General features: G+C 72.7%; 48 protein-coding genes, 1 tRNA gene, 1 pseudogene and 1 riboswitch (2 of these 51 only partly in view). Of the genes and pseudogenes, 31 read left to right on the top strand and 19 right to left on the bottom strand.

The window, feature by feature from the left end:
- Positions 1-628, top strand: partial view of a transcription-repair coupling factor gene (mfd, locus tag ACZ45Z_RS11880; protein WP_468360110.1) — the final stretch only. 2,936 nt of this gene lie to the left of the window's left edge; 628 of the gene's 3,564 nt are visible here — the last part of the coding sequence; its start codon lies beyond the left edge, outside the window; its stop codon occupies positions 626-628.
- Positions 629-671: 43 nt separating this feature from the next.
- Here mfd and cpt read toward each other — a convergent pair whose 3' ends face one another.
- Both cpt and ACZ45Z_RS11870 read right to left on the bottom strand, forming a co-directional pair.
- Complete coding sequence (gene cpt / locus ACZ45Z_RS11875; RefSeq protein WP_468360107.1) at positions 672-1,205, bottom strand: chloramphenicol phosphotransferase CPT; 534 nt, start codon at positions 1,203-1,205, stop codon at positions 672-674.
- Between the two features lie 77 nt (positions 1,206-1,282).
- Complete coding sequence (locus ACZ45Z_RS11870; RefSeq protein ID WP_468360104.1) at positions 1,283-2,839, bottom strand: DUF2079 domain-containing protein; 1,557 nt, start codon at positions 2,837-2,839, stop codon at positions 1,283-1,285.
- A 221-nt stretch (positions 2,840-3,060) separates the two neighbouring features.
- Between ACZ45Z_RS11870 and ACZ45Z_RS11865 the strand changes: the two genes are divergently transcribed.
- Positions 3,061-3,783, top strand: a complete 723-nt coding sequence (locus tag ACZ45Z_RS11865) for an HNH endonuclease family protein (RefSeq protein WP_468360776.1) — start codon at positions 3,061-3,063, stop codon at positions 3,781-3,783.
- 122 nt (positions 3,784-3,905) lie between these two features.
- On the opposite strand, the gene ACZ45Z_RS11860 is transcribed toward ACZ45Z_RS11865, so the two are convergent.
- Positions 3,906-4,721, bottom strand: a complete 816-nt coding sequence (locus tag ACZ45Z_RS11860) for a DUF4190 domain-containing protein (protein ID WP_468360101.1) — start codon at positions 4,719-4,721, stop codon at positions 3,906-3,908.
- Positions 4,722-4,874: 153 nt separating this feature from the next.
- Between ACZ45Z_RS11860 and ACZ45Z_RS11855 the strand changes: the two genes are divergently transcribed.
- From ACZ45Z_RS11855 to ACZ45Z_RS11790, 14 genes are all read left to right on the top strand, one after another.
- Complete coding sequence (locus tag ACZ45Z_RS11855; protein ID WP_468360098.1) at positions 4,875-7,157, top strand: N-6 DNA methylase; 2,283 nt, start codon at positions 4,875-4,877, stop codon at positions 7,155-7,157.
- A 191-nt stretch (positions 7,158-7,348) separates the two neighbouring features.
- Positions 7,349-7,987, top strand: coding sequence for a hypothetical protein (locus ACZ45Z_RS11850; RefSeq protein WP_468360096.1), 639 nt, complete (start codon positions 7,349-7,351; stop codon positions 7,985-7,987).
- 56 nt (positions 7,988-8,043) lie between these two features.
- Positions 8,044-9,612 carry a protein kinase domain-containing protein gene (locus ACZ45Z_RS11845; protein ID WP_468360773.1) on the top strand — a complete coding sequence of 523 codons (1,569 nt, stop codon included), beginning with the start codon at positions 8,044-8,046 and terminating at the stop codon, positions 9,610-9,612.
- Positions 9,613-9,820: 208 nt separating this feature from the next.
- Entirely contained in the window at positions 9,821-10,462 is a 642-nt protein-coding gene (locus ACZ45Z_RS11840) for a SurA N-terminal domain-containing protein (protein ID WP_468360093.1), read from the top strand.
- Between the two features lie 87 nt (positions 10,463-10,549).
- Positions 10,550-11,626, top strand: a complete 1,077-nt coding sequence (locus ACZ45Z_RS11835) for a nucleoside triphosphate pyrophosphohydrolase (protein WP_468360090.1) — start codon at positions 10,550-10,552, stop codon at positions 11,624-11,626.
- A 56-nt stretch (positions 11,627-11,682) separates the two neighbouring features.
- Positions 11,683-13,032 (top strand): cytochrome P450 family protein, encoded by a 1,350-nt coding sequence (locus ACZ45Z_RS11830; protein ID WP_468360087.1) that lies wholly within the window; start codon positions 11,683-11,685, stop codon positions 13,030-13,032.
- 261 nt (positions 13,033-13,293) lie between these two features.
- A complete protein-coding gene (locus ACZ45Z_RS11825; RefSeq protein WP_468360084.1) occupies positions 13,294-14,253 on the top strand; it encodes a transglycosylase family protein in 960 nt (319 codons plus the stop codon).
- 260 nt (positions 14,254-14,513) lie between these two features.
- A riboswitch (cyclic di-AMP (ydaO/yuaA leader) is annotated at positions 14,514-14,683 on the top strand.
- Between the two features lie 7 nt (positions 14,684-14,690).
- On the top strand, positions 14,691-15,341 hold the full coding sequence (locus tag ACZ45Z_RS11820) for a transglycosylase family protein (protein WP_468360081.1): 651 nt from the start codon (positions 14,691-14,693) through the stop codon (positions 15,339-15,341).
- A gap of 254 nt (positions 15,342-15,595) precedes the next feature.
- The gene (gene eno, locus ACZ45Z_RS11815) at positions 15,596-16,942 is read left to right on the top strand and encodes a phosphopyruvate hydratase (RefSeq protein ID WP_468360078.1); all 1,347 of its coding nucleotides are present in this window, start codon (positions 15,596-15,598) and stop codon (positions 16,940-16,942) included.
- 186 nt (positions 16,943-17,128) lie between these two features.
- Positions 17,129-17,590 carry an FtsB family cell division protein gene (locus ACZ45Z_RS11810; RefSeq protein WP_468360075.1) on the top strand — a complete coding sequence of 154 codons (462 nt, stop codon included), beginning with the start codon at positions 17,129-17,131 and terminating at the stop codon, positions 17,588-17,590.
- Positions 17,591-17,702: 112 nt separating this feature from the next.
- Positions 17,703-18,290, top strand: coding sequence for a DUF501 domain-containing protein (locus ACZ45Z_RS11805; RefSeq protein ID WP_468360072.1), 588 nt, complete (start codon positions 17,703-17,705; stop codon positions 18,288-18,290).
- Positions 18,287-19,228 (top strand): Ppx/GppA phosphatase family protein, encoded by a 942-nt coding sequence (locus ACZ45Z_RS11800; protein ID WP_468360069.1) that lies wholly within the window; start codon positions 18,287-18,289, stop codon positions 19,226-19,228. The genes ACZ45Z_RS11805 and ACZ45Z_RS11800 overlap by 4 nt, the downstream gene beginning before the upstream one ends.
- Before the next feature lie 469 nt (positions 19,229-19,697).
- The gene (locus tag ACZ45Z_RS11795) at positions 19,698-21,089 is read left to right on the top strand and encodes an NAD(P)/FAD-dependent oxidoreductase (RefSeq protein ID WP_468360067.1); all 1,392 of its coding nucleotides are present in this window, start codon (positions 19,698-19,700) and stop codon (positions 21,087-21,089) included.
- A gap of 201 nt (positions 21,090-21,290) precedes the next feature.
- Positions 21,291-22,643, top strand: coding sequence for a class I SAM-dependent methyltransferase (locus ACZ45Z_RS11790; RefSeq protein WP_468360064.1), 1,353 nt, complete (start codon positions 21,291-21,293; stop codon positions 22,641-22,643).
- A gap of 120 nt (positions 22,644-22,763) precedes the next feature.
- On the opposite strand, the gene ACZ45Z_RS11785 is transcribed toward ACZ45Z_RS11790, so the two are convergent.
- Together ACZ45Z_RS11785 and ACZ45Z_RS11780 are read right to left on the bottom strand one after the other, a co-directional pair.
- On the bottom strand, positions 22,764-23,792 hold the full coding sequence (locus ACZ45Z_RS11785) for a methyltransferase (protein WP_468360061.1): 1,029 nt from the start codon (positions 23,790-23,792) through the stop codon (positions 22,764-22,766).
- A gap of 37 nt (positions 23,793-23,829) precedes the next feature.
- On the bottom strand, positions 23,830-24,900 hold the full coding sequence (locus tag ACZ45Z_RS11780) for a right-handed parallel beta-helix repeat-containing protein (RefSeq protein WP_468360058.1): 1,071 nt from the start codon (positions 24,898-24,900) through the stop codon (positions 23,830-23,832).
- Positions 24,901-25,290: 390 nt separating this feature from the next.
- Here ACZ45Z_RS11780 and ACZ45Z_RS11775 point away from each other — a divergent pair.
- A tRNA-Leu gene (locus tag ACZ45Z_RS11775) sits at positions 25,291-25,372 on the top strand.
- Between the two features lie 260 nt (positions 25,373-25,632).
- Here ACZ45Z_RS11775 and ACZ45Z_RS11770 read toward each other — a convergent pair.
- Both ACZ45Z_RS11770 and ACZ45Z_RS11765 read right to left on the bottom strand, forming a co-directional pair.
- On the bottom strand, positions 25,633-26,802 hold the full coding sequence (locus ACZ45Z_RS11770; RefSeq protein ID WP_468360055.1) for a glycosyltransferase: 1,170 nt from the start codon (positions 26,800-26,802) through the stop codon (positions 25,633-25,635).
- Positions 26,802-29,651: a bifunctional glycosyltransferase/CDP-glycerol:glycerophosphate glycerophosphotransferase gene (locus ACZ45Z_RS11765; RefSeq protein ID WP_468360051.1), complete on the bottom strand. Its 2,850-nt coding sequence runs from the start codon at positions 29,649-29,651 to the stop codon at positions 26,802-26,804. The genes ACZ45Z_RS11770 and ACZ45Z_RS11765 overlap by 1 nt, the downstream gene beginning before the upstream one ends.
- 399 nt (positions 29,652-30,050) lie before the next feature.
- Here ACZ45Z_RS11765 and ACZ45Z_RS11760 point away from each other — a divergent pair, with 399 nt between their 5' ends.
- Positions 30,051-30,938 carry a Bax inhibitor-1/YccA family protein gene (locus ACZ45Z_RS11760; protein ID WP_468360048.1) on the top strand — a complete coding sequence of 296 codons (888 nt, stop codon included), beginning with the start codon at positions 30,051-30,053 and terminating at the stop codon, positions 30,936-30,938.
- Positions 30,939-31,070: 132 nt separating this feature from the next.
- Here the strand turns inward: ACZ45Z_RS11760 and ACZ45Z_RS11755 are convergent, their stop codons facing one another.
- Positions 31,071-31,298 carry a DUF4287 domain-containing protein gene (locus tag ACZ45Z_RS11755; protein ID WP_468360045.1) on the bottom strand — a complete coding sequence of 76 codons (228 nt, stop codon included), beginning with the start codon at positions 31,296-31,298 and terminating at the stop codon, positions 31,071-31,073.
- Between the two features lie 98 nt (positions 31,299-31,396).
- Between ACZ45Z_RS11755 and ACZ45Z_RS11750 the strand changes: the two genes are divergently transcribed.
- A complete protein-coding gene (locus tag ACZ45Z_RS11750) occupies positions 31,397-31,741 on the top strand; it encodes a hypothetical protein (RefSeq protein WP_468360042.1) in 345 nt (114 codons plus the stop codon).
- Positions 31,742-31,929: 188 nt separating this feature from the next.
- On the opposite strand, the gene ACZ45Z_RS11745 is transcribed toward ACZ45Z_RS11750, so the two are convergent.
- From ACZ45Z_RS11745 to ACZ45Z_RS11735, 3 genes are all read right to left on the bottom strand, one after another.
- Complete coding sequence (locus ACZ45Z_RS11745; protein WP_468360039.1) at positions 31,930-32,925, bottom strand: hypothetical protein; 996 nt, start codon at positions 32,923-32,925, stop codon at positions 31,930-31,932.
- A 491-nt stretch (positions 32,926-33,416) separates the two neighbouring features.
- Entirely contained in the window at positions 33,417-34,637 is a 1,221-nt protein-coding gene (locus ACZ45Z_RS11740) for an acetyl-CoA C-acetyltransferase (RefSeq protein WP_468360035.1), read from the bottom strand.
- Between the two features lie 169 nt (positions 34,638-34,806).
- Complete coding sequence (locus tag ACZ45Z_RS11735) at positions 34,807-35,820, bottom strand: SGNH/GDSL hydrolase family protein (RefSeq protein WP_468360032.1); 1,014 nt, start codon at positions 35,818-35,820, stop codon at positions 34,807-34,809.
- Between the two features lie 201 nt (positions 35,821-36,021).
- Between ACZ45Z_RS11735 and ACZ45Z_RS11730 the strand changes: the two genes are divergently transcribed.
- The gene (locus ACZ45Z_RS11730) at positions 36,022-37,410 is read left to right on the top strand and encodes a cystathionine beta-synthase (RefSeq protein WP_468360029.1); all 1,389 of its coding nucleotides are present in this window, start codon (positions 36,022-36,024) and stop codon (positions 37,408-37,410) included.
- 378 nt (positions 37,411-37,788) lie between these two features.
- Here ACZ45Z_RS11730 and ACZ45Z_RS11725 read toward each other — a convergent pair whose 3' ends face one another.
- Positions 37,789-39,192 (bottom strand): purine-cytosine permease family protein, encoded by a 1,404-nt coding sequence (locus ACZ45Z_RS11725; RefSeq protein WP_468360026.1) that lies wholly within the window; start codon positions 39,190-39,192, stop codon positions 37,789-37,791.
- A 220-nt stretch (positions 39,193-39,412) separates the two neighbouring features.
- Here ACZ45Z_RS11725 and ACZ45Z_RS11720 point away from each other — a divergent pair, with 220 nt between their 5' ends.
- Entirely contained in the window at positions 39,413-40,414 is a 1,002-nt protein-coding gene (locus tag ACZ45Z_RS11720) for a sigma-70 family RNA polymerase sigma factor (RefSeq protein WP_468360023.1), read from the top strand.
- A 44-nt stretch (positions 40,415-40,458) separates the two neighbouring features.
- Here the strand turns inward: ACZ45Z_RS11720 and ACZ45Z_RS11715 are convergent, their stop codons facing one another.
- Positions 40,459-40,983, bottom strand: a complete 525-nt coding sequence (locus ACZ45Z_RS11715; protein ID WP_468360020.1) for an STAS domain-containing protein — start codon at positions 40,981-40,983, stop codon at positions 40,459-40,461.
- Positions 40,984-41,197: 214 nt separating this feature from the next.
- Here ACZ45Z_RS11715 and ACZ45Z_RS11710 point away from each other — a divergent pair, with 214 nt between their 5' ends.
- The 3 genes from ACZ45Z_RS11710 to ACZ45Z_RS11700 all read left to right on the top strand — a co-directional run bounded on the left by ACZ45Z_RS11710 (position 41,198) and on the right by ACZ45Z_RS11700 (position 43,832).
- The gene (locus ACZ45Z_RS11710) at positions 41,198-41,779 is read left to right on the top strand and encodes a dihydrofolate reductase family protein (protein WP_468360017.1); all 582 of its coding nucleotides are present in this window, start codon (positions 41,198-41,200) and stop codon (positions 41,777-41,779) included.
- A gap of 204 nt (positions 41,780-41,983) precedes the next feature.
- Positions 41,984-42,982 carry a MurR/RpiR family transcriptional regulator gene (locus ACZ45Z_RS11705; RefSeq protein ID WP_468360014.1) on the top strand — a complete coding sequence of 333 codons (999 nt, stop codon included), beginning with the start codon at positions 41,984-41,986 and terminating at the stop codon, positions 42,980-42,982.
- A 211-nt stretch (positions 42,983-43,193) separates the two neighbouring features.
- A complete protein-coding gene (locus tag ACZ45Z_RS11700) occupies positions 43,194-43,832 on the top strand; it encodes a hypothetical protein (RefSeq protein ID WP_468360011.1) in 639 nt (212 codons plus the stop codon).
- Between the two features lie 233 nt (positions 43,833-44,065).
- Here the strand turns inward: ACZ45Z_RS11700 and ACZ45Z_RS11695 are convergent, their stop codons facing one another.
- From ACZ45Z_RS11695 to ACZ45Z_RS11675, 5 genes and pseudogenes are all read right to left on the bottom strand, one after another.
- A complete protein-coding gene (locus tag ACZ45Z_RS11695) occupies positions 44,066-45,433 on the bottom strand; it encodes a type III PLP-dependent enzyme domain-containing protein (protein WP_468360008.1) in 1,368 nt (455 codons plus the stop codon).
- A 59-nt stretch (positions 45,434-45,492) separates the two neighbouring features.
- Positions 45,493-46,509, bottom strand: a complete 1,017-nt coding sequence (locus ACZ45Z_RS11690; protein WP_468360004.1) for an ABC transporter permease — start codon at positions 46,507-46,509, stop codon at positions 45,493-45,495.
- A gap of 322 nt (positions 46,510-46,831) precedes the next feature.
- Positions 46,832-47,650 (bottom strand): annotated as a pseudogene (locus ACZ45Z_RS11685) (ABC transporter ATP-binding protein); the annotation flags it as partial.
- Between the two features lie 152 nt (positions 47,651-47,802).
- On the bottom strand, positions 47,803-48,192 hold the full coding sequence (locus tag ACZ45Z_RS11680) for a transcriptional regulator (protein ID WP_468360001.1): 390 nt from the start codon (positions 48,190-48,192) through the stop codon (positions 47,803-47,805).
- Positions 48,189-48,695 (bottom strand): hypothetical protein, encoded by a 507-nt coding sequence (locus tag ACZ45Z_RS11675; protein ID WP_468359998.1) that lies wholly within the window; start codon positions 48,693-48,695, stop codon positions 48,189-48,191. The genes ACZ45Z_RS11680 and ACZ45Z_RS11675 overlap by 4 nt, the downstream gene beginning before the upstream one ends.
- A 235-nt stretch (positions 48,696-48,930) precedes the next feature.
- Here ACZ45Z_RS11675 and hutU point away from each other — a divergent pair, with 235 nt between their 5' ends.
- The 4 genes from hutU to hutI all read left to right on the top strand — a co-directional run bounded on the left by hutU (position 48,931) and on the right by hutI (position 54,459).
- Complete coding sequence (hutU, locus tag ACZ45Z_RS11670; RefSeq protein WP_468359995.1) at positions 48,931-50,631, top strand: urocanate hydratase; 1,701 nt, start codon at positions 48,931-48,933, stop codon at positions 50,629-50,631.
- A complete protein-coding gene (locus tag ACZ45Z_RS11665) occupies positions 50,628-51,866 on the top strand; it encodes an allantoate amidohydrolase (protein WP_468359992.1) in 1,239 nt (412 codons plus the stop codon). Before hutU ends, ACZ45Z_RS11665 begins: the two co-directional genes overlap by 4 nt.
- A complete protein-coding gene (locus ACZ45Z_RS11660; RefSeq protein WP_468359989.1) occupies positions 51,857-53,215 on the top strand; it encodes a formimidoylglutamate deiminase in 1,359 nt (452 codons plus the stop codon). The genes ACZ45Z_RS11665 and ACZ45Z_RS11660 overlap by 10 nt, the downstream gene beginning before the upstream one ends.
- Before the next feature lie 62 nt (positions 53,216-53,277).
- Positions 53,278-54,459 carry an imidazolonepropionase gene (hutI, locus tag ACZ45Z_RS11655; protein ID WP_468359986.1) on the top strand — a complete coding sequence of 394 codons (1,182 nt, stop codon included), beginning with the start codon at positions 53,278-53,280 and terminating at the stop codon, positions 54,457-54,459.
- Between the two features lie 191 nt (positions 54,460-54,650).
- Here hutI and ACZ45Z_RS11650 read toward each other — a convergent pair whose 3' ends face one another.
- Positions 54,651-55,607 carry an RNA polymerase sigma factor SigF gene (locus ACZ45Z_RS11650; RefSeq protein WP_468359983.1) on the bottom strand — a complete coding sequence of 319 codons (957 nt, stop codon included), beginning with the start codon at positions 55,605-55,607 and terminating at the stop codon, positions 54,651-54,653.
- A gap of 248 nt (positions 55,608-55,855) precedes the next feature.
- On the opposite strand from ACZ45Z_RS11650, the gene ACZ45Z_RS11645 reads away from it, so the two are divergent.
- The 3 genes from ACZ45Z_RS11645 to ACZ45Z_RS11635 form a co-directional block, all read left to right on the top strand.
- The gene (locus ACZ45Z_RS11645) at positions 55,856-56,224 is read left to right on the top strand and encodes an STAS domain-containing protein (protein ID WP_468359980.1); all 369 of its coding nucleotides are present in this window, start codon (positions 55,856-55,858) and stop codon (positions 56,222-56,224) included.
- A 174-nt stretch (positions 56,225-56,398) separates the two neighbouring features.
- Positions 56,399-56,899, top strand: a complete 501-nt coding sequence (locus ACZ45Z_RS11640; protein ID WP_468359977.1) for an ATP-binding protein — start codon at positions 56,399-56,401, stop codon at positions 56,897-56,899.
- Positions 56,900-57,109: 210 nt separating this feature from the next.
- A protein-coding gene (locus ACZ45Z_RS11635; protein ID WP_468360770.1) for an LPXTG cell wall anchor domain-containing protein crosses the window boundary here: on the top strand, positions 57,110-57,202 show its beginning. The gene runs 615 nt beyond the window's last position; the window shows 93 of its 708 coding nt (coding positions 1-93); it begins with the start codon at positions 57,110-57,112; its stop codon lies beyond the right edge, outside the window.

Here is a 57,202-nt window from a genome sequence, read left to right as displayed (position 1 = left end):
CATGTACGTCGCGATGAAGGACCTGGAGATCCGCGGCGCGGGCAACCTCCTGGGCGGCGAGCAGTCCGGGCACATCGCGGGCGTCGGCTTCGACCTGTACGTGCGGATGGTCGGCGAGGCCGTGGCGGACTACCGGGCGTCCCTGGAGGGCGGCACGCAGGAGGAGCCGCCGCTGGAGGTCAAGATCGAGCTGCCGGTCGACGCGCACGTCCCGCACGACTACGCGCCGGGCGAGCGGCTGCGCCTCCAGGCGTACCGGGCCATCGCCGCCGCCTCGACGGAGGCGGACATCGCGGCGGTCCGCGAGGAGCTGACCGACCGCTACGGCAAGCTTCCCGAGCCGGTCGAGAACCTGCTGCTGGTCGCCGGCCTGCGGATGCTGGCGCGCGCCTGCGGCGTCGCCGACATCACCCTGCAGGGCTCCAACATCCGCTTCGGGCCGGTGGAGTTGCGCGAATCGCAGGAGCTGCGCCTCAAGCGGCTCCACCCGCGCACGGTCATGAAGCCGGCCACCAAGCAGGTCCTGGTGCCGCGCCCGACCACCGGGAAGATCGGCGGAAAGCCGCTGGTCGGGCGGGATCTGCTGGCGTGGGTGGGGGAGTTCTTGACGACGATCGTGGGGTCGTGACGGCGGGACGGGCCCGGCCGCGCGCCGCCGCCCTCCGGTGGGCTCAGGTGACCCGGCGTACGATGCGGCGCGCGCAGTCGGCCGGGGTGGCGCGGCTGGTGTCGACCTCGATGTCGTAGCGGACGCCGCGGTGCACCAGCTCGGCCTGCGCCGCGGCCATGCCCGCGACCCGGTCCCCGCGGGCCGCCTCGCGCGCCGTGGCGACCGCCGCGTCGCAGCGCACCCCCACCCACAGCACGTCCAGTCCCTCGGTGGCCGCCCGCCAGCGCTGCTGCCCCGCCCGGCCGCTGAGGAACACCTCGTCCAGGATCACACCGGTGCCCGCCCGCGCCATCGCCGCCACCCCACGCCGCCAGTTCGCCTCCAGCTCCGCGAAGACCGGCCCCACCAGGACCTCGCCGTCCTCGGCCAACACCAGCCCGTCCGGCGAGCTCATCAAGGCGGGCGGCAGCGCGGCGACGAGCGTGTCGACCCCGAACGTCAGCCACGGCCGCGGCAGGACCTCTTGGAGGGCCCGGGCGAGCGAGGAAGTACCGGAGCTGGAGCCCCCGTTGAGCACGATCATGTCGGTGGTCATCGCGCCACCGTAGGCGGGCGGGCGCCGCGCTGTCGTGCGGAATACGGGGGACCGGCACCCACGTCGGCCCCCGGCCGTCACCGTGCCGATGTCCGGTGGAAGACCACCACGTCCGCGGCGCCGCCCAGGAGGACGTAGGTGGATTTCGGGTGGCGGGCCGAGGCGTCGGTGAGGGCCTGCTGGGGGGTGCGGTGGTCGCGGAGTTGGACGGCGATGTAGTCGGGGGAGAGGCCGCGGGTGTCGCCGGTCCACAGGACGCGGGTGCGGCCGGTGAGGCGGCTGAGGGGGCGGATGTCGGCCTCCACGGTCGCGCCGTCGGGGATCTTGTCCAGCAGGCGTTCGGCGGCGGCGATGCCCGGCGGTTTGCGGTAGGTGGCGGCCTCGGTGAGGCGGGACAGCGGCAGGGTGGTGGTCAGCGCCAGGGCGGCGGCCAGCACGGCGGCCGGCAGGTGCAGCGCGTAGGCGCGCAGCCAGGGGCGGGCGGAGAGCCGGGCGCGTGCCAGGGCGTCGACCAGGGCGAGGAAGACCACCGGCATCAGGACGGCGTTGTAGTGCCAGTCGGTGCCCCAGTAGTGCGGCTCGTGCGACAGCAGCCGCCAGCCGAGGGTGGGCAGGGCGGCCAGCAGGAGCGGGGAGCGCAGCGCGAGCAGGCCGGTGGTGGGCAGCAGGACCCACAGCACGGTGCGTACGGCGGTGCCGGCCGGGACGGCGGCGCTCGGGCCGTCCGCGCCGCCCAGCTTGGTCCAGTAGTCGTAGGAGCCGGAGCCGTTGAAGCCCGGGATGATCACGCCGAGGGTGACGGCGGTGGCGGTCAGCCCGAACGCGACCAGGCCGACGGCGAGCGGCGCCGCCCGGCGGCCGCGGATCAGCACCAGCGCCCCGATGGCCGCCGCGGTGACCCCCAGGTCCTCCTTGACCAGCACCAGCGGCGCGGCCCAGCACACCGCCGCCGTCCAGCGCCCGCGCAGCACCGCTTCGAGGGCGAAGGCGATCAGCGGCAGCGCGAAGGCGATCTCGTGGAAGTCGAAGTCGACGGCCTTCTGCACGCCCCAGGACATGCCGTACGCGAGGCCGACGGCCAGGCCCCGGCCGCGGCCCAGATAGCGGGCGGCGGCGCGGGTGACGGGGATGGCGGACAGCGCGAACAGCGCGGCCTGCGCGGTGAGCAGGGTCAGGGGGGAGGGCAGGAGGCGGTAGAAGGGGGCGAGGAGGATCAGGACGGGGCTGAAGTGGTCGCCGAGGACGTTGGTGCCCGGCCCCTTGAGGTCGACTATCGGGGCGCGCAGGTGGGCGTAGCCCCGTACGGCCTGTTCGAAGATCCCCAGGTCCCACGACGCGGTCGACATCGACCGGAAGCGGCACCACGAGAGCACGGCGAAGGCCAGGAAGAGGGCCGCGGCCGTCCAGTACGGGTCGAGGCGGGGTGCGCGCAGCGCGGTGAGGCGGGCGCCCGGCCCGCCGCCGAGGGCCGCGCGCACCGGGCCCGGGGGCGGCGAGGCGGGCCGCCCGGCGCCCGGGGAAGCGGTTCCGGCCTGCGGTCCGATGGTGGCCGCGGTCCGCGGCCCGCTCCCGGCGGCGGCCTGGGGCGGGGTGCCCGCACCGCCGCCCGCCGCGGTTGCTGCGGCCGTGTCCATGACGGTCCTCACTCTCAACTTCCGAAAAGATACTCGAAGCGGCGCCCCTCCCGGCCCGGTCGCCGCCGCTGCGTACCGCCTGCCCGCGGACGCCGTCCCACGCTCCTGGATTGGATGCCGACGTGATACCGACCGCGCGCCCCGCCCTGCCCCCCGACCCCCACCGCACGCCGGGCACCACCCGCGCCGTCCCGCTCGCCGCGTCGGTCACCGGCGCCGCGCTGGCCGCTGTGCTCGCCCTCACCGGCTGCTCCCCGGAGGGCGCCGGCCCCGGCTCCGGCTTCGGTGATGACGCGGACGCCGGGGCGAGCGCGTCGGTTCCCGCGACGCCGGGGAGCGCCGGCAGTGCCCTGCGCGCCGTCGCCGGCCTGGAGGTCAAGGGCCGGGCCCCGAAGACCGGATACGCCCGCGACCGGTTCGGCTCCCCGTGGGCGGACACGGACGGCAACGGCTGCGGGACCCGCGACGACATCCTCAAGCGCGATCTGCGGGGTACCGCCTTCCGCGGCGGGCGGTGCGTGGTGCTGTCGGGCACGCTGGCGAAGGACCCGTACACGGGGCGGCCGCTGCGCTACGAGCGCGGCCGCAGCACGATCGACATCGACCACGTGGTGGCCCTGTCCGACGCCTGGCAGAAGGGCGCGCGGGGCTGGCCGGGGAGCAAGCGGGTGGCGTTGGCCAACGACCCGCTGAACCTGATCGCGGCCCAGGCGTCGGCGAACCGGCGCAAGGGCGACGGGGACGCGGCGACCTGGCTGCCCGCGTACCGGCCGTACCGCTGCGCGTATGTCGCGCGGCAGGTGGCGGTGAAGAGGAAGTACCGGCTGTGGGTGACGCGGGCGGAGAAGGACGCGATGGTGCGGGTGCTCGACGCCTGCCCCGCCGAGCGGCTGCCGGGCGGCGGCGGTCCGACCCGGGCGCCGGCGCGCTTCTCGGCGAAGTGAGGGGCGGGGACTCGCGCCGGTGAGCGCGGTGCGGCCCGGGACCGCGGGGTGCGGTTCCGGGCCGTATCGCTGTGCGCGGTGGGCTGTCCGTGACGCGGGAGGGGCGGCCGTCGGGCTGCGCCTCAGCCGAGCGGCAGGGCCCAGTGGATGGACTCCAGGTCGAAGTCGGGGGTGACCTCGACGTCGAGGGTCTTGGCGGACGGCGGGGCGTCGAAGGCGAACGTGACGACGCTGGAGGTGCCCGGGACGACCGAGCCGCTGAAGCTGCTGTCGACCTTGTCGTCGACGATCTCCTCCGCGGGCTTGCCCTCCTTGCCGGCGCGGGCCTGCACCAGGAACGTCTTGGTGTCGAACTTCTTGTTGCCCTTGTTCTCGATCTTGACGTTGACCTTGTAGCTCTTGTTGCCGGAGGTGTGGCCGACCGCGATCTCGCTCGGGGTGAAGGTCGTGGCCTTGGTGACGGTGACCTCGATGCCGGTGTCGTAGGCGGCGGTGTCGCCGGGTGCGTAGAGGTCGGCGGTGGAGGGCTTGCCGTCCTTGCCGGAGCCCTTCTTGCCGGAGGCGCTCTTCGACTTGGCCTGCGAGGACTTCATCGCGTCGTTGACCTCGTCGATGACTTCCTTCGCCGCCTGGAAGGTGAGGTAGGCGCCGACGGCCGACAGGATCATGGCGACCAGGCCCAGGACGGCGCCGATCGTCGCGACGCCCTTGTTCGTGGCCTCGCCGCGCTTGGCGCGGCCGCGCCCCACCAGGCCGAAGATCAGTGCCAGGAGGCCGAGGAGGCCGGCCAGCCAGAACATCAGCGGTATCGCGCCGGTGAGGGCGCCGATGATGCCTATGACCAGGGCGGCGACACCGAGGCCGTTACGGGCCGTCTGGGGGCCCGGCGCACCGGTCGGCCCCAGCGGGCCGGGCTGGGAGTGCATCTGCTGAGACATACGGGCCCCTTCCGGGCACGGGATCGCGTCCTGGTGAACCGATCCTGTTGAAGCGATGGGTCAATAAGAGCAGTACCTGTGAACCGAGTCAACAAGGTTGCAAAAGTTGTGTGAGTTCACGGCTGTGAAGCGCTGGTCAGGGTTCACGTAGGTATGCTCGAAGACACAGCGGGCACGGCGTACGGGGACGGGAGCCAGCGGGTGCCGGACAACGCAACACCTGACAACACCTCACCTGAGCGGATGTCACCTGACCGGGCATCAGCCGGGCGGATGTCGGCGGACACACCGTCAGCGGGCGGACCCACGACCGGGATCGGCGGCGCGGCGGGCGGCGGGGCGACCGAGGTGACCGCCGCCGGTATCGCGCGGCTCGCCGGAGTCGGCCGGGCCGCGGTCAGCAACTGGCGGCGCCGGCACGCCGACTTCCCCAAGCCGGTCGGCGGCACCGAGACCAGCCCCGCCTTCGCCCTCGCCGACGTCGAACAGTGGCTGCGCGACCAGGGCAAACTCGCCGAGGTACCGCTGCGCGAACGGGTCTGGCAGCAGCTCGTGGGCCATCCGGCCGGCGCCGCCGCCGCGCTGCGCCAGGCCGGCGCCGTCCTGCTGCTGGTCCGCGACCGGCCCGCGGCCTGGCGGCAACTGCGCGCCGCCACCGCGGACACCGAGCTGACCGGCGTGCTGCCCGCCGTCCTGGAGTCCGTCCTGACCGCCCGGCTCGGCCCCGACCACCCCGTGGGCGGCCTGGGCCGCGACGCACTCGCGCCGTCCGCCGCGCTCGTACGGGCCGCCGGCGACCTCGCCGCCGCGGAAGGCGCCGCCCCCGCGTTCGCCTTCCTCATGGGCCGGCACCTGGACGCCAACCCCCGCCAGTACACCCTCACCCCGCCCGGCACGGCCGCGCTGATGGCCGACCTCGCCGCCCCCGGCGGCCCCGTGCCCACCGTCCTGGACCCCGCCTGCGGCACCGGCAGCCTCCTCGCCGCCGCCACCGGCCGGGCGGCGGACGGCGCGGACGGCGCGCCCCTGACCCTGCACGGCCAGGAGTCGGACCCCGACCTCGCCGCGCTCACCGCCCTCCGCCTCGCCCTGAGCGCCCCCGGCGCCCGCGTGCGGGTACGGGCCGGCGACACCCTGCGCGCCGACGCCTTCCCCGACGAGGCCGCCGACGCCGTCCTGGCCCACCCGCCGTTCAACGAACGCAACTGGGGCCACGACGAGCTGGCCTACGACCCCCGCTGGGAGTACGGCTTCCCGGCCCGCACCGAATCCGAACTGGCCTGGGTCCAGCACGCCCTGGCCCGGCTGCGCGAAGGCGGCACCGCCGTCCTGCTCATGCCGCCCGCCGCCGCCTCCCGCCGCTCCGGCCGCCGCATCCGCGCCGACCTGCTGCGCCGCGGCGCGCTGCGCGCCGTCATCGCCCTGCCCGCGGGCGCGGCCCCGCCCAACGGCATCCCGCTCCACCTGTGGATCCTGCGCAAACCCGGCGCCGGCACCCCGCCCGTCCCGCACCTCCTCGTCGTCGACACCGCCGACCTCGCCACCGCCGGCGCCTCCACCGGGCGCGACAAGCCCGACTGGCACGGCGTCCGCACCACCGCCCTGGAGGCGTGGCAGACCTTCGACCGCGACGGCGGAATCGAGGAGGAGCCCGGCGTGCGGCGGTCGCTGGCCGCCATCGACCTCCTGGACGACGACGTCGACCTCGCCCCCGCCCGGCACCTCCCGCCGCCCGCCGCGGCCGGCGGCCCCGCCGAACTCGCCCGGGTACGCGAACGTCTGACCGCCACCCTCGCCCGCACCACCGACCTCGCCCCCCGCCCCACCGGCGAGGACCCCGGACCCCAGGCCGGCGCCGCCCGCTGGCCGCTCACCACCCTCGGCGAACTCGCCCGCTCCGGAGCCCTCGTCCTGCGCCCCGGCGGCGCCGGCACCGCGTCCGCCGACGGCGCGCCCGCCGTCCTCACCGACCACGACGTCCTCGCCGCCGGCCCGCCCACCGGCACGCTGCCCGGTGCCGCCGGCCCCCCCGAGGAACCCGTCCTGGTGCGGACCGGCGACGTGGTCGTCCCGGTGCTGGGCGGCGGCGCGGTCGCCCGCGTCGTCGACGACGCCACCGCCGGCGCGGCCCTCGGCCGCAACCTCACCCTCCTGCGGCCCGACCCGGCGGCCCTCGACCCCTGGTTCCTCGCAGGCTTCCTGCGCGGTACCGCCAACAACCGCCAGGCCAGCAGCTACGCCTCGACCGCCACCCGGCTCGACGTCCGCCGCCTCCAACTGCCCCGGCTGCCGCTCGCCGACCAGCGGCGCTACGGCCGGCGCTTCCGCGACCTCGCCGCATTCGAAGAGGCGCTGCGGCTGACCACGCGCCTGGGCGAACAGCTCGTCCAGGGCCTGTACGACGGCTTCACCGACGGCTCGGTCGCCCCGGACTGAGCGACCCACCGGCCCGGGCGCCCCGAGGGGCCACCGCGTATTGTCCGGTCGTTCCGTACAACCCCGGGGGCGCCGGCCGTGTCGTATATACGCCCACCGGCACGTGCGCGCAGCGCGGCGCCCGCGCGTCCGCGTGCGGGTGGGCGTGCGGGCGCCGCACACCGGCCACGACCGATCACCCAGGAGCAGCGATGCACGGCCCCGCCCCGGCCCACCCCCCGCACCGTCCACCGGCGCGGGGCACGGTCGTCACCGTGCGGGTCGTCTTCGTCGCCGTCGCCGTGCTCAGCCTGGGGTTCCTGGCCTGGGTGGCGCTGCTGCGGGCCGCGCTGGTGACCCGTAAGCCGCTCGGCTGGTGGCTGTTCGGCGCCGACCTGGCGCTGGTGATCGCCACGACCGCGGTGGCCGGTGGCTATCCCGAGACGGACTGGCGCACGGATGCCGCCGTGATGGTGCTGCTGCTCCAGATGGCGGCGGCGGTCACCTACTACCTGGCCGCCGACCTCCGTGCGGCCCGCCCGGCCGGGCACGAGGCGCTCCACGGATACGGCGGCGGCCCGGCCCCTTACGGCCCGCCGGCCACCGCACACCCCTACGGCCCGCCACAGCCCGCCGCCCCCGGCCCCTACGGCCCGCCGCGGCCGTACGCCGCCGACCTTCCGCACGCCCGGACCGAGACCCGCCTGTCCCCGCCCGCCTACGGCCCGCCCCAGGACCCGCCGTACCCGGCGCCGCCCCCGCGGGAGCGCCCGCAGCCGCAGCGCATCGACCGGGTGCGGGCCGAGCTCGACGAGCTCAGCGACTACCTCCGCAAGGAGGAGGGGCGGTGAACGGGCGGGTCATCGCCGAGCGCTACGAACTCTCCGCGCTGCTCGGCCAGGGCGGCATGGGCCAGGTGTGGATCGGCTACGACCGCCGCCTGGACCGCCGCGTCGGCGTGAAACTGCTGCGCCCCGACCGGGTGGCGGGCACCCCGGACGGCGAGGAGATGCGCCGCCGCTTCGTGCGCGAATGCCGCGTCACCGCGCAGGTCGACCACCCCGGGCTCGTCACCGTCCACGACGCGGGAAGCGACGACGAGGACCTGTTCCTGGTGATGCAGTACGTCGAGGGCGCCGACCTCTCCGACCACCTCGCCGAACACGACCCCTACCCCTGGCCGTGGGCGGTCAGCGTCGCCGCCCAGCTCTGCGGGGTCCTGGCGTCCGTGCACGCAGTGCCGATCGTGCACCGCGACCTCAAGCCGCGCAACGTCATGGTCCGGCCCGACGGTTCCCTGGTCGTCCTCGACCTCGGCATCGCCTCCGCCCTCGACACCGACACCACCCGCCTCACCCACACCGGCTCCCCCATCGGCAGTCCCGCCTACATGGCGCCCGAACAAGCCATGGGCGGCGCCGTCGGCCCGCACACCGACCTCTACGCCCTCGGCGTGCTGCTGCACGAACTCCTCAGCGGCGACGTCCCCTTCGCCGGCTCCACCGCGCTGGGCGTGCTGCACCGCCATCTGTACGAGGAGCCCGTCCCGGTACGCCGGCTGCGCCCGGACGTCCCCGAGGCCCTCGAAGCGCTGGTGCTGCGTCTGCTGCGCAAGGACCCCCAAGCCCGGCCCGCCGACGCGCAGGAGGTCTACCAGGCCCTGGCCCCGCTGCTGCCGCCGTCCGCCGCGGGCTCCCCGGCCCTGCGACCGCCGGCCGCCCCGCTCGCCCCCATGGACCCCACCCGTCCCTTCCGGCAGCCGCACGCCCCCTGGCCGGCGCGCTCCTCGACACCCGGCCCGCCCCCGATGGCGGCCGCGGGCCCGCCGCCCGCCGCCGCGCCCCCGGCCGCCGACCCGCGGACCTCCCCCACCGGCCCCGACCCCCGCAGCGCCGCCCCCGGTCCCCGGCCGCCGGGCCCGGACGTCGCCGCCGCCGTCGACGAGGTCAAGTCCCTGCTCGACCAGGGGATGATCACCCGCGCCGTCGACATCCTCGGCGGCATCCTGCCGGCCGCCGCCGCCCGGCACGGCGCGCACTCCCCGGTCGTACGGACCCTGCGCAAGCAGTACGCCGCCACCCTCATGGACGACGGCCAGTACCGCCGCGCCCTGCCCGAACTGCGCCTGCTGGCCGGCGAATACGCCAAGGAATCCGGCCCGGGAGCGGCTCACCAGTCCCTCCTGTTCCACTACGAGGCCGCGCAGTGCCTGGAACAGCTCGGCGAGGTCGCCGAGGCGCTGGCGGAGTACCGCGCCCTGCTCCCGCACTTCGAGCGCTACCCCGACGACCCCCTGCGTCCCCTGGAGATCCGGCGCTCCATAGGCCACCTGCTCCTCGCCCAGGGCGAGCGCGGCGCCGCCCACGAGACCCTCTCGCGGCTGCTCCACGACGCCGAGCGGCTGCACGGCCCGCACCACACCTTCGCGGAGGAGATCCGGCGCACCCTGCACTGGCTCGGCCAGGTCCGGGGCTGAGAACCGCGCCGCCACACCTCCATCCGGGCGGCGCACCCAAACCGACGGACAATCGTTGGCCAAACCAGTGGCCCGGATCACACCGAGTCCTTACCATCGATCAACGCCAGACCGATGAGCCCGCCCGTCCCAGCCCCGACTGGGAGGCCCGACCAGCCGCACGGGCGCCCCGCGCCGCTTTTCGTTCCGCTCTTCGCCGGGAGGCCAAGTGTTCCGCCGTAGGACAGCGCTCTCCGTATCCGCCACCGTCGCCCTGCTCGCCGCGACGCCGCTGCTGGCCGCCTGCGGCGACGACGCGCGCCCCGGTGCCGCCGCCGTCGTGGACGGCAAGCGGATCACCGTCTCCGAGCTCCAGGCGAAGGTGCGCCAGGTGCGCGAGGCGCAGGCCGAGGCACCCCAGGGCGGTCAGCTCATCAGCGGCACCGGCCGGCTGAGCCTGGCCACCCTCAACGGCCTGATCTTCGACGAGGTGCTGGCCCGCGGCGCGAAGGACGCGGGAGTGACGGTCACCCGCCGCCAGATCCAGAAGTGGCGCGCGAAGGCCGAGAAGCGCGCGGGCGGCGCCGAACGGCTGAAGGCGATGTGGCTCCAGCAGGCCGTCGCGCCCGACGAGATCGACACCATGGCCCGCAACCAACTGCTGCTCGACGGCCTCGCCGAGAGCCTCGGCGCGGACCGCTCGCAGCCCGAGGGCCAGCGGCAGCTCGCCGAGGCGCTGTCCAAGACCTCCCGGAAGCTGGGCATCGACGTCAACCCGCGGTTCGGCAAGTGGGACGACAAGCAGGTCATCCTCGGCGAGACCAAGGACCCGTGGATCACCACCGAGCCGGCGTCCCGCCAGCGGATCTGAGACCGCCGGCCGCACGGCGGACCCGAGGGTTCGACCGGTGACCGGCCGGCACCGGGCGCCCTCGGCGCGGTGCGTTACGTTCAATGGGTGAACGCTGACGCCTCCCCCGCCGACCCCGGCGCCGCCGACCGCCCCGAGAGCGGCGGCACCGGACGCCTGGTCCTGCTCACCACCAGCCACCGGGTCGCCCCCGGCCTGCTGTCCTGGCCCGCCTGGCAGACGCTGCGCACCGCCGCCCGGGTGCTGTGCGCCGACCCCCGCCATCCGCAGCTTCCCTATCTGCGGGAGGCCGGCATCGAGGTGACGGAGGCCGCCCCCGACGCCCGCGAACTGGTCGACTACTGCCGGGCCGGGGCCCGTACCGCCGTCGTCCTGACCTCCGCCGACGGCGAGAGCGCGCTGACCGACGGCCTGGCCCGGCTGGCCGGCTCCGGCCGCGAGTCCATGCCCGACCTGGAACTGCTCCCCGGCTCCTACGACCTGCCCGGCGCCCGGCTGCTCGACCTCGTCCAGATCATGGACGAGATCCGCGCCGCCTGCCCCTGGAGCAGCATCCGTACCCACCGCGACCTCGCCAAATACGGCATCGAGGAGGCGTACGAGCTGGTCGAGGCCATCGAGGAGGGCGACCGCGCGGCGCTGCGCGAGGAGCTGGGCGACGTCCTCCTCCAGGTCGTCTTCCACGCCCGCATCGCGCAGGAGGACCCCGACGAGCCGTTCTCCCTCGACGATGTCGCGGCCGGGCTCGTCGAGAAGCTGATCCACCGCCATCCGCACGTCTTCGGCGACGAGACCGCCCACACCCCCGAGGACGTCAAGGCGCACTGGCTGCGGACGAAGGCGGCGGAGAAGCGCCGCGAGTCGGTGACGGAGGGCATTCCGCTCGGGCAGCCCGCCCTCGCCCTCGCCGGCAAGCTCGCCTCCCGCGCCCGTACGGCCGGGATCGAGGCGGTCCCGGCGGGCGAGGGCGTCGGCTACGAGCTGCTGGCGCTGGCCGTCCGCGCGGAGGCGGCCGGCACCGACCCGGAGACCGCGCTGCGCGCCGCGGCCCGCACCTACCGCGACGCGATCCGCGCGGCGGAGGGACTGCCCCCGGCCGGCCGTCAGGACGCGCGGCCCGATGAGGCGGAGGAGGAGGCGGACTCCGAACCGTTCGGGGACTGACCCGCGCGCGGCCGCCCGGCGCGGGGCCGGCGCACCACCGGGGTTACGGTCGAAACGTGCACCCCACGCCCGACACCACCCCCGCCGACGCGCCCGCGCCCGCCCCCGCCGGCTGCCCCGCCGCGGGCGCCGCCGCGCCCGCCCCCGAGCTCTTCACCTGGGAGTTCGCCGCCGACCCCTACCCCGCGTACGCCTGGCTGCGCACGCACACACCGGTCGTCAAGACGGTGCTGCCCAGCGGCGTCGAGGCGTGGCTGGTGACCCGCTACGCCGACGCGCGGCAGGCGCTGGCCGACGCCCGGCTGTCGAAGAATCCGGTGCACCACAGCGAGTCGGCGCACGGCAAGGGCAAGGTCGGCATCCCGGGGGAGCGCAGCGCGAACCTGATGACGCATCTGCTCAACATCGATCCGCCCGACCACACCCGGCTGCGGCGGCTGGTGGCGAAGGCGTTCACCCCGCGCCGGGTCGCCGAGTTCGCGCCCCGCGTCCAGCGGCTGACCGACGACCTGATCGACGGCTTCGCCAAGACCGGCGAGGCGGACCTCATCCACGACTTCGCCTTCCCGCTGCCCATCTACGCGATCTGCGAGCTGCTGGGCGTGCCGCGCGAGGACCAGGACGACTTCCGGGACTGGGCGGGCATGATGATCCGCCACGGCGGCGGACCGCGCGGCGGAGTCGCCCGTTCCGTGAAGAAGATGCGCGGCTATCTCGCCGAGCTGATCCACCGCAAGCGCGAGAGTCTCGGCGACCGGGCGGAGCCGGGCGAGGACCTGATCTCCGCCCTGATCCGGGCCTCCGACCACGGCGAGCACCTCAGCGAGAACGAAGCCGCCGCGATGTGTTTCGTGCTGCTTTTCGCCGGTTTCGAAACCACGGTCAACTTGATCGGAAACGGCGTCTACGCGCTCCTGCGGCACCCCGCGCAGCGGGCGTCGCTCCAGGAGTCGGTGCGGCGCGGGGAACGCGATCTGCTCGCCACCGGCGTCGAGGAACTCCTGCGCTTCGACGGGCCGGTCGAGCTGGCGACCTGGCGGTTCGCGACGGTGGACCTGACGCTGGGCGGGCAGCGGATCGCCGCGGGCGAGCCGGTCCTGGTGGTGCTGGCCGCCGCCGACCGCGACCCCGAGCGGTTCGACGCGCCGGACGTCCTCGACCTCACCCGGCGCGACAACCAGCATCTGGGGTACGGGCACGGCATCCACTACTGCCTGGGTGCGCCGCTGGCCCGACTCGAAGGCCAGACGGCTCTGGCGACGCTGCTGACCCGACTGCCGGACATCCGGCTTGCGGCGAATCCCGATGATTTGCGCTGGCGCGGCGGGCTCATCATGCGCGGACTTCGTTCCCTGCCGGTGGAGTTCACGCCCGAGAACGGTGCCCCGGACACGGACGGTAATTGACGGATCGTCACGCGTGTGACCTTTACGTGATCTCCGCTACACCGACTTGTGACTCCCCGTGACCCCGGCTACCTTTCCTCCGACCGACAGGCTTCACTCGATCGGCCGAAGCGGGAGAGTGGCGAACCGGTGTAACGGTGCGTCGCCTTCCGCCTGCCGATCGGACAATTCAACCGCCGCGCGAAAGGCAACCGCATGCGTTCCGGGAACGGCCGACACAGGCGCCCCCGTCAGGCACCGGCCATCTTTGTCACGGCGGGAGTGACCGGCGCGGGCATCGCCCTGCCGCTGTTCGCCGCCAGTGGCGCACAGGCCGCCGACACCGCGACCTGGGACCGGGTCGCGCAGTGCGAGAGCGGCGGGGTCTGGAGCGCCGCCTCGGGCAACGGCTTCTACGGCGGCCTCCAGCTCACCCAGGAGATGTGGGACGAGCACGGCGGCACCTCGTACGCCTCGCGTCCCGACCTCGCCAGCCGCGCCCAGCAGATCGCCGTCGCCGAGACCATCCTCGACGACCGCGGCCCGGACGCCTGGCCGAGCTGCGCGGTGAACGCCGGCCTGACCGACGACGGCCGCGCGCCGGGCGTCGACCCGGGCGGCACGCCCAGCCCGCTGCCCGACCCGTCGGACACCACCGGATCCTCCGACCCGCTGGACCCCGCCGACCCGCTGGACCCCTCCGGCTCCGCCGAGGAGCCCGACGCGTCGGACACCTCCGGATCCGACCGGTCCACCGGCGACGAGCCGACGCCCTCGCCGTCGGCGCCCGACGCCTCCGACCCGGCGGCCCCGGGCGACGAGGACGACGCGTCCCCCTCGGCCGACCCGACCGGCGGGGCCGGTGACGACCGCGACGCGGAGGACCGGACCGGCGACGGCCGTGACGCGCCCCGGGAGGACGCCGGGGCGGAGCCCGGCGCCGACCCGTCGCCCGCCAAGGGCAAGCACCGCGGCGGCGCGGACGCCGGCGAGGACGCCGCGGACACGGACGACGCGGGCAGGTCCTCGGGCCGGCACGCCTCACGCGGCGACGAGGCCGGACGTACCGGCCCGGCGGCCGACGGCGACTACACCGTCCGGCCGGGTGACTCCCTGTCAGCCATCGCCCGGGCTCATGAGCTGCCCGGCGGCTGGCCCGCGCTCTACGACCGCAACGAGGACGTCGTCGGCGCCGACGCGGATCTGATCCGCCCTGGTCAGCGGCTCGATCTGGGGAACTGACAAGGCCAGTTAGCGCCGTTCGCCCCGTTTGGCGAAAGTGAGACAAGGCTCTCGTCACGGGGGTGCGGCGCCCGGCCGGCCCGCCGTCGGCGCAAGCCGCCCGACCTGCGGAGATAGGCCCCTCTGGTGATCAAAAACGGTCAACTTGGTTCAGAACGTGGGGTTTGAACACCAAGGGGGTTCCTGCTTACGGTCGGGACCGCTCGCCAAAGCGAGCCCTTCGATCACACGCCGAATCCTGCCGGTGGTCGGAGGCAGTCGACGCGCAAGCGCCGAAGGCGGGAGCGGGGGACCCAAGGTAAGCGCCGGCCCCACCCGCGAAAGCGGGCCGACCGGCTTGGGGTGAAGCCATGTGTGATCCACACGCGGCCGGGCAACTCACATGGCCCGAACCCGACAGCTCACCTCGCAGGCGTCGGTGAGGAAACGAACGAACCATGCTGAACAACAAGGGCAAGCACCGCCGTGCGTCCAAGGCCGTCCGCGTCGCCACCCTGGCCGGCGTCGCCGGTGCCGCCGTGGCCGTCCCGCTGATGGGCGCCTCCTCCGCCTCCGCCGCGTCCGTCGCCACCTGGGACGCCGTCGCCCAGTGCGAGTCCGGCGGCAACTGGTCGATCAACACCGGCAACGGCTACTACGGCGGCCTGCAGTTCTCGAACTCGAGCTGGGCCGCCGCCGGTGGCACCCAGTACGCGCCGCGCGCCGACCTGGCCACCAAGAGCCAGCAGATCGCCGCCGCCGAGAAGCTGCTCGCCCTCCAGGGCCCGGGCGCCTGGTCCTGCGCCGGCGCCGGCAACCTGACCGCCGGTGGCCCCGCCGCCGATGTCGACACCTCCGGCGACACCGCCAAGACCGAGTCCGCGCCGCAGCAGAAGCAGGCGCCGGCCAAGCCCGAGCCCAAGAAGGCCCCGGCCCCCGCCCCGGAGAAGTCGAACGGCTCCGGCAACTACACCGTCAAGGCCGGCGACACCCTCGCCAAGATCGCCAAGGCGCACGGCAAGAACTGGAAGTCGGTCTACGCGGACAACAAGTCCGTCATCGGCGGCAACCCGAACCTGATCTTCCCGGGCCAGCAGTTCAGCGTCTGAGCCGCACCCCTCACCGGGGCCCCGGGGATCACCACGAGTCCCTCAGACCGCCCCGCCCGGCGCGCCGTCCCCCAGCGCGCCGCGGCGGGGCTTCTGCGTCCCGCCCCGCCCCGCCCCGGCCCCCGAGCCGCCGCGGGCCCGCGACCAGCTCCGTAACGCGGTATTCCCCGCTCGGCGAACAATGCCCCGATACCTGCCGTGAACTGCGCCTTTGGGCCTCTTTTCGTCCCACTGAGCGGGCCGAGGGCGAACGGATGCGCCCCGGCCCGTTAGGCTCGTGCTGCAGAACTCCAGACACCCATGAAGGAGACAACGTGCCGTCCATCGACGTCGTCGTAGCCCGCGAAATTCTCGACTCGCGAGGTAATCCCACGGTCGAGGTCGAGGTCGGCCTCGACGACGGCAGCACGGGCCGTGCCGCCGTCCCGTCCGGTGCCTCGACCGGCGCCTTCGAGGCCATCGAGCTCCGTGACGGCGACCCGAGCCGCTACATGGGCAAGGGCGTGGAGAAGGCCGTCCTGGCCGTCATCGAGCAGATCGGCCCGGAGCTCGTCGGCTACGACGCGACCGAGCAGCGCCTGATCGACCAGGCGATGTTCGACCTGGACGCCACGGACAACAAGGGCTCCCTCGGCGCCAACGCCATCCTCGGCGTCTCCCTCGCCGTCGCGCACGCCGCCTCCGAGGCCAGCGACCTGCCGCTGTTCCGCTACCTCGGTGGCCCGAACGCGCACGTCCTGCCCGTCCCGATGATGAACATCCTGAACGGCGGCTCGCACGCCGACTCCAACGTGGACATCCAGGAGTTCATGATCGCCCCGATCGGCGCGGAGTCCTTCTCCGAGGCCCTGCGCTGGGGCGCCGAGGTCTACCACACCCTCAAGAAGGTCCTCAAGGAGCGCAACCTCTCCACCGGACTGGGCGACGAGGGCGGCTTCGCCCCGAACCTCGGCTCCAACCGCGAGGCCCTCGACCTCATCCTCGAAGCCATCAAGCAGGCCGGTTACACCCCCGGCCAGGACATCGCGCTCGCGCTGGACGTCGCCGCCTCCGAGTTCTACAAGGACGGCGCCTACCAGTTCGAGGGCAAGGACCGCTCGGCCGCCGAGATGACGGAGTACTACGAGGGTCTCGTCGCCGACTACCCCCTCGTCTCCATCGAGGACCCGCTGTTCGAGGACGACTGGGCCGGCTGGAAGGTCATCACCGAGAAGCTCGGCGCCAAGGTGCAGCTCGTCGGCGACGACCTGTTCGTCACCAACCCCGAGCGCCTGGCCCGCGGCATCGAGGAGAACTCCGCCAACGCGCTGCTGGTGAAGGTCAACCAGATCGGCTCGCTGACCGAGACCCTGGACGCCGTCGAGCTGGCCCAGCGCAACGGCTTCAAGTGCATGATGTCGCACCGCTCCGGTGAGACCGAGGACGTCACCATCGCCGACCTCGCCGTCGCCACCAACTGCGGCCAGATCAAGACCGGCGCCCCGGCCCGCTCCGAGCGCGTCGCCAAGTACAACCAGCTCCTGCGCATCGAGGAGATCCTCGACGACGCCGCCGTCTACGCCGGCCGCTCCGCCTTCCCGCGGTTCCGCACCGGCAACTGACTGATCAGCGGGCGCACAGGGGGTGACCCCCTGGCGCCCCGATCGACACGGCAAGGCTGAACGCCGGGCTCGGTCGTCCAGCCTTTTCGTGCGTCCCCGGCGACGGTCCCGTACCGTCGCCGGGGACGCACCTGGTTCACGACGCCGGTCGTCGCGGCAGGCGTCATGGCTGGAAGAGGAGGCGACGTGCCCGCGGACCGGTTCTCGACCGCGACCCGACTCAAGGCGCTCGGTGAGCAGGCCGCCGCCCGCGTCAACCGCGCCCGGCCGCCCCGCCGCAACCGCCTCACCGGCCGCGCCGCGCTGCTCGCCCTGGTGCTGTGCTCCCTGGTCGTCGCCCTCGCCTACCCGATACGGCAGTACGTCTCCCAGCGCTCGGACATCACCGACCAGCGCCGCGAGGCCCGCGAGGCCGCCCGGGAACTGGACCGGCTGCGCGACGAGAAGGCCCGCTGGCAGGACCCGGCGTACGTCCGCCAGCAGGCCCGCCGGCACCTGCACTACGTCATGCCGGGCGAGACCGGTTTCATCGTCCAGGACGGCTCCGGTGGCGAGGCCCTGAACACGGTGCAAAAGGGTCCCGCCGCGACGCAGCGCCCGTGGTACGAGAATCTGTGGGACGGGGTCGACTCCGCCGACAGGCGGTAGCGCGTAGCGTCACGCGCGTACGGTCTTTCCTTGTACGCCCGGCCCCGAGCTCCCCGCCCGCCCCACCGGCCCCCTCCCTTTCACCGGCCCCTTCACCTTCACGAAAGTGCACATGGACACCGCCCCGCCCCAGACCGAGCCCACCGAGCCCACCGCCGCGGACATCGCCGCCTTCAAGCAGCAGCTCGGCCGCCCGCCGCGCGGCCTGCGCGCCATCGCGCACCGCTGTCCCTGCGGGCAGCCCGATGTCGTCGAGACGGCGCCGCGCCTGGAGGACGGCACGCCCTTCCCCACGCTGTACTACCTCACCTGTCCGCGCGCGGCCTCCGCGATCGGCACGCTGGAGGCCAACGGCGTGATGAAGGAGATGACCGAGCGGCTGGCGAACGACCCGGAGCTGGCCGCCGCCTACCGCGCGGCCCACGAGGACTACATCCGGCGCCGGGACGCCATCGAGGTGCTCGAAGGCTTCCCCAGCGCGGGCGGGATGCCCGACCGGGTCAAGTGCCTGCACGTACTCGTCGGCCACTCCCTCGCGGCCGGACCGGGCGTCAACCCGCTCGGTGACGAGGCCCTGGCCATGCTGCCGGAATGGTGGCGGAAGGGGCCGTGCGTGACGCCGTGCCAGGACACCGCCGAGGACACCGCCGGCCAGGAGGCCGGGCCGGGCCGGGACGCCACCGGGGGAGAGGCCAAGTGAAGCGGGTCGCCGCCGTCGACTGCGGTACGAACTCCATCCGGCTGCTGGTCGCGGACGCGGACCCGGCCACCGGCGAGCTGACGGAACTGGACCGCCGGATGCGGATCGTCCGGCTGGGCCAGGGCGTGGACCGCACCGGCCGGCTGGCGCCCGAGGCGCTGGAGCGCACCTTCGAGGCGTGCCGGGAGTACGCCGGGGTGATCAAGGAGCTGGGTGCCGAGCGGATCCGGTTCGTGGCGACCTCCGCCTCGCGCGACGCCGAGAACCGCGCGGACTTCGTCCGCGGGGTGGTGGACATCCTGGGCGTGGAGCCCGAGGTGATCACCGGTGACCAGGAGGCGGAGTTCTCCTTCACCGGCGCCACCAAGGAGCTGACCGGCCACTCGGGGCTCGAACTTCCCTATCTGGTGGTCGACATCGGCGGCGGTTCGACCGAGTTCGTCCTGGGCGGCGAGTCCGTCGAGGCCGCCCGCTCGGTGGACGTCGGCTGCGTGCGGATGACCGAGCGGCATCTGCTGCACGACGGCCGGATCACCGATCCGCCGACGGCCGCTCAGATCGACGCGATAAAGGCCGATATCGCCGAGGCGCTGGACCGGGCCGAGGAAACCGTGCCGCTGGGCCGGGCCGCGACGCTGGTGGGCCTGGCGGGCTCGGTGACCACGGTCGCCGCCATCGCGCTGGGGCTGAGCCGCTACGACTCCGCGGCGATCCACCACTCGCGCGTCCCGCTGGCGGAGGTCCGGCGGATCACCGGCGACCTGCTGTCCGCCACGCACGCCGAGCGGGAGGCCATCCCCGTCATGCACCCGGGCCGGGTCGACGTGATCGGCGCGGGCGCGCTCGTCCTGCTGGCGATCATGGAGCGGACGGGTGCCCGGGAGGTCGTCGTCAGCGAGCACGACATCCTCGACGGGATCGCCTGGAGCCTGGTCTGAGGCACCGTGTGCCAGGGGGTGCCCGGCGGTCTCCGGCCGCCGGGCAACGGCCCTCGACGAGTGGCTTTTCGAGCGCGCAGCTCGCCGTCTGAGCGCCCTTTCGGGGCCCCGAAAGGGCCCGGCGCGGGACCCCGGCGAGAAAGTTCGTGAAATCCTTCACATGAAAAAGCCGCCGGATGGGCGAAGAAAGTGGCCCGGCGTCCCTCATTCGAAGGTCGCAGCTCTCCCGGACCCGGAGAACACGCGGGTTCGGGGCCGTTGCGGGCGTCCATCGGCGGGGTCCGGTTCGGCCCGCCGAGAGCCCACAATCCCTGATCAACAGGGGTCTCCAACGCCTCGCCCTACACCGTGGTTCCCTTACGGCGCTATGGCGTCGGTCACGAAGCCGGCGGAGTGTAGCAGATGGTCCCCAGGTGCTTGTGAAGGGGCTCACGAGCGACCCCCCATGTGGGGGTGGATACTCGATTGCATGAGCACCACGGAGCGTCCCAGGATCCTCGTTGTAGGCGGTGGGTACGTAGGCCTGTACGCGGCACGCCGCATCCTCAAGAAGATGCGGTACGGCGAGGCGACTGTCACGGTCGTCGACCCGCGCTCGTACATGACGTACCAGCCCTTCCTCCCTGAAGCTGCGGCCGGCAGCATCTCTCCCCGCCACGTCGTGGTCCCGCTGCGACGCGTGCTGCCCAAGGCGGAGGTGCTCACCGGCCGGGTGACCACCATCGACCAGGACCGCAAGGTCGCCTCGATCGCCCCGCTGGTCGGCGAGGCGTACGAGCTGCCCTTCGACTACCTGGTCATCGCGATGGGCGCGGTCTCCCGGACCTTCCCGATCCCGGGCCTGGCCGAGAACGGCATCGGCATGAAGGGCGTGGAAGAGGCCATCGGCCTGCGCAACCACGTCCTGGAGCAGTTGGACAAGGCCGACTCCACGACCGACGAGGACGTCCGCCGCAAGGCGCTGACCTTCGTCTTCGTGGGCGGCGGCTTCGCGGGCGCGGAGACCGTCGGCGAGGTCGAGGACATGGCCCGCGACGCGGCCAAGTACTACAGCAACGTCAAGCGCGAGGACATGCGCTTCCTGCTGGTCGACGTCGCGGACAAGATCCTCCCCGAGGTCGGTCCCAAGCTCGGCGCCTACGGCAAGGAGCACCTCGAGGGCCGCGGTGTCGAGGTCTACCTCAAGACCGGCATGGACTCCTGCGTCGACGGCCACGTGGTGCTGAACAACGGCCTGGAGGTCGACTCCAACACCATCGTGTGGACCGCCGGCGTCAAGCCCAACCCGGCGCTGTCCCGCTTCGGTCTGCCCCTCGGCCCGCGTGGCCACGTCGACACCCAGGCCACCCTCCAGGTGCAGGGCACCGACTACATCTGGGCCGCCGGCGACAACGCGCAGGTGCCGGACCTGGTCGGCCGCAAGGCCGGCAACGACAACGCCTGGTGCCCGCCGAACGCGCAGCACGCGCTGCGGCAGGCGAAGGTGCTCGGCGACAACGTGATCTCCGGGATGCGCGGCTTCCCCCAGAAGGAGTACAGCCACGCCAACAAGGGCGCGGTCGCCGGTCTGGGTCTGCACAAGGGCGTCGCGATGATCGTCCTGGGCAAGACCAAGATCAAGCTCAAGGGCCGTCTCGCCTGGTACATGCACCGCGCGTACCACGGCATGGCGATGCCGACGTTCAACCGCAAGATCCGGGTCTTCGCCGACTGGACCCTCGCGATGTTCCTCAAGCGCGAGGTCGTCTCGCTCGGCGCCATGGAGAACCCGCGCGAGGAGTTCTACGAGGCGGCCAAGCCGGCCCCCGCGCCGGCCGCAACGGCCGGCTCCGGTGACAAGCCGAAGGCCAAGGCTTCCTGACACCTCCGGCCGGAGTGCTCCGGCCAGCCCGAAGGGCGTCCGCCATCCGTGGGGCGGGCGCCCTTCGGCGTGTCCGCTCTGGCGGACAACGGGCGTTTTGCTGTTCCCTTACGTAGGAACGGGACTATATCGGCGCCCACTTGGGGTTTACGTGGTGGGTGAAACTTGTTCGCCCGCTCGTGGACACGAAAGGTGTGCGACATGGCCGACGCCGCTGGACGGCTCACCAAGCTCGCCGAGGAGGTCCTGGGAGCCCCGCTCCCGGTGCGTCTCCGCGCCTGGGACGGCAGCGAGTCAGGCCCTCCGGGAGCACCCCTACTGGTCATCCGCAACCGCAGGGCGCTGCGCCGCCTGCTGTTCAAACCGGGCGAGCTGGGCCTGGCCCGCGCCTGGGTGGCCGGGGACCTCGACATCGAGGGCGATCTCTACGCAGCACTCGACCTGCTGGCCGAACTGATCTGGGAGCGCGGCCCCGCCGCCGACAAGCCGCGCCGCGCCGCCCTGCGCGCCGTGGCCCGCCCCGAGGTCCGGGCCGCCGCCAAGGAACTGCTGACCCTGGTCGGCGTCCCGCTCCCGCCCGCGCCGCCGGCGGAGGAGGCCCGGCCGCACCGTGGCCCGCTGCACTCCCTGCGGCGCGACAAGGCGGCCATCAGCCACCACTACGACGTCGGCAACGACTTCTACGCGCTGGTGCTCGGCCCGTCCATGGTCTACTCCTGCGCCTACTGGCCGACCGCGGAGAGCCCCGCGACCGCCGAAACCACCGAAGGCGCCCGGGAATCGGCCGTCACGCTGGAGGACGCCCAGCGCGACAAGCTCGACCTGATCTGCCGCAAGCTCGGCCTGAAGGAGGGCCAGCGGCTGCTGGACGTGGGCTGCGGCTGGGGCTCGATGGTGCTGCACGCGGCGCGCGAGTACGGCGTACGCGCCGTCGGCATCACCCTCTCCGAGGAGCAGGCGACGTTCGCGCGTAAGCGCATCGCCGAGGCCGGGCTCGCCGACCGGATCGAGATCCGGGTGCAGGACTACCGCGAGATCCGCGACGAACCGTTCGACGCGATCTCCTCCATCGGCATGGCCGAGCATGTCGGCCGCGCGCTGTACGCCGAGTACGCCACCGCGCTGCACGCCCTCCTCAAGCCCGGCGGGCGGCTGCTGAACCACCAGATCTCCCGCCGCCCGCTCGCGGACGAGGAAGCCTACGAGGTCGACGAGTTCATCGACCGCTACGTCTTCCCGGACGGCGAACTCGCCCCGATCGGCAGGACCGTGGGAGCCCTGGAGGACGCCGGCTTCGAGGTCCGGGACGTCGAGGCGATCCGGGAGCACTACGCGCTGACGCTGCGCCACTGGGTGGCCAACCTGGAGGAGCACTGGGCACAGGCGGTGCGGCTGACGACCCCGGGGCGGGCGCGGGTGTGGCGGCTCTACATGGTCGCGTGCGCGCTGTCCTTCGAGCGCAACCGCATAGGGGTCAACCAGGTGCTCGCGGTGCGCACGCCGGAATCCGGCGCGTCCGGTATGCCGCTGCGGGCACGGACCTGGCGGGACTGACACCGCCGGGCCGAGGCACGGGCCGGGCGCCGGCGGCGGACGCATCCGCAAGCCGGCGCCCGGCCGCCGCTCATCAGGGGCGTGCGGTCGCGCGGGGACGGTGCCGTGGAAGGCGCGCGGTCACGCGGGGACGGTGCAGTCGAAGGCGTGCAGATACGCGTTGACCGGCAGGATCTCGCGCAGCACCAGACCGGCGTCCCGCATGTGGCTGACCAGGCTCTCCTTGGAGTGCTTGGCGCCGCCGACGTTGAGGAGCAGCAACAGGTCCATGGCGGTGGTGAACTTCATCGAGGGACTGTCGTCGACGAGGTTCTCGATGATCACGACCCGGGCGCCGGGCGGCGCGGCCGCGACGACGTTGCGCAGGGTCGTGGCGGTGGACTCGTCGTCCCACTCCAGGATGTTCTTGATGATGTAGAGGTCGGCCCGGACCGGGATGGCGGCGCGGCAGTCGCCGGGGACGATCCGCACGCGGGGGGCGAGCGGGCCGCCGTCCAGCAGCCGGGGATCGGCGTGCGCGACGACGTCCGGCAGGTCGAGCAGCGCGCCTTCCAGGGCGGGGTGCTTCTCCAGGAGACCGGCCAGGACGTGTCCCTGGCCCCCTCCGATGTCGGCGACCGACGTGATGCCGGTGAGGTCGAGGAGTTCGGCGATGTCCTCGGCCGACTGCCTGCTGGAGGTGGTCATGGCCCGGTTGAAGATCTGGGCGGAGTCCTTGGCGTCCTGGTGGAGGTAGTCGAAGAAGCCCTTGCCGTACAGGTCGTCGAAGACGCTCCGGCCGGAGCGCACCGCCTCGTCCAGCCGTGGCCAGGCTTGCCACGTCCAGGGTTCGGTGCACCACAGGGAGATGTAGCGCAGGCTGTCGGGGGCGTCCTCCCGCAGCAGTCGGGACATCTCGGTGTGGACCCACTTCCCGTCCCCGGTCTCTTCGAAGATCCCGTAGCAGGACAGGGCGCGCAGCAGCCGTAGCAGGGGCCGCGGCTCGGTGGTCACCGCGGCGGCCAGCTCCTCCGCGGTGGCGGGCGCGTCGCCCAGGGCGTCGGCCACGCCGAGTCTGGCCGCCGCGCGTACGGCCGCCGCGCACGCGGCTCCGAAGACCAGCTCCCGCAGGCGCATGGCCGGCGGCGGTGGGGGGCTCACGGTGGTCATGACGCCTCGATTCTGCGGGTGGCGGGGCACGGGCCCGTCAGCACTGGCCGGCCGGCTCCGAGGACCGGCATACGTTGCGGACGAAGCGGTTACCGGCGCCGCCGGTGTCACGGTTGGCCAGGTCCGCCGGCTCGTTGTCCAACAGCACGTTGTCGCTGATGACGTTGTTCTCGTTGCGGGCGTTCACGAAGCTGCGGAAGAGGACGATCCCGCCGGAGAGCGGTGAGGCGCCGACGTTGTCGCGGATGAAGTTGTCCCGCACCAGGGTCTTCTCGGCGCCGGTCAGGACGATGCCGGAGCCCTGGAGGAAGGGCAGCCGGGAGTTTCCGGGACAGTGCTTGTTGTTCTCGTAGACCGCGTTGGCGCGGACCTCCAGGGCGCCGGCCCTGGGGAGCGATTCGTCGCCCACGACGAACACACCGGCGCAGTTGCGGGTGATCTCGTTCTCATCGACCGTCAGGTGGCGGGCGCGCCGGACGGTGACGCCGATCCGGTTCCCGATGAGGTGGTTCTCCCTGATCACCGCGCCCTGGGTGTCGATGGCCCCGCCCTCCCTGTCGACGGTGTTCGCGAGGAAGATGCCCGCGTCGCCGTTGTCGACGGCGGCGTTCTCCACGAACCTGCCCCGGGTGGACTCCTCCTGGGCGATGCCCCACTGGCCGTTCTTGCGTGCCCGCACCTTGTAAACGTGGAGCCGGTCGGTCTGGGTGGCCCAGATGCCGTTCTTCTTGAAGCCGGACACCGTCAGGAAGCGGATGCTGACGTGCGGCAGGCGGTGGCCCGCGGTGCCGACGACGCAGATGCCGTGGCCCGCTTGCCCGCAGTCGTCAGCGGCCCGGGCGGCGGACTGCCGGGCCGGCTCGATCACGGTCCGCCCGCCCGCTCCCGCGAGGGTCAGGCCGGGCGTCGTGATCCGGACGCTCTGCCGGTAGGTGCCGGGCGCCACGATGACGGTGTCTCCCGGCCGTGCCGCGTCCACCGCCCGCTGAATCGACTCTCCTGGATGGACGACGTACCGGTCCGCCCGCGCGGTCGGCGGCGCGGCGCCCACGCCGGTGAGCATGGCGGCCGCGACGCCCAGCACGTACATCTTCTGTCGTGTCCTCATGAGGCGAAGCTATGGGCGATCACCCGGGATCGCTACACGGGGTCACCGAATGGGCACCGTGAGTGCTCCGCTCGGGTAACGCCCCCACCGCGCCGGGGTCGGGCGGGTGCCCCGGCGGGATCCGGTCCGGATGCCCGGGAGGGGTGGCGCGGGCGTGCGCCGTGTGAGCGACGAGCGGAGGGCGACTTTCCGTCAATTCGGGCCCGAATTTCGCCGCGCCGTACAACCCCGACGTGAGGCTTCAGGCATGTGCCGACGGCCTGTACCGGTCGCTGATGCACACTCAGTTGCCAATAAAATAAGACAACCTCGGGATGAGCGGCCGATCCGCTTCGTGCACTGCGGGCTACGCTCGTGCTGCCCTCTTTGAGGTGGCATGGGGGACCCCAGGCCCGGATGGTGGAATGCAGACACGGCGAGCTTAAACCTCGCTGGCCTTCGGGCCGTGCCGGTTCAAGTCCGGCTCCGGGCACAGCCGCTGAGGCAGCCGCTGTGAATTTTGCTTGAACGTTCGACCGAAACGCAAATCTCCGCGTGCACCGGATATTTTCCCGCCTCGCCGGTGATCGACCCGCCGGGCGGAGCGCACGGCCACCTCCCGCACCGCGCCCGCACCGCGCCCGCACCGTTCTCGTGACCGCCCGGTCCGTGCGTCGCGGAGGTCATGTGAGGAAGCGCGAGGAGCCGCCGGCACGCGCCGGCGGCTCCTCGGTGGTTCGGGGTGTCGTCCTGTCAGCGCTCGATGAGGGCGAACAGGTTCTCCCAGCGGGTGACGATCTCGTCGGTGGAGAAGCGCTGGATGTTCTGGCGGGCCGCTTCGCCCATGCGGTCGCGGAGGTCCTGATCGGACATCAGCGTGTCGAGATGGCGGGCGAATTCGGTGATGTTGCCCGGGGGAGCGAGGAACCCGTCCATGCCGTCCGAGATGATCTCGCGGACGCCCGGTGCCACGTCGAAGGCCACACAGGGCACGGCGGTGGCCATGGCCTCCATGGGGGCCAGCGGGAAGCCCTCGCCGCGCGAACTCAGGGCGAAGACCGCGCTCTCGCGCAACGCCCCGGGGACGTCGCCGGTGCGCCCCTTCCACTCCACGGAGGTGGCGATGCCCAGCTCCGCGGCCTGCTTGCGAAGCGCCGCCTCCTCCTCGCCCGAGCCGTAGACCCGCAGCGTCCACTCCGGGTGCCGCGGCGCGACCTTCGCCCACGCCTCCAGGAGCAGGTCGACGCCCTTCTCCTCGTGCAGCCGGCCGATGCTGACCACGCACTTGGCCGACCGGTCGGAGGGCACCTCGGGGAAGAACGGCAGCGGGTTCGGCATGAAGCCGACGTTGTCGAGCCGCTGGCGGATCCAGTGGTCGGCGTCCTCGCGGGTGAGGGTCAACATCCGGTCGACGTCGTTGTAGAACCGCTTGACGCGCTGGAAACGCGAGGACTTGCGGCAGGTCGCGAACGACTCGTGGCTCATGCCGATCACCGTCAGACCGGCGGTGTCGGCGAGCGCCACCCATTCCATCGCCCACACCTGCGTGACGATCACCACCGCGCCCGGCCGGGCCGACCGGAACAGCGCGCTCAGCTTCGCCGCCTGCTGCCGCATACCGGCTTCCCGGGCGGCGCGGCGGCGCTGCTCGACGATGTTCAGCCTGTCCTTGAGCCCGCGCACGGGGCGGACGCCGGGCGGATGCTCGTCGTAGAGGGTGGTGGTCGCGTACGGCAGGTCGGCGGCCAGCTCGTGCACCCGCCCCTCGGGCGGCGGCACCACACCGACGACGTGCACCCGGTGACCGCGCTCACTGAACAGGCGCGCCATCTGGTGCGACCAACTGGTGATGCCACCCAGCTCGTTGACGCTGTTGGAGACGAAGAAGATGTCCCGCGGCTGGGCTGCGTTCGGCTTGGTCATCAACGGCTCCACTGCGCGAAGAACTGATCGACGATGCTCCGGGCCGCGTCGCCCCGGTCGTATTCCCCGAACTTGGCCACGAATTCCCGGCGGGCCGCGGCGTATTCCAGGGCGTGCGTCTCGAAGGACTTGATGGTGTCGTAGAACTCGTCCTCGTCACGGACCACCGGGCCGGGCGCGTGCTCCAGCAGATCGAAATACGTGCCGCGGCCCTCGTGGACGTACTCGTCGTAGTCGTACGTGAAGAACACCAGCGGCCGGTCGAGCAGCGCGTAGTCGAACATCACCGACGAATAGTCCGTGATCAGGCCGTCGGCCAGGGCCAGGACGGGCGTCACGTCGTGGCGTGCGGAGACGTCGATGACCCGGCCCCGCACGGTCGGCGGCAGCACCACGTGATTGAGGTAATGCGAACGGACCAGGAGGACGTAGCGGTCACCGAACTCGTCGGCGAACCGCTCCACGTCGAAAGGCAACTCGAAACGGCCGTGCCGCCCGCCCGCCTTGCGGAACGTCGGCGCGTACAGCAGCACCGTCTTGTCGTCGTCGATCCCCAGCTCCGCCGCCAGCGCGCCGCGCTCCCGGCGCCCCAGTTCCGCCTCCCGCTGCCGGGCCCGCACCAGGGCGTCATTGCGCGGATACCCGACCCGCAGCAACGTTTTCTCCTTGAGCCGGAACGCCCTGGCCAGGGTGCGCACATCGTGCTCGGAACGGATCAGGAAGCGGTCGAAGCGATCCAGGGAACGCTGCTGCTCCGCCTGCTCCTGCCGCGTCGTGGCCTTCAGCGACGGCTGGTCGAAACCCATGTTCTTCAGGGCCGAACCGTGCCACGTCTGGAGGTAGGTCGTTTCCGGGCGCTTGGTGAGCTTCAGCGGATAACTCTGGTTGTCCACCCAGAACTCGGCCTGCGCCAGCGCCTTGAGATAGGGCAGCGACCACCGGCGCACCAAGGTGGCGTCCTTCGGGAAGTCCTTGGGCGAGCCGGAGTACGACCAGATCGCCTCGAAGTCCAGGCCCTGCCGGCGCATTTCCTCGTACAGGGCGCGCGGGCTGTCGCTGTACTGCTTGCCCAGATGGCTCTCGAAGACGACGGTGCGCTTCTTGATCGGCAGCCGGCTGAACACCTCGTGGTACACGCGGAGTTTGCTGTCGCCGGAGGTGAGGGTCTTGCGCAGCGCTTTCGCCTTGCGGTACCCGGCCTTGGCGAGCGTGCCGGGCCTGCCCCGCACGCCGCGCGCGATGAGTTCCTGGACGCGTTCGGCGTTGCGGGTCTCGCTCAGCAGGCGGAACGCGAGGTGGCCCCGTGCGGAGACGTGCGGCTCGATGTGGTCGGCGACCATCCGCGTCAGCAGCGGCCGCACCGGCAGCGGGTCCCCGGCCAGCTCGGTGTCGCAGACGCTCAGGCGGGTGGTGGTGGGCACGCCGTCGACGTCCAGGCGCAGGCGTACGTCCCAGATGGTGTCGACGATGCCCAGCGGGCGCAGCCGCGCGGTGAGGTCGGCCGTGGTCTCCCAGTGGACGGCGTCGCCCTCGTGGCGCAGGACGCGCACCGGGAAGCGGAAGGACTGCAGGCTGCGGCGGCGGGCGCGGAACTCCAGCTCGCCCGTCAGCCGCGCGCCGGCGGGGATGACGCCGAGCGGATTGGTGATCCGGCCGGCCAGCGACACCGTGGTGCCGACCTCGCTGAAGTCGGTGAGCTGGTTGCGCAGGAACAGCTTGTCGACCGGCTTCTCGTGGTAGCCGAGATCGGTCACGTCCAGCAGGTCGCGGCCGAAGGCGTCGTCGAAATGGCCGCCGCACCAGTAGATCCGGCCCTCGTGCTCGGCGAGCGGCGAGGAGACCTTGTCGCGGTTGATGAGCGTGTCGACCGCCGGGATGAGGTTGTCCCAGTCGCCCCGCTGGAGCAGGTACGCGCAGATGGCCTGGATCGGCTGGACGTGGTCGTACGCCTCGGGGGCGATGCTCGCGAGGTACTCCCGGGACAGCTCGGCGAATTCCCGGCGGTAGGACTCGCCCCGGAACGGCAGGTCCCGCAGATGCAGCACCAGGTCGTGCTTGAGGAACTTGACGTCCTTGGCGAGCTTCATTTCCGTCAGCCCGCGCTCGGCCAGCAGCGCGTCGATTCGCCTGTGGATTTCCAGCCGGTGGGCGTAGTTGGTCATTTCGTGACGCCGGTTCGTCACCGACTTCACGGCGGCCCGCTCGTGTACGTGCCAGAAATAGACCTGATTGGGGATCAGGGTGATGCGCTGCGCCGCCAGATAAGCGTCGGCGATAAACATCAGGTCTTCGTAGAACATCCCCTTGGGGAAGCGGAGATTGTTCTCGATCAGGAATTCACGGCGATAGCACTTGTTCGTGGACAGGGTGTCCCACACGAAAAGGTCCGGCAGCTCGGTGACGGACTCCAGGGTGCGCGTGGTGGAATACAGCCAGGAGTACCACTCGTCGCGCTTCTGGTTGCGGGTGTCCTTGTGCAGCCGGACGCACAGGCCGGACACGATGTCCGACCCGGTCTCCTCCGCCGCCTCCAGGAAATTCCGGCAGGCGTTGAGTTCCAATACGTCGTCACTGTCCAGGAACATGACGTATCGGCCCGTTGTGTGCTGGATGCCCGCATTGCGGGGTTCGCCTCCCGCACCGCTGTTCTCCGGCAGTTGGAAGGCTCTTACCCGCCCGGGATGGGTCTGGGCGAGCTGAGTCGCGACTTCGAAGGAACGGTCGGTGCTGCAATCGTCGACGATCACCACCTCGACGTCCCGGAGCGTTTGATCCAGTACGGACTGGACAGCGGTCGGCAACCGGTCGGCGTCGTTGTAGACAATGACGACTACTGAGACGTCAGGCACAGGCACCTCAACCCTCTTATCGCTTCTGTTTCCGCCAGAATAGCCCTGTCTGCCCCTTGGTTCGCAGCAGCCCGCGCCCGGGCCATTACGGACGGTAACCGGTGGGTGCCAAGGGAAGGCGCACGCCGGTCGGCCGAATCACGGCCCCGGGGCATCCGCGCGGACCGCCCACTCCGGGCGGATCGCGGCTACCAGGGAAGACGGCTCCCGCGCCGGATCGGTTGCCTGCCGCCCCTCGTCGGCCGGTTCGGGCACCTCTGAGCGCTCCCGTACGTACTCCATGTAGCGGACGCGTCAGCCAAAGTTCCGGGGAAGATCCTGCTCAAGAACTAGCGACGCGTCTTTGCCAGGCCATTACGCTTGCGTCAAGGCCGCGCAGGGCGGCCATGGAGGAGTGAGATGAGGAGCAGCAACCCGGTCTTCTCGCGACGGGGGTTCAGCCGCGACACCGGCTACGCGGGCTTCAACGCGCCGCCGCAGGCCGGGGGCCCCGCCGCGAACCCGTACGCCGGAACGAACCCCTACGCACAGGGCGGCAACCCCTACGCGCAGGACCCGACGACCGCCCCGTATGCCCAGGGCCAGCAGCACACCCAGGCGCCCCCGCAGTACACGCCGCAGACCCGCCCGATGACGATGGACGACGTCGTCACGCGCACGGCCACGACGCTCGGCACGGTCATCGCCGGCGCGACGGTCGGCTGGCTGTTCCTGACCGAGCAGCTCGGCTTCGCGATCGGCGCCGGCCTGGTAGCGATGGTGCTCGGCTTCGTGCAGTCCTTCAAGCGCAAGCCGTCGCCGCCGCTGATCCTGGCGTACGCGGCACTGGAGGGCGTCTTCCTCGGCGCGCTCAGCGGCTACATCAACCAACTGCCGCAGCTCAACGGCGCGCCCATGCAGGCGGTGCTGGGCACCATGGCGGTGTTCGTCGCCATGCTGGTCGCCTACAAGACCCGGATCGTGCGGGTCACCGCGCGCTTCACCCGCTTCGTGCTGATCGCCGCCCTCGGCTTCGTGCTGCTGTCGCTGGTCAACGTGATGTTCATGGTGTTCGCCGGGGGTGACGGCCTCGGCTTCCGCAGCGGCGGCCTGGGCATCGTCTTCGGCCTCGTGGGCGTGGTCCTCGGCGCGCTGTTCCTGGCCCTGGACTTCAAGCAGGTCGAGGACGGCATCGCCTACGGCGCGCCGCGCGAGGAGTCCTGGCTGGCCGCGTTCGGCCTGACCCTGACCCTGGTGTGGATCTACATGGAGATGCTGCGCCTGATCTCCATCCTGCGCGGCGACTGACGCCGGGGCGCCGGAGGTCTTCGGCGCCCCGGCGTAGCGAAGGGCCCGTGGGCGGTTGCCCGCGGGCCCTTCGGCGTGAAATGAGCGGCGCGTGCGCTCGCGGATCAGCGCCGGTGATGCGGCGCCGGGGGATCAGCGTTTGCGGGCGGCGCGCCTGAGGTCGTACTCATGGACGATCGCCTTGGCGTGTCCGTAGGCGAGGTTGTGCTCGCCGCGGAGCCAGCTCACCTTTTCGTCGAAGCGGAAGAGGGCGGGGCCTTCGTCAACGGTGCGGATCCAGTCGGAGATTTCCCGGCCGGTGCAGTGCGGGATACGGGAGAGCATGTTCCGGTGGGTCTCGTCGGAGAAGAGCTGGGACATCGGCGCCTCCGGACGCGTTCGATGCTGGTTCTTCAGCCCACCGTGCCTGAGGGTTCCGGCGTTGGCAACCACCCGGGAGTGGCGCATAGGCTCACCACGTGCTTGACGTGATGCCTTTGCAGACCGCCGTGGACGCCCTCGCCGACCGGCTCAGGTCGCTGCCGCAGAGCGCCCTCGGCCGCGGCGCCGCGGCCGAAGCGCTCGCGCTCGCCCGGGAGTTGGCCCGCCGTGCGCAGCACATCGAGCGCCCCCACGAGGAACCGCGCACGCTGCCGGACGCTGGGATGTTCGCCGCCGGCGACCAACTCGCGGTGGCCGGCCACGATCTCGTCGAGGCGCTGCGGGCCGCGGCGGCCGCCGGGGCGAATGACGCGAAAGCGGCCCCCGCCGAGGAATTGGCGGAGGCCGTACGACTGGTCACGGAGACGGCGGAGCGCTGCTGAGGGCGCGGGGGCGGGTGCGGCGCACCACGCCGGGCGGGTACGGCGGGGCGCTGCCGGACGGATGGGACGGACGGGACGCGTGGTCGGTCCGCCACCGGCCCCGGAACGGACGGGACGTGTGGCCGGTCCGCCACCGGCTCCGCGACGGACGGGACAGGTGACCGTTCCGCGACCGGCCCCGGAACGGGTCAGAGCGAGGCGATGACGCGGTCGGCCAGGATGTAGACGCTCTCCCCGGGGCCCTCGCCCCAGGCGAACGTCAGGGCGTAGGCGCCCGAGATGCCCGAACCGCCCAGCAGCACCGGGGCGTGGCCGGCGCGCAGCGCGCCCGCGACGCTCTCGGCGGTCTCGCGGTGCCCGGGGGTCAGGCACAGCGTGGTGCCGTCGGTGAAGACGTAGACGTCGAGCGTGCCCAGGGGGCCGGGGCGTACGTCCGCGAGCGGGGTCTCCTGGAACGCCAGCTCCTCCAGGCGCGCGACGGTCCGCTCGTGGTCGCCGATGACCGGCGTGGGGGAGAAGTCCGGGTGCGAGGGGTGACGACGGCGGGCCGCGGCCAGCTCGGCGGACTCGGTCTCCTCGGCCGGTTCGAACTCCGGCGAGTCAAGGGCCTCCAGAGCCTCCACGGACTCCAGGGTGCCCATCGGCTCCAGCGCCTCCGGGCCGAGCAGCGGCTCCAGACCGGCCAGGTCCGCCTGCCGGGGCAGGAACGGCTGGCCGTCGAACCGGTCCACCTCGAAGCGGTCAACGTCGTAGCGGTCCGCGTCGAACCGCTCGGGCAGGTCCCGGTGGTCGCCGCGGGCCTCCGCCGCGCTCTCCTCACCGAGGCCGGCCAGTCCGCCCAGCAGCGAGGGTGCGTCGGCGGCGTCCCTGGCCTCCTGCGCGGCCCAGAACGCCCGGGCCTCGGCCAGCTCGCGCTCCCGCTCCTCGGCCAGCGCGTCCGCGACGGCGGCGCGTATGTCCGCCAGCGGGCTCTCGGCGGCCGGCGTGGGCCGGGCGGCGGGGATGGCCAGGGCGGCCCGGTCCGCCGCGTGGGCGTCGGCCGCGGCCTGGGCGCGGGCGGCGACCAGCTCGGCGTGCAGCTCGGTGATCTGCCGGCGCAGACCGCGCGCCGTGTGCAGGGCGGCGGCGCCCAGGGCGACGGCGACGGCGGCGGCCGTCGGCAGGACGAGGGTGGTGACGCTCATGCGTCCTCCCCACTTCGCTCGGCGGCCCCGTTTGCGCGGGGCGCGCACCTGTTCATGGACTTCCCCTGGCCGTCGGCCGGAGGGACCCCCTGGATGCGCTCGCTCATTGGCGTACTCCCGATAGCAGAATGTCCCCCGACTTCCTACATCAGCCTGCCGGTGGTCGGCGACCGTTCACGGAGCGGTATGTCCCGAAATGGAGGGGGCCAAGGGCCTCATACGTCCAGGTGACCCCCGGGTGACCTGCAATAACGCCGCGCCGAGGGGGCGTTGGTCACAATCCCGACGAGGATTCGGTCGCGATCTTGTCACTGGGTGACGCAGGCCACCGGGGGTGGCTGTGGGTGCCTGCGCGATGGCTGAGGGTGTGTGCGGAGAGGCTTCTTCGCACACACCCTTGGCCGGCGTCCGGTCGCGTCAGCTCAGCGGCTCGGCTCAGCCGCTCGTGCTTGTGGTCGCGCTGAGCTGTTGGTCGCGCTGAGCTTCGCTTCTCAGCTCAGCCGCTCGATGACCATCGCCATGCCCTGGCCGCCGCCCACGCACATCGTCTCCAGGCCGAACTGCTTGTCGTGCCACTGGAGGGAGTTGATGAGGGTGGTGGTCAGGCGGGCGCCGGTCATGCCGAAGGGGTGGCCGACGGCGATGGCGCCGCCGTTGACGTTCAGGCGGTCCAGGTCGATGCCCAGGTCGCGGTAGGAGGGGATCACCTGGGCGGCGAACGCCTCGTTGATCTCGACCAGGTCGATGTCCGAGATGGACAGGCCCGCGCGGGCCAGCGCCTGCTTGGACGCCTCGACGGGGCCGTAACCCATGATCTCGGGGGACAGGCCCGAGACGCCGGTGGAGACGACGCGGGCCAGCGGGGTCAGGCCCAGCTCGCGCGCCTTGGTGTCGGACATGATGACCAGCGCCGCGGCGCCGTCGTTCAGCGGACAGCAGTTGCCCGCCGTCACCAGGCCGTCGGGGCGGAAGACCGGCTTGAGGCCGGAGACGCCCTCGACCGTCACGCCGGCCCGCGGGCCGTCGTCGGTGGAGACGACCGTGCCGTCGGGGAGCGTGACCGGGGTGATCTCCCGCTCCCAGAAGCCGTTCTTGATCGCCTGCTCGGCGAGATTCTGCGACCGTACGCCGAACTCGTCCATCTCCTGGCGGGTGACGCCCTTGAGGCGGGCCAGGTTCTCCGCGGTCTGGCCCATCGCGATGTACGCGTCCGGCAGCAGGCCGTCCTCGCGCGGGTCGCGCCAGGAGGCGCCCTCGCTCTGGGCGACGGCGGCGGTACGCGCCTCGGCGTCGGCGAAGAGGGGGTTGTGGGTGTCCGGCAGGCTGTCGGAGTTGCCCTTGACCGAACGGGACACCATCTCGACACCGGCCGAGATGAAGACGTCGCCCTCGCCGGCCTTGATGGCGTGCAGTGCCATACGGGTCGTCTGGAGCGAGGAGGAGCAGTAACGGGTGATGGTGCAGCCCGGGAGGTGGTCCATCCCCATCTGCACGGCCACGATCCGGCCGAGGTTGTGGCCCTGCTCGCCGCCGGGCAGACCGCAGCCGAGCATCAGGTCGTCGATGTCGGTGGGGTCGAGCTCGGGCACCTTGGCGAGGGCGGTCTCGATGATCTTCGCGGTCAGGTCGTCCGGCCGCAGATCCTTCAGGGAGCCCTTGAAGGCGCGGCCGATCGGGGAGCGGGCGGCTGAGACGATCACGGCTTCGGGCATCACGGCTCCAAGGAGGCTGGAAGGCAGGACTGTGAGGGAAGTTACCTGCACGTAGTGCTGAGGTCACGGGGTGCGCGCTGTGATGAGGGCCTCTTTTCTAAGCGCGCGCTTATGAGGCGTGCCGGACCGGGCCCGCCCGGCCCCGCACCGCGCCCTCGCGTCCCACCGCTCACGGCGCGACCGGCGGCAGGTCGGTCGCCTCCGGATCGGGTAGCTGGCGGCGCCTGCGGTGCTTGAGCAGCGCCCACGGCGCGCGGGAGGCGGTGACCTCCGTACCGCTCTCGGAAGCCGCCTGGGCGGCCGCCTGCTCGACGGGCAGGATGCCCTCGCGGCGGGCGGGCTCCGGCCGCTCCTCCTCCGGCCACAGGCCCAGCGCGGCGCACAGCGTCGGCAGCACGGCCATCGCCGCGGTGGCGTAGCCCTCCGCCGAGGGGTGGTAGTTGTCCGGGCCGAACAGCTCCCGGGGGCGGGCCTCGAACTCGGGCCCCAGGAGGTCGCCGAGCGAGACCGTACGGCCGCCGCTCTCGACCACCCCGATGGTCTGCGCGGCCGCGAGCTGGCGGGAGAGCCGCCGGGCCACCCAGCGCAGCGGCTGGTAGACCGGCTCGATGGTGCCCATGTCGGGGCACGTGCCGACGACGACCGCGCAGCCCGCGTCGCGCAGTCGGCGTACCGCCTGGGACAGCAGGCGCACCGACTCCGCGGGCGGCATGCGGTGGGTGACATCGTTGGCGCCGATCATGATGACGCAGACGTCCGGGGGCTCGGTGCCGTCCGCCAGGATCAGGCTCACCTGGCGCTCCAGGTCGTCGGACCGGGCGCCGGGCAGCGCGACGTTGCGGAAGTCGACGGGGAGTTCGGCGACCGCTGCCAGGCCGGACGCGAGCAGCGCGCCCGGCGTCTGGCGGGGGCGGCTGACGCCCTGGCCCGCGGCGGTGGAGTCGCCCAGGAAGCCGAGCCGCAGGGGCGGCCGGTCGGTGCGGTGGGCGAACGCGGCGCCGTAGCGGCCGTCGGCGCAGGGCGGAATGTCGCTGGAGCCGCCGACCGTGCGGCGCGCGAGGCGGACCTCGGTCAGCAGGACCCCGGCGGTGGCGACACCGAGCAGGCCGATCCCGCCGCCGCCGACCGCGGCCGCGGTCGCGATCCGCCTGGCCACCCTCGCCCTGGACATCGTCATCGGCATAGGCCGGGCACCTCCCCGTGCAGTGCGGGCGCGCCACGTCCGGTCCGCCGGACGGGCGCGCGAGCGAAAACGCCAAGAACTCCCACAACTGGTTGTTGCCCCGTGGCGCACAGAACGCAACGCGCGCGGCCTCCGACGGAGACGGGCAATAGGCTGGCTGGACGGGCGCAGGACAGCGTGCCCCCGACCGCGGAGACCACCGTGCAGTTTTACGATTCGATGATTGAGCTAGTCGGCAACACCCCGCTCGTGCGGCTCAACAACGTCACTCGAGGGATTCAGGCAACAGTCCTGGTCAAGGTCGAGTACTTCAACCCCGGCGGATCGGTCAAGGACCGGATCGCGGTGCGGATGATCGAGGCCGCCGAGCAGTCGGGTGAGTTGCGGCCCGGCGGCACCATTGTCGAGCCGACGTCCGGGAACACCGGCGTGGGACTCGCGATCGTCGCCCAGCAAAAGGGCTACAAGTGCATCTTCGTCTGCCCCGACAAGGTGTCGACGGACAAGATCAATGTGCTGCGGGCCTACGGCGCCGAGGTGGTCGTCTGCCCGACCGCCGTGGACCCCGAGCACCCGGACTCCTACTACAACGTCTCGGACCGCCTGGTCCGCGAGACGCCCGGAGCCTGGAAGCCCGACCAGTACAGCAACCCCAACAACCCGCGCTCGCACTACGAGACCACCGGTCCCGAGCTGTGGGAGCAGACCGGCGGGCGGATCACCCACTTCGTCGCGGGGGTCGGCACCGGCGGCACGATCAGCGGTACCGGCCGCTATCTGAAGGAGGCGAGCGAGGGCCGGGTCAAGGTCATCGGCGCCGACCCGGAAGGCTCGGTATACAGCGGCGGCTCCGGGCGCCCGTATCTGATCGAGGGCGTCGGTGAGGACTTCTGGCCGACCGCCTACGACCCCGAGGTCGCCGACGAGATCGTCGCGGTGTCGGACAAGGACGCCTTCCAGATGACCCGGCGGCTCGCCAAGGAGGAGGGCCTGCTGGTCGGCGGCTCCTGCGGTATGGCGGTGGTGGCCGGTCTGGAGGTCGCCGAGCGGCTCGGACCCGACGACGTCGTGGTCGTGCTGCTGCCGGACAGCGGCCGCGGCTACCTCTCGAAGATCTTCAACGACGAGTGGATGGCCGACTACGGCTTCCTGGAGCAGACGGGCACCGCCGCCCGCGTCGGCGAGGTGCTGGAGCACAAGGAGGGCGCGCTGCCCTCGCTCGTGCACATGCACCCCGAGGAGACGGTCGGGGAGGCGATCGAGGTGCTGCGCGAGTACGGCGTCTCGCAGATGCCGATCGTCAAGCCGGGCGCCGGGCACCCCGACGTGATGGCCGCCGAGATCGTCGGCTCGGTCGTCGAGCGGGAACTGCTCGACGCCCTGTTCACCCAGCGGGCGTCCCTGGCCGACCCGTTGGAGAAGCACATGTGCCCGCCGCTGCCGCAGGTCGGCTCCGGCGAGGCGGTAGGCGATCTGATGACGGTCCTCGAAGGCGCCGACGCGGCGATCGTCCTGGTCGAGGGCAAGCCGAAGGGCGTGGTGAGCCGGCAGGACCTGCTCGCCTACCTGGCGCGCGGGGTCGCCAAGTAGCCGCGCGGACCCGCCCGTTCGGCAGCGCCGACCCAGCGGTGGCCGCCCGTTCCGTAGCCGTCACGGCGTCAGATGGCCGTACGGCAAAGGGCGGTCGCCGCGCGGTGCACGGAGCCGTCACGTGCCCGCAGCACGCGCTTAACACGCGTCCGGCACAGTAGTGACCACGGCGACACGGACCTCCGGAGCGGCTCCCGGACCTCCACGTCGCCAGGATGCGACGACCGGCCCTGACCCGGGTCGCGCCCTCGCGGGGACCGCCGTCGTCCCGACTCCGGCTCCGGCCGGGGTGCGGCGGTCCCCGCGCTATTTCCCCGCCCGTGCGGAGCTCGGGCGCGCCGGTTGCTCCGCCTGCTCTGGTTACTCCCCTTACTCCGGCTACTCCGCCTGCCCGTACGCCACCCGCCCGTCCTCCGCCGGGACGAGGCGGGCGGTGTCGCGGCGGGTGACGGCCCAGTACAGGACGCCGGGGACGGCGAGGCCGACCAGCCAGGAGATGTCGGCGCCGCCGAGCGGGGCCACCAGCGGGCCGGCGAAGAAGTGCGTGGCCAGGAACGGGAGCTGGGCGAGGACGCCGGTGGCGTAGACGGCGAGCGCCCGGCCGTTCCAGGCTCCGTAGCGGCCGGCGGGATCGCTCAGCGCCGGGATGTCGTACCGCTCCTTGGAGATCAGGTAGTAGTCGGTCAGGTTGATCGCCGACCAGGGGGTGAAGAACGCCAGGAGGAAGAGCAGGAAGTCCTTGAAGGCGGTCAGGAAGGAGTCCTTGCCCAGGAGGGCGACGGCGGTGCCGGCCACCATGATCCCGGCGATGTACGCGGCGCGGCCGCGCGGCGCGAGGGTGCGCCGGCCACGGAAGCCGCTGACGCTGGTGACCAGCGACATGAAGCCGCCGTAGGTGTTGAGGACGTTGATCGTGAGCTTGCCGAGGGCGATGACGAAGTAGAGGAACGAGGCGGTCAGGCCGGTCCCGCCGAGGCCCACGAGGTAGGTGACCTCGTGCCCGACGAAGGCGGTCGGTGCCGCGGCGGCGGCCAGCGCGCCGAACGTCATCGACCACTGCGCTCCCAGCACCGAGCCGGACAGCGTCCACCAGAACGTGGCGCGGGCCGAGGTGTGGCGCGGCAGGTAGCGCGAGTAGTCGGCGACGTACGGGCCGAACGCGAGCTGCCAGGACGCCGACAGGGACACCGCGAGCAGGAAGACCGGCAGGGCGAAACCGCGGTCGTGGAGGAGGTCGGCGAGATCGGCGCGCTGGAGCAGGCGGACGCCGAGACAGACGAAGGCGAGCGCGCAGACCAGGCCGGCGATCCGGCCGAGGGCGTGGATGAGGCGGTAGCCGACGGCGGCGACGACGGCGGTGACGGCCGCGAAGAGGAGGATGCCGGGCGTGTGGCCCAGATGCGTCAGCTCGCCGACCGCCTGCCCCGCCAGGACGCTGCCGCTGGCGAAGAAGCCGATGTACATCACGATGACCAGCGCGAGGGGGACCACCGCGCCGCGCACCCCGAACTGCGCCCGCGAGGTGATCATCTGCGGCAGCCCCAGCCGCGGGCCCTGCGCGGAGTGCAGCGCCATCACCGCGCCGCCCAGCAGGTTGCCGGTCAGCAGCCCGATCACCGCCCAGAAGGCGTTCGCGCCGAAGACGACGGCCAGCGCGCCGGTGATGACGGCGGTGATCTGGAGGTTGGCGCCGAGCCAGAGGGTGAACTGGCTGACGGCACCGCCGTGCCGTTCGTCGTCCGGGACCACGTCGATCGAGCGTTGCTCCACCACGCCTGGCATGTACGCGCCTCCCTGTATGGGTCCATGCAGGATCCAGGGTGGTGAAAGGCGGGTCAATGGGGGGAGTTGGGGACTTGGGGAGTTGGGGGGTTGGGGGGTGGGGGGCTGCGTCGGCTCCTGCGGGGGCTTCGTGGAAGGAGGAGACTGGTGCGGGGTGCTCCGGTAGCGTCGGCGGGCGCGGGACCGGGGGTCGGCCGACGGGCGGATGGGCGGGTTGGCGATGAGTGAGGTCACGGCGGAGGGCGGCAGCCGCACGGAGTCACCGGATGAGGTGGCGGAGCGGCTGGAAGCGCACCGTACGGAACTGACGGGCTACTGCTACCGCATGCTCGGGTCCGCCTTCGAGGCCGAGGACGCCGTCCAGGAGACGATGGTGCGGGCCTGGCGCGGCTTCGAGCGGTTCGAGGGGCGCGCGTCGATGCGGTCCTGGCTGTACCGCATCGCCACCAACGTGTGCCTGGACCTGCTCAAGGGCAGCCGGCGGCGGGCCCGGCCGATGGACCTCGCCTCCCCGTCGAGCGTGGAGACACCCGTCGGGACGGGGCTGCCCGAGGCCACCTGGATCGGGCCGGTGCCGGACGGGCGGGTGCTGGCCGCCGTCGCGGACCCGGCGGAGGAGGCCGTGGCCCGGGAGTCGGTCCGCCTGGCCTTCATCTCCGCGCTCCAGCGGCTGGCGCCCCGGCAGCGGGCGGTTCTGATCCTGCGGGAGGTGCTCGGCTGGTCGGCGAGCGAGGTCGCGGAGCTGCTCGGCGCTTCCGTGGCGTCGGTCAACAGCGCGTTGCAGCGGGCCCGCGCCACCCTCGCGGCGTCCGAGGACAGCGCCACCACCGGCCCGGCGCAGCCGCTGGACGACGAGCAGCGGGCGCTGCTCAAGCGGTACGTCGACGCGTTCGAACGGTTCGACATGGACGCGCTCACCGCCGTGCTCCACGAGGACTCGACGCTGTCGATGCCGCCGTACGAGCTGTGGCTGCGCGGCCGCGAGGACATCGTGAAGTGGATGCTGGGACCGGGCTGCGGCTGCCGGGGCTCGCATCTGGTGCCCCGTACGGCGAACGGCCGGCCCGCGTTCGGGCAGTACCGCGCGGACGGCACGCCGTGGGCGCTCCAGGTGATCGAGATGTCCGGCGGGCGGATCACCGCGCTCAACTCCTTCCTGGACACCGAGCGGCTGTTCCCGCTGTTCGGGCTGCCGGAGCGGTATGAGGCGGAGGTTGTGTGACGCCGGGGTGGTGTGAGGCGGGGGTGGTGTGAGGCCGGAGGGGTTCAAGGGCTGAGCTGAGGTGGCCGGGGGTTAGTGGTCGGGGGGGGGGACGGTGTCGGGGGCGTCGTCGGGTGTGTGGGGCCCGTAGGGGTCGTGGGACTTGTGGGGCGCGTGGGGCCCGAGGCGCAGCGGGCCGCTTGGGGCGCGTCGTCCGTGGTGGCGGTGGCCGTGGGGGCGCCGGTGGGCGTGGTGGTGGCGGTGCCCGTGGGGGTATCGGCGGTGCCGGTGCTCCCGGTGGTGGGCAGGGCCTCGGAGAGGCCGGTGCGGGCCAGGAGGAGGCGGAGCGCTTCGGAGGTCCGGTGCAGCCGGACAGCGGGAGCGCCGAGGCGGCGGGCGGTGAGCTGGAGGCGCAGCAGCGCCTCGACGCTGGTCAGGTCGGGGGCGCGGAGGGCGTGGACGTCGCAGAGCACCGCGGTCTGCGGGTGAGCGCTCAGGAGCAGGCGGAGGCGGTCGCACAGCGCCGGGATGTCGGCGGGGGTGAGCGACGGGCCGAGAGGCCAGATGACCGTCCTGGGGTCGGGCGGCACGGTCGGCCTCCTGTCGCCGGCGGGGTGCGGACGCCGACGGGAGGCGGCGCCCGTAGGAGAGACCGGCCGGGGCGGTGGAATTCATCGGCGGCGCGCGGGCGGGGCGTCACCCGGAACGAACGGGTGTCGCGCGGGCCGATGAGTTCGCGCGGGTGGCACGGTCTGACTTCCTGAACGGCCACCGACCCGGTGGCCGCAACGAAGGGACCGGATCATGAGGAAGATCACCGCTGGCCTGTTCGTCTCGCTGGACGGCGTCGCCGAGGCGCCGCAGGAGTGGCACTTCCCCTACTTCAACGACGAGATGGGGGCCGTCGTCCAGGCCCAGATGGACGCCGCGGACACCATGCTGCTCGGCCGCAAGACGTACGAGCTCTTCGCCGCGTACTGGCCGAACAGCGAGGACGACATCGCCGACCACATGAACAACACGCCCAAGCTGGTGGTCTCGGGCACCCTGGAGCGGGCGGAGTGGCAGAACTCCACGGTGGTCGGCGGTCCGGACCCGCTGGCCGAACTCGCCCGCCTCAAGCGGGAGCCGGGCAAGAACATCGCGGTCATCGGCAGCATCGACCTGGTGCGGTCGCTGCTGACGGCGGGACTGCTGGACGAACTGCAACTGCTCCTTCACCCCATCGTCGTCGGCAGTGGCAAGCGACTGTTCGACGAGGACGGCCGGATCCCGCTGCGGCTGGCCGAAAGCGCGACACTGAGCACGGGCGTGCTGTCGCTCGTCTACACGCCGGAGGAGAAGACGGAAGGCAAGCAGGAGGGCCGGCGGGAGGGCGAGCAGTAGGGCAAGCAAGGAGAGCAAGCAGGAGGGCGGGCGGTTCCTACCTCTTCGTCCTACCTCTTCGGCCCGGTGTGCGGCGGGGCCCGCGGGCTCGTACGGATTGCTCTGGCGTGCGCCGGACCGGCGCGGGCCGGGAATTCCGTACAGTCTGTCGACCAGTCGGTCGACGCACGACAAGGCCCCCGACCGGGCCGGGAGGAAGAGGCGATGAGCGGGGACGGGGACAACGGCGGCAACGGCGCGGTCGGTGACGCGGGCACGGACACGGCGGGCGGGACGCTGCCGGGGACCAGCAACGGCGCGGGCGATGCCGGCGGTGCGGTCGGTACGGCCGGTGCCGGTGGGGCGCACGGTGCGCCGGGCGCCCGGGGCACGCACGACACCGCGGCACGGCTCCAGAAGCTCTTCGAGGGGCACCGGCTGACGCCGACCCAGCGACGGATCGCGCACTGCATGGTGCGCCGGGCCGCCGACGCGCCGTTCCTCTCCAGCGTCGAACTGGCCGAGCTCGCCGGTGTCAGCCAGCCCTCCGTCACCCGTTTCGCGGTCGCCCTCGGCTTCGACGGTTACCCCGCGCTCCGCCGCCACCTGCGCGAGGTCGCGCCCGCCGAGCAGCCGGACGGCGCCGGCGCGTACAACGAGTACCAGCAGGCCGTCCAGGCGGAGATCGACAACCTCCGCCATCTCGCCGCCGCCCTGGCCGACCCGACGCCGGTGATGGAGGCCGGCCGCCTCTTCGCCGGCTCCCGCCCCCTGCCCGTCCTCGGCCTGCGCGCCGCCACCGCCCAGGCCGCCGGCTTCACGTACTTCGCCCGCAAGGTCCACCCCGACGTCCGTCTCCTGGACGAGGGCGGCACCCTGCTCACCGACCGCATCGACGCCTGCGTACGCGCCGGCGCCACCGTCCTCCTCTGCTTCGCGCTGCCCCGCCACCCCCGCGAGGTTGTCGAAGCCCTGGAGTACGCCCGTACGGCCGGCCTGACCGTCGTCACCGTCGCCGACAGCGCATTCGCCCCCGTCGCCCGCCACACCGACCTGCTCCTGCCGGCCCCCGTCGGCACCGGCCTGGCCTTCGACACGGCCTGCGCCCCCATGCTGCTGGGCCGGGTCCTGCTGGAGGCGATGTGCGACGCCCTGCCGGACGCCCAGGCCCGCCTGGAGGAATTCGACGCGAAGGCGGCGGCCCGCGGGCTCTTCGTGGAGTGAGGCTCCGCCCGTCGCGAGCGGACGCCGTCGCGGAGTGACGTGCGGGCTCGTTTTCAGGAAATCCTCATCGGGGCTCGCTACGATCCGCCGCCGTGGAGCCATACCGGCAGAGCGTTGCCGTAGAGCCGCACCGGCGCTCAGGGAGCCGGGCGCTACGGGCCCTGCCGGTTCACGGCTGTGACGTGGCGGTCTCGGGATGAGGAGGTCTGTCGTGGGACGCGGAGCATATGCGCTGGCGCGGGTAGCGGTGATCGTACGGGCGCCGGCCGGCCGGCTGTGGTGGCCGGGGCTGCTGGCCGCGGGCATCGGCACGCTGGTGCCGGGACTGGCCGGGCGCCGGATCGGATTGTGGGCGGGTGCGGCGCTGTTCGTGGTCACCGCCTTCGTGGTGTTCATGGCGCGCCGCGGTCGCTATACGGCCCTCGCGGGCGGGGCGTCGCGCGCGGGCAAGGCCGCCATCCTCCAGGACCGCGCGGTCACCCTCCGCCTGTGGCGACGGTCCCACCGCTGGTGGGTGCTCCTCGCCTTCCTGACGGCGGTCGGCTCGTCGTTCGCCCTGCCCGCCGCCGGCGGGCTGCTGATGGCCGGAGCCGGGCTCGGGCTGTGGGCGAAGGCGCTGTGGCTGGGCCACTGGGAACGCGAACACGACGCGCTGCTGTGGGTCCGCACCGAGTCCGCCACGCGCGGCGGCCCGGCGGGCAAGGACGTCCGCGGCTACCTGACCACCGGACCGGCAGCCGGAGACGCGGCCCCGGGCGGCGCCCGCGCCCGGACCCCACGCGGCGGCACCCGCACTCGGCGACGCGGCACCACCCACCGCCCGTCACCGGCGGCTGCGGGGCGGGGGTAGCGCTTCCCGCTCGCGGGGCGGGGATGGGGCTTCGTGCCCGCGGGGCCGGAATCGGGCCCGCCGCGCAGGCAGGAAGCCGGTGTAGGACCGGGAGGGACGAACCTCTGGTGTGCCAGGCCCGCCCCGCAGGCAGGAAGCCGGTGTCGGGGCTTGCCTGCGGGGGGCCTGGCCGCTGGGCGGAGGACGGGCCTGCGTGTGGTCCGGCCCGCCTGCCGCTCCCTGTCCGACCTCGCTCAGCATCCGAGCTCGCGCAGCGCGTTCACGTGCGCGGCGCCGCTCTCCGCGGTGAGTTCCTCCAGGGTCTGCGCGGTGCGGATGGTCGCGAAGCGGACGGTGCCTTCGGGGTCGGTGGCGTAGCCGTAGATGCCGGGGCGGGGGAGGGAGTTGTAGGCGAAGTGGGTGGAGAAGTAGTAGGCGCCGGTGTCCAGGAGCGCGGCGTGGTCGCCGGATTCCAGGAGGGGCAGGAGACGGTCCTCGGCCACCAGGTCGCCCGCGAAGCAGCACGGTCCGGCGATGTCCTGGGAAACCGGCGCACCCGGCTTGGGCCGCCCTTCGCCGTCGTAGGCCGCGATCCGGAGCGGCCAGGCGTCGGGCACGAACACCGTCCGCGTGGCCACCTGGGCGCCCGCGTGGGTGATCGCGATCGGTCGGCCACCGGCCGTCTTGGCGTACTCGACGCGGGCCAGGACCGTGCCGTGCTTGGCAAGCAGTGAGCGGCCGAACTCGGTGACGATGCCGTACCGCCCCGAGAACAGGCCGGGCACGACCGAGTGCAGCAGCCGCGCGTACTCGCGGTGGGTCGGGGTGACGGTCTCCGAGGCGAAGTTGACCGGCAGCCCGCCCCCGATGTCCAGGGTGGTGATCTGCCGCCGTCCCACCCGCCCGTTGATCTCCTCGGCGAGGTCGAACAGGGACCGCACGCCCTCGGCCATCAACTCCAACGGCATGCCCTGCGAGCCCACATGGGCGTGCAGCCGGGTCAGCCACGGGCGGTCGAGGTAGGACCGTACGACCCACTCGCGCGCACCCGCGTCCCGCAGCGCCACCCCGAATTTCGACGTGTCCGTGGCGGTACTCATCGCGCCGATGCTGCCGACGCCGATCTGCGGATTGACCCGGAGACCGACCGGCGCGGTGCTCGGCCCGGACGCCATCAGAGCGTCGATACGGTCGAGTTCCTCGCGGTTGTCGGCGTTGACCGCGATGCCGAGGGCCAGCGCCTCGCGCAGTTCGGCGCGGGTCTTGGCGGGGGAGTCCAGCACCGTACGGCCGGCCGACACCCCCGCGGCTCGGGCCAGCGCCAGCTCGCCGGGGCTGGCCACCTCGCAGCCGAGGCCCTCCTGCGCGAGCAGCCGCAGCACGGGCACGAGGGAGGCGGCCTTCACCGCGAAGGCGTGCAGCACCTCCGTCCCGGGGGCGGTGAACTCCTCGAAGGCGGCGCGCAGTTCACGCGCCGACCGGCGGATGCCGGTGACGTCGAGAAGTCCGGCCACGGGCTCGTCGGGGCTCACGAGCCCCTGCGCGACGGCCGCCCGCACGGCACGGTCTCGGTCCGGATCTGTCAGGGCGCCGGCCACCGGGCCGGTCACAGGGCCAGTCATGAGGCAACTCCATCATTGGGTGGGGTCCTCGCGCCACGCGTGGCCGGCGCCCGGGCCCGTCACGCCGCCCGCGCCCCGCTCAGCCCCGCCTTGCGGTGCCGTTCGGACAGGCGGGAGCCGGACTCGCGGCGGGCGGCGCGGCGCAGGAGGGGCACGGCGAGCAGGAAGCCGAGCACGGCCCAGGCGGTCAGCACCAGGGCGACCGTCGGCAGCTCCCAGGAGCCTGCCGGTTCGGCGGCCCGCGCGGCGTCCGGCAACAGGGCCGAGCGCAGGCCCTGCGCCATCCACTTCAGCGGGAAGACCGAGGCTATTCGCTGGACGACCTCCGGCAGCGAGGTGAGCGGGAACATGGCTCCCGACGTGGTGAGCAGCCCCATCACGGGCAGCATGATCAAGGCCAGTGCCTCGCGGGGATTGGGCAGCACCGCGCCGATGGCGGCGCCCAGCGGGACGACGGCGAGCAGTCCGAGGGCGCTGACCCATGCGAGGGTCAGCCAGCCGCCGGCGCCGTGCGGCAGCGGGCCGTCTACGAGTAGGGCGGCGGCGCCCAGCAGGACGGTCAGTGTGCCGAGCGCCATCACGACCACCAGCAGCGACTTGGCGATGAGATACGCCGGTATGCCACCGGGTGTGGCACGCAGCCGCAGCAGGGCGCCCTCTTCCCGCTCGGTCACCAGGATCTGCGGCAGATTGACCAGGCCGAGCTGGAAGAGGAGGTACGCGGCGAAGCCCGCCAGCGTCAGATGGGCCATCGGGACGTGGGTGCCGGGCACCCGGCCGCTGAGATAGCCGGCGAGCAGCAGCGCGACGACCACGTTGACCAGATGGCCGGTCATCTCCTTGGGGCTGCGGACCAGGTGCCGCACTTCGATGCGGCCGCGCAGCAACCCGGCCCGCCAGTGCCGCCGGGCGGCGCGCGGGCGCCGGTCACTCCGCCCGCCGCCGCGCCCGGCCACGGGAGGCGCGCCCGCCCCCTGAACGGGCCGGGATTGCCGGGCCGCCGGGTACACCCCGTCGGCCCCGCCGTCGCCCTCGACCGCGTCCCCCGCCGCCCTCCGGTGAGCTGTCTCCGTCATCTGTGTCCCCCTCATGCTCGTGCCGCGAGTCGTGCCGCGAGTCATGTCACGTGTCATGCCGCGTGCTCCTCCCCGTGCCCGCTCCGGTGCGGCTGCCGTCCTCGACGGCGCCCCCGGCCGGGCCGCCGGTCCGGCTACCGGCCCCAGCCCGGCTGCCGTCCCGGCCGCGATCCCGGCTCGCCTCCTGTTCGCCGTGGTCCGCCCCGCCGTCTCCGCCGTGGTCGGCCCCGGGGTCTCCGCCATGGCCCGCGCCGGAGTCTCCGCCGTGGTCCGCCCCGCCATCTCCGCCGTGGTCCGCCCCGCGGCCCCCGCCTCGTCCCGTGCCGACGTCGTCCTGGTGGAGCATGTGCAGATAGGTGTCCTCCAGCGTCGGGCGGCGGACCTCCAGGCCGGGTATCGGATCGGTCGCCTGTTGGTGGAGCTCCCAGACCAGGCGGGAGGGGTCCCCGGTGCGCTCGCGGCGCGGCGTGCCGTCGGCGGCCGTCCAGCGGACCTCGGCGTGCGCGGCGGCCCGCCGGGCCAGTTCCGCGGGGGTGCCGCAGGCCCGGATACGGCCGCTGACCAGCATCGCGAGCCGGTCGGCCAGCCGCTCGGCCTCCACCAGGTCGTGCGTGGTGAGCAGGACCGTGACGCCTTCCTCGCGGGCGAGCCGCTCGACCAGGGCGTGGAAATCGTGCCGGGCCTCCGGGTCGAAGCCGGTGGTCGGCTCGTCCAGGAAGAGGAGTTCGGGCCGGCCGACCAGGGCGAGGGCCACGTCCAGGCGTCGGCGCTGTCCACCCGAGAGCCGCTCCACCGGCCGGTCGGCCTGGTCACCGAGGCCGACCAGGGCCAGGAGCTCGGCCGTGTCGCGCGGGTGCGGGTAGTACACGCCGAAGTGGGCCAGCAGCTCGGCGACGCGCCAGCGGCGGTGGTCGCGCCAGGACTGCAGCACCATGCCGATCCGGCCGCGCCAGGCGTCGTCGCCGCGCGCCGGGTCCGTGCCCAGCACCCGGACCTCCCCGGCCGAGCGCTGCCGGAAGCCCTCCAGGATCTCGACGGTGGTGGTCTTGCCGGCGCCGTTCGGGCCGAGCAGCGCGAAGATCTCCCCGCGGCGGATCTCCAGGTCGATGCCGTGCAGCACGTCCCTGGCGCCGTACGCCATCCGCAGGTCACGCACGTGGATCACGGGCGGGCCGGACGCGGGCTGCGGCACGGAGACCGCCTCGCCCGGGTGCGGCTCAGGTCCGCCGGCCGCCTTCGTTCCCCAAGACGCCGTGGACGTGGCGGGCCGGGCCGGTGTGGATCGGGTTGCGGTCATCGGCTCGCCTCCGCGTGGTGCGCGGATCCGGCCGCGGCCCCGGGGGCGGACTCGCCCGCGGGGGCGGTGGCCCGGCCGGCGGTGGCCGCGGGCCCGGCGCCCTCGACGATGGCCCGGAGCGCCGCCACATGCCCCTCGAACGCGGCCCGGCCGCGGCCCGTCAGCCGGACCTTCGTACGCCGCTTGCGGCCGCCGCCCTCCTTGCGGATCTCCAGATAGTCCGCCTCCTCCAGCGTGTGGAGCTGCTTGGACAGCGCCGAGTCGCTGAGCGAGAGGCTGTCGCGGATGAACGGGAAGTCGGCCCATTCCGTGGCCGCGAGGAGCGCCACCACCGACAGCCGGGTGGCGGGGTGGATCAGTTCGTCGAAACCCGTGGGAGTGCTCACCGGACCGCCCTCCCGGGAGCCGCCGTGGTGCGGCGGCCGCGCAGCGAGCTGATCGCCCAGCGGTTGGCGGGGCCCACGAACAGGACGAAGACGGCCGTCGAGACGGTGGCCTGATAGAGGCTCGCGAACGGCAGCGCCAGCCACTCGGCGAGCCGGCCGGAGGCCAGGATCGTCCCGCCGGTCACCACCATCCCCGCCAGGAACGTGGCGAAGGACCGCCAGGTGTGGCGCGAGCGGTGCAGCCGCACGCGGGTCCTGCGGTTGTAGATCACGCCGAGCGTGCCCAGCAGGGCGACGTAAACGGCGAGCACCAGCCAGAACCCCCACCGGGGCAGGTCGAGCCCCAGGCTGGCCAGGAAGACCCACATGATCGCCGCCGTGACATAGGTCGCCCCCGCATCCCCCGACGCGGTGCGCTCGACCTCGTCGTACACGCGCTCCTGCGGCACCCGGATGCGCTGTAGATCCTTCCAGGCCTGCTCGGCGTCCACCGATGTGCTCATGACCTTCGCCTCCCCAAGACGATTTCCCCGTTGACTTGCCTGCTGGGAAAGTTAGCACCGGCTTTCCGAGTGGGCAAGTCGAAATCGGTGGTCTCGGGGTTTTGTCAGGGTCGGGTGGCGCGGCCGGTTGTCGCGCCTCGCGCCGGGCGCCCCGCCGCGCCCTGTTGACTAGTGATATTCAGTGACGCCAATATGTGAATAGCTCAATCCATTCGACGTCAGGGAGGCACGGCCCATGTCGGGACCGCGACCCGTGCGGGCACCGCGCGGTACGGAGCTCAGCGCTCGGGGATGGCAGCAGGAAGCCGCGCTGCGCATGCTGCAGAACAACCTCGACCCGGAGGTGGCCGAACACCCCGACCAGCTCGTCGTCTACGGCGGCACCGGCAAGGCCGCCCGTGACTGGCGCTCCTTCGACGCGATGGTGCGCACCCTGACCACGCTCAAGCAGGACGAGACGATGCTCGTCCAGTCCGGCAAGCCGGTCGGCGTCATGCAGACCCACGAATGGGCGCCGCGCGTGCTCATCGCCAACTCCAACCTCGTCGGCGACTGGGCCAACTGGGAGGAGTTCCGGCGCCTGGAGGCCCTCGGCCTGACCATGTACGGCCAGATGACGGCCGGTTCGTGGATCTACATCGGCACCCAGGGCATCCTCCAGGGCACCTACGAGACCTTCGCGGCCGTCGCGGCCAAGAAGTTCAACGGCACCCTCGCCGGGACCATCACCCTCACCGCCGGCCTCGGCGGCATGGGCGGCGCCCAGCCCCTCGCCGTCACCATGAACGACGGCGTCGCGATCTGCATCGACTGCGACCCGCGCGCCATCGAACGCCGCATCGAGCACCGCTACCTCGACGTACGGGCCGACAACCTCCAGCACGCCCTCCAGCTCGCCGTCGAGGCCCGCGACCAGCGCAAACCGCTGTCCATCGGCCTCCTCGGCAACGCCGCCGAGCTGCTGCCCCGGATGCTCGCCGAGGGCGCGCCGATCGACATCGTCACCGACCAGACCAGCGCCCACGACCCGCTGGCCTACCTCCCCCTCGGCGTCGACTTCGACGACATGGCCGCCTACGCGGCCGAAAAGCCCGCCGACTTCACCCAGCGGGCCCGCGAGTCGATGGCCACCCACGTCGAGGCCATGGTCGGCTTCATGGACGCCGGCGCCGAGGTCTTCGACTACGGAAACTCCATCCGCGGCGAGGCCCAACTCGCCGGATACGACCGCGCCTTCGCCTTCCCCGGCTTCGTACCCGCCTACATCCGCCCGCTGTTCGCCGAGGGCAAGGGCCCCTTCCGCTGGGCCGCGCTCTCCGGCGACGCCCGCGACATCGCCGCCACCGACAAGGCGATCCTCGACCTCTTCCCGCAGAACGAATCGCTGGCCCGCTGGATCAAACTGGCCGGCGAACGCGTCCACTTCCAGGGCCTGCCCGCCCGCATCTGCTGGCTCGGCTACGGAGAGCGCGACAAGGCCGGTGAGCGGTTCAACGAGATGGTCGCCGACGGCACCCTGCGCGCCCCGCTCGCCATCGGCCGCGACCACCTCGACTGCGGCTCCGTCGCCTCGCCGTACCGCGAGACCGAGGCCATGAAGGACGGCTCGGACGCCATCGCCGACTGGCCGCTGCTCAACGCCATGGTCAACGTCGCCTCCGGCGCTTCCTGGGTCTCCCTCCACCACGGCGGCGGCGTCGGCATGGGCCGCTCGCTGCACGCCGGCCAGGTCACCGTCGCCGACGGCACACCGCTGGCCGGCGAGAAGATCCGCCGGGTGCTCACCAACGACCCGGGCATGGGCGTCATCCGGCACGTCGACGCGGGCTACGAGCGCGCCGACGAGGTCGCCGCCGAGCGCGGCGTCCGCATCCCGATGCGCGAGGGCGACGACGCCGGGACCGCGGGCGGCCGGGCCGGAAGCGGGGACGCGTGACCTCCTCGTTCCACGAGATGTGGGAGGAGTTGCGGCCCCTCGGCCGCGACTCCTCCTCCGGGGGCTACCGCCGCTACGCCTGGACCGCCGCCGACACCGACTGCCGGGCGTGGTTCCGGGCCCAGGCCGAGGCCCGCGGACTGGCCTACGAGCTGGACCGCAACGGCAACCAGTGGGCCTGGCTCGGCGCACGCACCTCTCAGGACGTGGCCGACGGCGACGCCGTCGTCACCGGCTCGCACCTCGACTCCGTGCCCGACGGCGGCGCCTTCGACGGGCCGCTGGGCGTCGTCTCCTCCTTCGCCGCGCTCGACGAACTCCGCCGCCGGGGAGCCGAGCCCGGCAAGCCGCTGGCGATCGTCAACTTCGGCGACGAGGAAGGTGCCCGCTTCGGACTGGCCTGCGTCGGCTCCCGGCTGGCCGCCGGAGCGCTGACCGCCGAGGCCGCGCACCAACTGCGCGACGGCGACGGCACCACCCTGCCGCAGGCCATGGAACGGGCCGGATACGACCCGGAGGCCATCGGCCCGGACCCTGGGCGGCTCGCCAAGATCGGCGCGTTCGTCGAGCTGCACGTCGAGCAGGGCCGCGCCCTGGACCTCTCCGGTGACGCCGTGGGCATCGCCTCCGCCATCTGGCCGCACGGCCGCTGGCGGTTCGACTTCCGCGGCGAGGCCAACCACGCCGGCACCACCCGCCTCGACGACCGGCGCGACCCGATGCTCACCTACGCCGCCACCGTGCTCGCCGCCCGGGAACAGGCCCGGCTGGCCGGCGCCCTGGCCACCTTCGGGAAGATCAGCGTGGAGCCGAACGGCGTCAACGCCATCCCCTCGCTCGTCCGCGGTTGGCTGGACTCCCGCGCGGCCGACCAGGACACCCTCGACACCGTCATCCACGGCATCGAACGGGCGGCCGCCGAGCGCGCCGCACGCGACGGAGTGGACCTGGACGTCGTTCGCGAATCCTTCACGCCGGTGGTGGAGTTCGAGCACGCCCTGCGCGACGAACTGGGCGCCATCCTCGGCAAGGGAGCGGAGCGCGCGGTGCCCGTCCTCGGCACCGGCGCGGGCCACGACGCCGGTATTTTGTCCGGCACCGTCCCCACCGCCATGCTGTTCGTACGCAACCCCACCGGCGTCTCCCACTCGCCCGCCGAAGCGGCCGACGAGGACGACTGCGTCGCCGGGGTCACCGCACTCGCCGACGTACTGGAGGGGCTGGCGTGCCGCTGACGCCGCAGGCAACACCGACGACGTACTGGCTCGAACACGCCTGGCTCGGCACGCACGTCGAGCCGGGCGTCACCGTGGACGTGGCGGACGGGCGCCTCACGGCGGTCCGCACCGGGGCCGCCGCCCCGCCGCCCGGCGCCGTCACCCTGCGCGGCCTGACCCTCCCCGGCCTCGCCAACGCCCACAGCCACGCCTTCCACCGCGCCCTGCGCGGCACCGTCCAGGTCGGCTCCGGGACGTTCTGGACCTGGCGCGAGGTGATGTACGGCGTCGCCGACAAGCTCACCCCCGAGACCTATTACGCCCTCGCCCGCGCCGTCTACGCCGAGATGGCCCTGGCCGGCGTCACCTGCGTCGGCGAATTCCACTACCTCCACCACGCCCCCGGCGGCACCCGCTACGCCGACCCCAACGCCATGGGCGAGGCCCTCATCGCGGCCGCCGCGGACGCCGGCATCCGCATCACCCTCCTCGACACCGCCTACCTCTCCGCCGGCTTCGGCACCCCGCCCAACCGGCACCAACTGCGCTTCTCCGACGGCACCGCCGACGCCTGGGCCGAGCGCGCCGACGCCCTCAAGGACGGCCGCGAGCACGCCCGCGTCGGCGCCGCCATCCACTCCGTACGCGCCGTCCCCGCCGATCAGCTCAGCACCGTCGCCGACTGGGCCCGGGAGCGCCGGGCCCCCCTGCACGTGCACCTGTCCGAGCAGACCGCCGAGAACGACGCCTGCCACGAGGCCCACGGCCGCACCCCCACCCAACTGCTCGCCGACCACGGCGCCCTGGGCCGCCGCACCACCGCCGTGCACGCCACCCACCTCACCGCCGACGACATCGCCCTGCTCGGCGGCAGCGCCACCGGCGTGTGCATGTGCCCCACCACCGAACGCGACCTCGCCGACGGCATCGGACCGGCCGCCCGGCTCCAGGCCGAGGGCAGCACCCTCTCCCTCGGCAGTGACAGCCACGCCGTCATCGACCTGCTCGAAGAGGCCCGCGCCATGGAACTCGACGAGCGGCTGCGCACCCGCACCCGCGGCCACTGGACGGCCGCCGCCCTGCTGCGCGCCGCGACCGCCGACGGACACGCGGCGCTGGGCTGGGACGACGCGGGCACCCTCGAACCAGGGGCGCTCGCCGACCTCACCACGATCGCGCTGGACTCCGTACGCACCGCCGGACCGCTGCCCCGACTGGGCGCCGAAACGGCCGTATTCGCCGCCTCCGCGGCGGACGTACGCCACACGGTCGTGGGCGGCCGGCAGATCGTCCGGGACGGGCGGCACACCCTCGTCCCCGACGTGCCCGCCGCACTCGCCGCGGCCATCGCCGCCGTACGCGGCTGACGCGCCCGGCCCCCGCGCCGAGCCCGCCGTGCCCCGAGCCGCAGAAGGAGAACACCCCCGCGATGACGACGACCTCCACGCCGACCACCGCCATCACCCACATCGCCCAGCTCGTCACCAACGACCCCTCCCTCGGTGAAGGCCCCCTCGGTCTGATCCAGGACGCGGCGGTCGTCATCGACGGCGACCGCATCGCCTGGGTCGGTGCGTCAAGCAAAACACCCGCCACTGACAACGCCGTCGACGCCGCCGGCCGCGCCGCCGTCCCCGGCTTCGTCGACTCCCACTCCCACCTGGTCTTCGCCGGGGACCGCACCGCGGAGTTCAACGCCCGTATGTCCGGCCGCCCTTACTCCGCCGGCGGCATCCGCACCACCGTGGCCGCCACCCGCGCCGCCACCGACGAGGCCCTGCACGCCAACGTCGCCCGCTACCTCGCCGAAGCGCTCCGCCAGGGCACCACCACCCAGGAGACCAAGTCCGGCTACGGGCTCACCGTCGAGGACGAGGCCCGCGCGCTGCGTATCGCCGCCGCGCACACCGACGAGGTCACCTTCCTCGGCGCCCACATCGTCTCCCCCGACTACGCCGACGACCCGGCCGGCTACGTCGCCCTCGTCACCGGCCCGATGCTCGACGCCTGCGCGCCGCACGCCCGCTGGATCGACGTCTTCTGCGAAAAGGGCGCCTTCGACGGCGACCAGGCCCGGGCCGTCCTGACCGCCGGCAAGGCCAGGGGCCTGCAGTCGCGGGTGCACGCCAACCAGCTCGGGCACGGCCCCGGCGTCCAGCTCGCCGTCGAGCTCGACGCCGCCTCCGCCGACCACTGCACCCACCTGACCGACGCCGACGTCGACGCCCTCGCGCAGTCCCGGACCGTCGCCACCCTGCTGCCGGGCGCGGAGTTCTCCACCCGCGCCCCGTGGCCCGACGCGCGCCGACTGCTCGACGCGGGCGCCACCGTCGCGCTGTCCACCGACTGCAACCCCGGCTCGTCCTTCACCAGCTCCATGGCGTTCTGCGTCGCGCTGGCCGTCCGCGACATGGGGATGACACCCGATGAGGCCCTGTGGTCGGCGACCGAGGGCGGCGCCCGCGCCCTGCGCCGCACCGACGTCGGCCGGATCACGCCGGGCGCCCGCGCCGACCTCGCCCTCCTGGACGCGCCCTCACACGTCCACCTCGCCTACCGGCCGGGCGTACCGCTCGTGACGGACGTGTGGCACAGGGGAGTGCGCGTCTGAGCGGCGGCCTGGGTCGGGGCGGTGCGCGGCGCGCCCGAAAACCACCAGCACGCTCTGCGACCGAGCGGCTACCGGCGCCCCGGCTTCCCGCCCACCCCAGCAGAGGAGGGCCCGTCCCCAGCGATGCTCGGGGCAGGCCCTCCTCCGCGCGGGCGGCTACCGGTCGGTGACCGGCGGGCGACCGCGGTCGCTCACTCCTCGACCATGAGCCCCTTGCGCAGCCGCACCAGCGTGCGGGAGAGCAGCCGGGAGACGTGCATCTGGGAGATGTTCAGCTCCTCGCCGATCTCCGACTGCGTCATGTTGGCGACGAAGCGCAGCGAGAGGATCTTGCGGTCGCGCGGCGGGAGCTCGGCGATCAGCGGCTTGAGGGACTCGACGTACTCGATGCCCGCCAGTCCGTTGTCCTCGTAGCCGATCCGGTCCGCCAGCGCGCCTTCGCTGTCGTCCTCCTCGGGCTGGGCGTCCAGCGAGCTGGCCGTGTAGGCGTTGCTCGCGGCCATCCCCTCGACGACCTCGTCCCTGGTGATGCCCAGGCGCTCGGCGAGCTCCTGCACGGTGGGCGCGCGGTCCAGCTTCTGGGCCAGTTCGTCGCCGGCCTTGGCGAGGTCCAGGCGCAGCTCCTGCAGCCGCCGCGGTACGCGCACCGACCAACTGGTGTCGCGGAAGAAACGCTTGATCTCGCCGACGATCGTCGGCATCGCGAACGTCGGGAACTCGACGCCACGGCTCAGCTCGAAGCGGTCTATCGCCTTGATCAGGCCGATCGTGCCGACCTGGACGATGTCCTCCATGGGCTCGCTGCGGGAGCGGAACCGGGAGGCCGCGAACTTCACCAGGGCGAGATTGAGCTCGACCAGGGTGTTACGGACGTACGCGAATTCGTGGGTGCCTTCCTCAAGCGATTCCAGGCGCTCGAAGAGGGTCTTGGACAGGGCCCTCGCATCCACCGGACCCACCTCGTCGAACGGCGGGATCTCAGGCAGCGCGTCGGTCTCGTTCTCAGCGATCTCCGCCAGTTCTGATTCGACGGGGAGCGACTGGGAAGGGATCTGCCCGGTCGGGTCGGACGGGGGTGTCGACGACGCGTGCTGCCGGGTATGAGCGGTGCGCATTTCGTCGAGCCGGGGTGACATGGTGTCCTCCATCGTTCTCGGCATATGGCTGCCGATGCCTCTACGTGAAGCTGCGGTGTGCGGCGCCTCCAAAGCCGGCCGTGTCGAATGTGTCTGTTCTTGCCTACCTGGCTTTGCCCGAAGATGGCAAGTGCGTGTTGTCCGTATTTCGCGCTATATGCCGATTGTTCAGCTACCCGTACGCGGCGTGAGGGCGTAGGGTTCGACACGCGCAGTCGTAAGCAAATCAGTCGTCGAGACAGCAAGAGGGGTGCGCGCGCATGGACCGCGGGACGGTCGACAGTGCAAGCCGGGGCCGGCTTCACGTCGTGATCCGGCATCACGGCACCAGCGCCATCGTGACCGTCGCGGGTGAGCTTGATCACCACACCGCGGATTTGTTGCGTGAGTCACTGGAAGGCTGCGTGGACGACGGATACGCACGCCTTGTGGTGGATTGCTCACCCCTTGAATTCATGGATTCCACGGGACTCAATGTGCTGCTCGGTGCGCGCCTGAAAGCGGAAGCCGTGGGGGGCGGGGTTCACCTGGCCGGAATGCAGCCGGTGGTGGCCCGGGTCTTCGAGATCACCGGCGCGGAGGCGGTTTTCACGGTGCACGATTCCCTCGGCGCGGCACTGGCCGACTGACGGTGACGGGAGTGTCCGGAAGGTTGCGTTCCGGGCACGTAGTCCGTGTCACAACTTCCGTACCCAAGAAGTGGGTGTTCTCACGGTCCGCTCGGGCAGGAGACATCTGAATCCGTTGAACTCAGTCAGGTAGCTGTTGTCCGTGAAAAGGCGAATCGGTGAGGTGAAGCGCTGATGAGCACCACCCGGCCGTACCCGCCGGGCGATCTCGGCCCGGAACCGGGTAGCGCCGGCGCCTCAGCCGCCGTCCCGGCCGCGATCCCGGTGGGCCAGATCCGCCGCCTGCGCCTGGCCGGCACCCGGGGTGCCGTGGCGCGCGCCCGCGATTTCGCCCGGCAGGGCCTGCACGACTGGGGCTGGCTGCCGGCCGCCAACGCCGACCAGCGGGCCGCGGCCGAGGATGTGCTGCTCGTCGTCTCCGAACTCGTCACCAACGCCTGCCTGCACGCCGAAGGGCCGGAGGAGCTGCGGCTGCGGTGCAGCTCGAAGATGCTGCGCCTGGAGGTCAGCGACCTCGGCGCGGGCTCACCGGCGCCGCGCAGCCCGCACCGCCCGGGGCGCCCCGGCGGGCACGGCATGTTCATCGTGCAGCGCCTCTGCCTGGACTGGGGTGTCGTACGCAACCCCGACGGCACGGGCAAGACCGTCTGGGCGGAGCTCGCCGCACCGTCCTGAGGACGCGGCGGAGCGGGAGAGGTGAGCGCGGGCCTGTGGGCCCGCGTTTTTTCGTGCGCCCGGCCGGATTTCCCCGCGTGGTGGTCCCCGCCCCGATCGGGGCTGTGATGTGCCTTCCCTCGGCAAGGCCCCCGGCGTACCTTGACGGCCAATCTGATGCGCCGTCAGCAGCGTTCGGCGGTGCGCTCTCCGGGAGAAGGGGAACTCGACGTGGCCCGCTTCCACGAACAGCACGGCCGGCGTCCGCGCCGCACCGCCGGCCTGGCCGCGGCGGCGGCGATGACGGCGGGATCCGCGGTGATG

Source organism: Streptomyces sp. NPDC031210 (genome assembly GCF_055570395.1).
Note: the sequence above shows the minus strand (reverse complement) of the source record. Positions and strands in the feature narration are given on the sequence as shown.

Coding starts and splice junctions, on each gene's coding strand:
- ACZ45Z_RS11650 (WP_468359983.1), bottom strand. CDS start 55,607: ATGGAGGACACCATGTCACCCCGGCTCGACGAAATGCGCACCGCTCAT.
- eno (WP_468360078.1), top strand. CDS start 15,596: ATGCGCCCCGGCCCGTTAGGCTCGTGCTGCAGAACTCCAGACACCCAT.
- ACZ45Z_RS11860 (WP_468360101.1), bottom strand. CDS start 4,721: ATGTCTCAGCAGATGCACTCCCAGCCCGGCCCGCTGGGGCCGACCGGT.
- ACZ45Z_RS11705 (WP_468360014.1), top strand. CDS start 41,984: ATGAGCGGGGACGGGGACAACGGCGGCAACGGCGCGGTCGGTGACGCG.
- ACZ45Z_RS11870 (WP_468360104.1), bottom strand. CDS start 2,839: ATGGACACGGCCGCAGCAACCGCGGCGGGCGGCGGTGCGGGCACCCCG.
- ACZ45Z_RS11820 (WP_468360081.1), top strand. CDS start 14,691: ATGCTGAACAACAAGGGCAAGCACCGCCGTGCGTCCAAGGCCGTCCGC.
- ACZ45Z_RS11790 (WP_468360064.1), top strand. CDS start 21,291: ATGGCCGACGCCGCTGGACGGCTCACCAAGCTCGCCGAGGAGGTCCTG.
- ACZ45Z_RS11745 (WP_468360039.1), bottom strand. CDS start 32,925: ATGAGCGTCACCACCCTCGTCCTGCCGACGGCCGCCGCCGTCGCCGTC.
- ACZ45Z_RS11735 (WP_468360032.1), bottom strand. CDS start 35,820: ATGCCGATGACGATGTCCAGGGCGAGGGTGGCCAGGCGGATCGCGACC.
- ACZ45Z_RS11755 (WP_468360045.1), bottom strand. CDS start 31,298: ATGTCCCAGCTCTTCTCCGACGAGACCCACCGGAACATGCTCTCCCGT.
- ACZ45Z_RS11785 (WP_468360061.1), bottom strand. CDS start 23,792: ATGACCACCGTGAGCCCCCCACCGCCGCCGGCCATGCGCCTGCGGGAG.
- ACZ45Z_RS11710 (WP_468360017.1), top strand. CDS start 41,198: ATGAGGAAGATCACCGCTGGCCTGTTCGTCTCGCTGGACGGCGTCGCC.
- ACZ45Z_RS11805 (WP_468360072.1), top strand. CDS start 17,703: ATGGACACCGCCCCGCCCCAGACCGAGCCCACCGAGCCCACCGCCGCG.
- ACZ45Z_RS11690 (WP_468360004.1), bottom strand. CDS start 46,509: ATGACGGAGACAGCTCACCGGAGGGCGGCGGGGGACGCGGTCGAGGGC.
- ACZ45Z_RS11770 (WP_468360055.1), bottom strand. CDS start 26,802: ATGACCAAGCCGAACGCAGCCCAGCCGCGGGACATCTTCTTCGTCTCC.
- ACZ45Z_RS11855 (WP_468360098.1), top strand. CDS start 4,875: ATGCTCGAAGACACAGCGGGCACGGCGTACGGGGACGGGAGCCAGCGG.
- ACZ45Z_RS11760 (WP_468360048.1), top strand. CDS start 30,051: ATGAGGAGCAGCAACCCGGTCTTCTCGCGACGGGGGTTCAGCCGCGAC.
- ACZ45Z_RS11720 (WP_468360023.1), top strand. CDS start 39,413: ATGAGTGAGGTCACGGCGGAGGGCGGCAGCCGCACGGAGTCACCGGAT.
- ACZ45Z_RS11640 (WP_468359977.1), top strand. CDS start 56,399: ATGAGCACCACCCGGCCGTACCCGCCGGGCGATCTCGGCCCGGAACCG.
- ACZ45Z_RS11645 (WP_468359980.1), top strand. CDS start 55,856: ATGGACCGCGGGACGGTCGACAGTGCAAGCCGGGGCCGGCTTCACGTC.
- hutI (WP_468359986.1), top strand. CDS start 53,278: ATGACGACGACCTCCACGCCGACCACCGCCATCACCCACATCGCCCAG.
- ACZ45Z_RS11695 (WP_468360008.1), bottom strand. CDS start 45,433: ATGACTGGCCCTGTGACCGGCCCGGTGGCCGGCGCCCTGACAGATCCG.
- ACZ45Z_RS11780 (WP_468360058.1), bottom strand. CDS start 24,900: ATGAGGACACGACAGAAGATGTACGTGCTGGGCGTCGCGGCCGCCATG.
- ACZ45Z_RS11740 (WP_468360035.1), bottom strand. CDS start 34,637: ATGCCCGAAGCCGTGATCGTCTCAGCCGCCCGCTCCCCGATCGGCCGC.
- ACZ45Z_RS11850 (WP_468360096.1), top strand. CDS start 7,349: ATGCACGGCCCCGCCCCGGCCCACCCCCCGCACCGTCCACCGGCGCGG.
- ACZ45Z_RS11845 (WP_468360773.1), top strand. CDS start 8,044: ATGGGCCAGGTGTGGATCGGCTACGACCGCCGCCTGGACCGCCGCGTC.
- ACZ45Z_RS11725 (WP_468360026.1), bottom strand. CDS start 39,192: ATGCCAGGCGTGGTGGAGCAACGCTCGATCGACGTGGTCCCGGACGAC.
- ACZ45Z_RS11675 (WP_468359998.1), bottom strand. CDS start 48,695: ATGAGCACATCGGTGGACGCCGAGCAGGCCTGGAAGGATCTACAGCGC.
- cpt (WP_468360107.1), bottom strand. CDS start 1,205: ATGACCACCGACATGATCGTGCTCAACGGGGGCTCCAGCTCCGGTACT.
- ACZ45Z_RS11795 (WP_468360067.1), top strand. CDS start 19,698: ATGAGCACCACGGAGCGTCCCAGGATCCTCGTTGTAGGCGGTGGGTAC.
- hutU (WP_468359995.1), top strand. CDS start 48,931: ATGTCGGGACCGCGACCCGTGCGGGCACCGCGCGGTACGGAGCTCAGC.